Annotated in this window: 53 protein-coding genes and 1 riboswitch (2 of these 54 cut by a window edge); of the genes, 23 read left to right on the top strand and 30 right to left on the bottom strand. The window is 73.8% G+C overall.

Features of this window, described 5'->3' with window-relative positions:
- The 5 genes from ACFYQQ_RS26845 to ACFYQQ_RS26825 form a co-directional block, all read right to left on the bottom strand.
- Nucleotides 1–208, bottom strand: the start of a protein-coding gene (locus tag ACFYQQ_RS26845) for a response regulator transcription factor (RefSeq protein WP_356173478.1). It extends 455 nt beyond the left edge of the window; the window shows 208 of its 663 coding nt (coding positions 1–208); it begins with the start codon at nucleotides 206–208; its stop codon lies off the left edge, out of view.
- Entirely contained in the window at nucleotides 205–1,476 is a 1,272-nt protein-coding gene (locus ACFYQQ_RS26840) for a sensor histidine kinase (protein ID WP_388905363.1), read from the bottom strand. The genes ACFYQQ_RS26845 and ACFYQQ_RS26840 overlap by 4 nt, the downstream gene beginning before the upstream one ends.
- Nucleotides 1,473–2,495 (bottom strand): hypothetical protein, encoded by a 1,023-nt coding sequence (locus ACFYQQ_RS26835; protein WP_388905361.1) that lies wholly within the window; start codon nucleotides 2,493–2,495, stop codon nucleotides 1,473–1,475. Before ACFYQQ_RS26835 ends, ACFYQQ_RS26840 begins: the two co-directional genes overlap by 4 nt.
- Nucleotides 2,496–2,702: 207 nt before the next feature.
- A complete protein-coding gene (locus ACFYQQ_RS26830; RefSeq protein WP_355790683.1) occupies nucleotides 2,703–3,173 on the bottom strand; it encodes a GNAT family N-acetyltransferase in 471 nt (156 codons plus the stop codon).
- Nucleotide 3,174: 1 nt separating this feature from the next.
- Nucleotides 3,175–3,948: an IclR family transcriptional regulator gene (locus ACFYQQ_RS26825; RefSeq protein WP_355790681.1), complete on the bottom strand. Its 774-nt coding sequence runs from the start codon at nucleotides 3,946–3,948 to the stop codon at nucleotides 3,175–3,177.
- 132 nt (nucleotides 3,949–4,080) lie between these two features.
- Here ACFYQQ_RS26825 and ACFYQQ_RS26820 point away from each other — a divergent pair, with 132 nt between their 5' ends.
- Nucleotides 4,081–5,610, top strand: coding sequence for an aldehyde dehydrogenase (NADP(+)) (locus ACFYQQ_RS26820; RefSeq protein ID WP_355790678.1), 1,530 nt, complete (start codon nucleotides 4,081–4,083; stop codon nucleotides 5,608–5,610).
- A gap of 26 nt (nucleotides 5,611–5,636) precedes the next feature.
- Nucleotides 5,637–6,245, top strand: a complete 609-nt coding sequence (locus tag ACFYQQ_RS26815) for a DUF1349 domain-containing protein (RefSeq protein ID WP_355790675.1) — start codon at nucleotides 5,637–5,639, stop codon at nucleotides 6,243–6,245.
- A 57-nt stretch (nucleotides 6,246–6,302) separates the two neighbouring features.
- On the opposite strand, the gene ACFYQQ_RS26810 is transcribed toward ACFYQQ_RS26815, so the two are convergent.
- The gene (locus tag ACFYQQ_RS26810) at nucleotides 6,303–7,688 is read right to left on the bottom strand and encodes an MFS transporter (protein ID WP_388905358.1); all 1,386 of its coding nucleotides are present in this window, start codon (nucleotides 7,686–7,688) and stop codon (nucleotides 6,303–6,305) included.
- A gap of 70 nt (nucleotides 7,689–7,758) precedes the next feature.
- On the opposite strand from ACFYQQ_RS26810, the gene ACFYQQ_RS26805 reads away from it, so the two are divergent.
- The 5 genes from ACFYQQ_RS26805 to ACFYQQ_RS26785 all read left to right on the top strand — a co-directional run bounded on the left by ACFYQQ_RS26805 (nucleotide 7,759) and on the right by ACFYQQ_RS26785 (nucleotide 12,424).
- The gene (locus ACFYQQ_RS26805) at nucleotides 7,759–8,754 is read left to right on the top strand and encodes a helix-turn-helix domain-containing protein (RefSeq protein WP_355793906.1); all 996 of its coding nucleotides are present in this window, start codon (nucleotides 7,759–7,761) and stop codon (nucleotides 8,752–8,754) included.
- On the top strand, nucleotides 8,751–9,257 hold the full coding sequence (locus tag ACFYQQ_RS26800; protein WP_356239156.1) for a GNAT family N-acetyltransferase: 507 nt from the start codon (nucleotides 8,751–8,753) through the stop codon (nucleotides 9,255–9,257). Before ACFYQQ_RS26805 ends, ACFYQQ_RS26800 begins: the two co-directional genes overlap by 4 nt.
- A 75-nt stretch (nucleotides 9,258–9,332) precedes the next feature.
- Nucleotides 9,333–10,052 carry a DsbA family oxidoreductase gene (locus ACFYQQ_RS26795; RefSeq protein ID WP_356173495.1) on the top strand — a complete coding sequence of 240 codons (720 nt, stop codon included), beginning with the start codon at nucleotides 9,333–9,335 and terminating at the stop codon, nucleotides 10,050–10,052.
- A 124-nt stretch (nucleotides 10,053–10,176) separates the two neighbouring features.
- Nucleotides 10,177–11,226, top strand: coding sequence for an aminotransferase class V-fold PLP-dependent enzyme (locus tag ACFYQQ_RS26790; protein WP_355794824.1), 1,050 nt, complete (start codon nucleotides 10,177–10,179; stop codon nucleotides 11,224–11,226).
- Between the two features lie 151 nt (nucleotides 11,227–11,377).
- Nucleotides 11,378–12,424 carry a maleylpyruvate isomerase family mycothiol-dependent enzyme gene (locus ACFYQQ_RS26785; RefSeq protein ID WP_356173498.1) on the top strand — a complete coding sequence of 349 codons (1,047 nt, stop codon included), beginning with the start codon at nucleotides 11,378–11,380 and terminating at the stop codon, nucleotides 12,422–12,424.
- Nucleotides 12,425–12,500: 76 nt separating this feature from the next.
- Here ACFYQQ_RS26785 and thpD read toward each other — a convergent pair whose 3' ends face one another.
- From thpD to ACFYQQ_RS26760, 5 genes are all read right to left on the bottom strand, one after another.
- Nucleotides 12,501–13,400: an ectoine hydroxylase gene (thpD, locus tag ACFYQQ_RS26780; RefSeq protein WP_355791483.1), complete on the bottom strand. Its 900-nt coding sequence runs from the start codon at nucleotides 13,398–13,400 to the stop codon at nucleotides 12,501–12,503.
- Between the two features lie 5 nt (nucleotides 13,401–13,405).
- Nucleotides 13,406–13,804, bottom strand: a complete 399-nt coding sequence (locus tag ACFYQQ_RS26775; protein WP_355791480.1) for an ectoine synthase — start codon at nucleotides 13,802–13,804, stop codon at nucleotides 13,406–13,408.
- 34 nt (nucleotides 13,805–13,838) lie between these two features.
- Nucleotides 13,839–15,113, bottom strand: a complete 1,275-nt coding sequence (gene ectB / locus ACFYQQ_RS26770; RefSeq protein WP_355791477.1) for a diaminobutyrate--2-oxoglutarate transaminase — start codon at nucleotides 15,111–15,113, stop codon at nucleotides 13,839–13,841.
- 58 nt (nucleotides 15,114–15,171) lie between these two features.
- Nucleotides 15,172–15,711 (bottom strand): diaminobutyrate acetyltransferase, encoded by a 540-nt coding sequence (gene ectA, locus ACFYQQ_RS26765; RefSeq protein WP_355791475.1) that lies wholly within the window; start codon nucleotides 15,709–15,711, stop codon nucleotides 15,172–15,174.
- Nucleotides 15,712–16,299: 588 nt separating this feature from the next.
- Complete coding sequence (locus tag ACFYQQ_RS26760; RefSeq protein WP_388905464.1) at nucleotides 16,300–17,400, bottom strand: pyridoxal-phosphate-dependent aminotransferase family protein; 1,101 nt, start codon at nucleotides 17,398–17,400, stop codon at nucleotides 16,300–16,302.
- Between the two features lie 242 nt (nucleotides 17,401–17,642).
- Between ACFYQQ_RS26760 and ACFYQQ_RS26755 the strand changes: the two genes are divergently transcribed.
- From ACFYQQ_RS26755 to ACFYQQ_RS26735, 5 genes are all read left to right on the top strand, one after another.
- Nucleotides 17,643–18,494 (top strand): transporter substrate-binding domain-containing protein, encoded by an 852-nt coding sequence (locus tag ACFYQQ_RS26755; protein WP_355789981.1) that lies wholly within the window; start codon nucleotides 17,643–17,645, stop codon nucleotides 18,492–18,494.
- On the top strand, nucleotides 18,491–19,324 hold the full coding sequence (locus ACFYQQ_RS26750) for an amino acid ABC transporter permease (protein WP_355789984.1): 834 nt from the start codon (nucleotides 18,491–18,493) through the stop codon (nucleotides 19,322–19,324). Before ACFYQQ_RS26755 ends, ACFYQQ_RS26750 begins: the two co-directional genes overlap by 4 nt.
- A complete protein-coding gene (locus ACFYQQ_RS26745) occupies nucleotides 19,321–20,130 on the top strand; it encodes an amino acid ABC transporter ATP-binding protein (protein WP_356173509.1) in 810 nt (269 codons plus the stop codon). Before ACFYQQ_RS26750 ends, ACFYQQ_RS26745 begins: the two co-directional genes overlap by 4 nt.
- Nucleotides 20,131–20,164: 34 nt before the next feature.
- Nucleotides 20,165–21,256, top strand: coding sequence for an amidohydrolase family protein (locus tag ACFYQQ_RS26740; protein ID WP_356173512.1), 1,092 nt, complete (start codon nucleotides 20,165–20,167; stop codon nucleotides 21,254–21,256).
- Between the two features lie 268 nt (nucleotides 21,257–21,524).
- On the top strand, nucleotides 21,525–22,430 hold the full coding sequence (locus ACFYQQ_RS26735) for an SCO1860 family LAETG-anchored protein (protein ID WP_356239167.1): 906 nt from the start codon (nucleotides 21,525–21,527) through the stop codon (nucleotides 22,428–22,430).
- A gap of 30 nt (nucleotides 22,431–22,460) precedes the next feature.
- Here the strand turns inward: ACFYQQ_RS26735 and cobC are convergent, their stop codons facing one another.
- From cobC to cobM, 6 genes are read right to left on the bottom strand one after another with little or no spacing between them, the layout of a single operon-like run.
- Nucleotides 22,461–23,561: an Rv2231c family pyridoxal phosphate-dependent protein CobC gene (gene cobC / locus ACFYQQ_RS26730; protein WP_388905351.1), complete on the bottom strand. Its 1,101-nt coding sequence runs from the start codon at nucleotides 23,559–23,561 to the stop codon at nucleotides 22,461–22,463.
- Complete coding sequence (locus ACFYQQ_RS26725; protein WP_356173522.1) at nucleotides 23,551–24,483, bottom strand: sirohydrochlorin chelatase; 933 nt, start codon at nucleotides 24,481–24,483, stop codon at nucleotides 23,551–23,553. The genes cobC and ACFYQQ_RS26725 overlap by 11 nt, the downstream gene beginning before the upstream one ends.
- Nucleotides 24,480–25,136: a precorrin-8X methylmutase gene (locus ACFYQQ_RS26720; RefSeq protein WP_355790951.1), complete on the bottom strand. Its 657-nt coding sequence runs from the start codon at nucleotides 25,134–25,136 to the stop codon at nucleotides 24,480–24,482. Before ACFYQQ_RS26720 ends, ACFYQQ_RS26725 begins: the two co-directional genes overlap by 4 nt.
- Nucleotides 25,133–26,833 carry a precorrin-3B C(17)-methyltransferase gene (cobJ, locus tag ACFYQQ_RS26715; protein ID WP_355790954.1) on the bottom strand — a complete coding sequence of 567 codons (1,701 nt, stop codon included), beginning with the start codon at nucleotides 26,831–26,833 and terminating at the stop codon, nucleotides 25,133–25,135. Before cobJ ends, ACFYQQ_RS26720 begins: the two co-directional genes overlap by 4 nt.
- Complete coding sequence (gene cbiE, locus ACFYQQ_RS26710) at nucleotides 26,830–28,089, bottom strand: precorrin-6y C5,15-methyltransferase (decarboxylating) subunit CbiE (RefSeq protein ID WP_355790957.1); 1,260 nt, start codon at nucleotides 28,087–28,089, stop codon at nucleotides 26,830–26,832. The genes cobJ and cbiE overlap by 4 nt, the downstream gene beginning before the upstream one ends.
- On the bottom strand, nucleotides 28,086–28,904 hold the full coding sequence (gene cobM / locus ACFYQQ_RS26705; protein ID WP_356173527.1) for a precorrin-4 C(11)-methyltransferase: 819 nt from the start codon (nucleotides 28,902–28,904) through the stop codon (nucleotides 28,086–28,088). Before cobM ends, cbiE begins: the two co-directional genes overlap by 4 nt.
- 115 nt (nucleotides 28,905–29,019) lie before the next feature.
- Here cobM and ACFYQQ_RS26700 point away from each other — a divergent pair, with 115 nt between their 5' ends.
- Nucleotides 29,020–29,748, top strand: coding sequence for a ZIP family metal transporter (locus ACFYQQ_RS26700; protein ID WP_356173529.1), 729 nt, complete (start codon nucleotides 29,020–29,022; stop codon nucleotides 29,746–29,748).
- Between the two features lie 35 nt (nucleotides 29,749–29,783).
- On the opposite strand, the gene cobI is transcribed toward ACFYQQ_RS26700, so the two are convergent.
- The 10 genes from cobI to ACFYQQ_RS26650 form a co-directional block, all read right to left on the bottom strand.
- The gene (gene cobI, locus ACFYQQ_RS26695; protein WP_356173532.1) at nucleotides 29,784–30,515 is read right to left on the bottom strand and encodes a precorrin-2 C(20)-methyltransferase; all 732 of its coding nucleotides are present in this window, start codon (nucleotides 30,513–30,515) and stop codon (nucleotides 29,784–29,786) included.
- A complete protein-coding gene (locus tag ACFYQQ_RS26690) occupies nucleotides 30,512–31,969 on the bottom strand; it encodes a cobyrinate a,c-diamide synthase (RefSeq protein ID WP_388905347.1) in 1,458 nt (485 codons plus the stop codon). Before ACFYQQ_RS26690 ends, cobI begins: the two co-directional genes overlap by 4 nt.
- On the bottom strand, nucleotides 31,963–32,562 hold the full coding sequence (cobO, locus tag ACFYQQ_RS26685) for a cob(I)yrinic acid a,c-diamide adenosyltransferase (protein ID WP_355794744.1): 600 nt from the start codon (nucleotides 32,560–32,562) through the stop codon (nucleotides 31,963–31,965). The genes ACFYQQ_RS26690 and cobO overlap by 7 nt, the downstream gene beginning before the upstream one ends.
- Nucleotides 32,562–34,628, bottom strand: coding sequence for a putative cobaltochelatase (locus tag ACFYQQ_RS26680; RefSeq protein WP_356173540.1), 2,067 nt, complete (start codon nucleotides 34,626–34,628; stop codon nucleotides 32,562–32,564). Before ACFYQQ_RS26680 ends, cobO begins: the two co-directional genes overlap by 1 nt.
- Nucleotides 34,625–38,278, bottom strand: coding sequence for a cobaltochelatase subunit CobN (cobN, locus tag ACFYQQ_RS26675; RefSeq protein ID WP_355783008.1), 3,654 nt, complete (start codon nucleotides 38,276–38,278; stop codon nucleotides 34,625–34,627). The genes ACFYQQ_RS26680 and cobN overlap by 4 nt, the downstream gene beginning before the upstream one ends.
- On the bottom strand, nucleotides 38,275–39,783 hold the full coding sequence (locus ACFYQQ_RS26670) for a cobyric acid synthase (RefSeq protein ID WP_388905345.1): 1,509 nt from the start codon (nucleotides 39,781–39,783) through the stop codon (nucleotides 38,275–38,277). The genes cobN and ACFYQQ_RS26670 overlap by 4 nt, the downstream gene beginning before the upstream one ends.
- Entirely contained in the window at nucleotides 39,780–40,721 is a 942-nt protein-coding gene (locus tag ACFYQQ_RS26665; protein ID WP_388905343.1) for a cobalamin biosynthesis protein, read from the bottom strand. Before ACFYQQ_RS26665 ends, ACFYQQ_RS26670 begins: the two co-directional genes overlap by 4 nt.
- A gap of 104 nt (nucleotides 40,722–40,825) precedes the next feature.
- A riboswitch (cobalamin riboswitch) is annotated at nucleotides 40,826–40,962 on the bottom strand.
- A 145-nt stretch (nucleotides 40,963–41,107) separates the two neighbouring features.
- Nucleotides 41,108–41,329 (bottom strand): hypothetical protein, encoded by a 222-nt coding sequence (locus ACFYQQ_RS26660; protein ID WP_355793092.1) that lies wholly within the window; start codon nucleotides 41,327–41,329, stop codon nucleotides 41,108–41,110.
- Between the two features lie 12 nt (nucleotides 41,330–41,341).
- The gene (locus tag ACFYQQ_RS26655) at nucleotides 41,342–42,580 is read right to left on the bottom strand and encodes an inorganic phosphate transporter (protein WP_356173551.1); all 1,239 of its coding nucleotides are present in this window, start codon (nucleotides 42,578–42,580) and stop codon (nucleotides 41,342–41,344) included.
- Nucleotides 42,581–42,748: 168 nt separating this feature from the next.
- Nucleotides 42,749–43,489: a lysozyme gene (locus ACFYQQ_RS26650; RefSeq protein WP_356173554.1), complete on the bottom strand. Its 741-nt coding sequence runs from the start codon at nucleotides 43,487–43,489 to the stop codon at nucleotides 42,749–42,751.
- Between the two features lie 214 nt (nucleotides 43,490–43,703).
- Here ACFYQQ_RS26650 and ACFYQQ_RS26645 point away from each other — a divergent pair, with 214 nt between their 5' ends.
- The 3 genes from ACFYQQ_RS26645 (at nucleotide 43,704) to ACFYQQ_RS26635 (ending at nucleotide 48,074) form a co-directional block, all read left to right on the top strand.
- The gene (locus tag ACFYQQ_RS26645) at nucleotides 43,704–44,537 is read left to right on the top strand and encodes a class II aldolase/adducin family protein (protein WP_355794083.1); all 834 of its coding nucleotides are present in this window, start codon (nucleotides 43,704–43,706) and stop codon (nucleotides 44,535–44,537) included.
- A gap of 185 nt (nucleotides 44,538–44,722) precedes the next feature.
- Nucleotides 44,723–45,850 carry an alpha/beta fold hydrolase gene (locus ACFYQQ_RS26640; protein ID WP_355794084.1) on the top strand — a complete coding sequence of 376 codons (1,128 nt, stop codon included), beginning with the start codon at nucleotides 44,723–44,725 and terminating at the stop codon, nucleotides 45,848–45,850.
- An 817-nt stretch (nucleotides 45,851–46,667) separates the two neighbouring features.
- Entirely contained in the window at nucleotides 46,668–48,074 is a 1,407-nt protein-coding gene (locus ACFYQQ_RS26635) for a hypothetical protein (RefSeq protein ID WP_356174071.1), read from the top strand.
- Nucleotides 48,075–48,081: 7 nt separating this feature from the next.
- Here the strand turns inward: ACFYQQ_RS26635 and ACFYQQ_RS26630 are convergent, their stop codons facing one another.
- Nucleotides 48,082–48,495 (bottom strand): VOC family protein, encoded by a 414-nt coding sequence (locus ACFYQQ_RS26630; protein ID WP_355781399.1) that lies wholly within the window; start codon nucleotides 48,493–48,495, stop codon nucleotides 48,082–48,084.
- Between the two features lie 198 nt (nucleotides 48,496–48,693).
- Nucleotides 48,694–49,584 carry a neutral zinc metallopeptidase gene (locus ACFYQQ_RS26625; protein ID WP_355781402.1) on the bottom strand — a complete coding sequence of 297 codons (891 nt, stop codon included), beginning with the start codon at nucleotides 49,582–49,584 and terminating at the stop codon, nucleotides 48,694–48,696.
- Between the two features lie 199 nt (nucleotides 49,585–49,783).
- Between ACFYQQ_RS26625 and ACFYQQ_RS26620 the strand changes: the two genes are divergently transcribed.
- The 4 genes from ACFYQQ_RS26620 to ACFYQQ_RS26605 all read left to right on the top strand — a co-directional run bounded on the left by ACFYQQ_RS26620 (nucleotide 49,784) and on the right by ACFYQQ_RS26605 (nucleotide 53,812).
- Complete coding sequence (locus tag ACFYQQ_RS26620; RefSeq protein WP_388905339.1) at nucleotides 49,784–50,602, top strand: hypothetical protein; 819 nt, start codon at nucleotides 49,784–49,786, stop codon at nucleotides 50,600–50,602.
- A 92-nt stretch (nucleotides 50,603–50,694) separates the two neighbouring features.
- A complete protein-coding gene (locus ACFYQQ_RS26615) occupies nucleotides 50,695–52,293 on the top strand; it encodes an ABC-F family ATP-binding cassette domain-containing protein (protein WP_355781407.1) in 1,599 nt (532 codons plus the stop codon).
- A 373-nt stretch (nucleotides 52,294–52,666) separates the two neighbouring features.
- On the top strand, nucleotides 52,667–52,888 hold the full coding sequence (locus ACFYQQ_RS26610; protein ID WP_006123601.1) for a helix-turn-helix domain-containing protein: 222 nt from the start codon (nucleotides 52,667–52,669) through the stop codon (nucleotides 52,886–52,888).
- 132 nt (nucleotides 52,889–53,020) lie between these two features.
- Entirely contained in the window at nucleotides 53,021–53,812 is a 792-nt protein-coding gene (locus ACFYQQ_RS26605) for an enoyl-CoA hydratase/isomerase family protein (protein WP_356174080.1), read from the top strand.
- A gap of 486 nt (nucleotides 53,813–54,298) precedes the next feature.
- On the opposite strand, the gene ACFYQQ_RS26600 is transcribed toward ACFYQQ_RS26605, so the two are convergent.
- A complete protein-coding gene (locus ACFYQQ_RS26600) occupies nucleotides 54,299–55,039 on the bottom strand; it encodes a nucleopolyhedrovirus P10 family protein (RefSeq protein ID WP_356239192.1) in 741 nt (246 codons plus the stop codon).
- A gap of 87 nt (nucleotides 55,040–55,126) precedes the next feature.
- Between ACFYQQ_RS26600 and ACFYQQ_RS26595 the strand changes: the two genes are divergently transcribed.
- The 3 genes in view from ACFYQQ_RS26595 to ACFYQQ_RS26585 are tightly spaced (at most 32 nt apart) and all read left to right on the top strand, a layout consistent with a single transcriptional unit that may run on beyond the window.
- Nucleotides 55,127–55,624, top strand: a complete 498-nt coding sequence (locus ACFYQQ_RS26595; protein ID WP_355795689.1) for an Asp23/Gls24 family envelope stress response protein — start codon at nucleotides 55,127–55,129, stop codon at nucleotides 55,622–55,624.
- A 32-nt stretch (nucleotides 55,625–55,656) separates the two neighbouring features.
- Nucleotides 55,657–55,842: a hypothetical protein gene (locus ACFYQQ_RS26590; RefSeq protein ID WP_355795692.1), complete on the top strand. Its 186-nt coding sequence runs from the start codon at nucleotides 55,657–55,659 to the stop codon at nucleotides 55,840–55,842.
- Between the two features lie 3 nt (nucleotides 55,843–55,845).
- A protein-coding gene (locus ACFYQQ_RS26585; RefSeq protein ID WP_356239195.1) for a hypothetical protein crosses the window boundary here: on the top strand, nucleotides 55,846–55,886 show its beginning. Its footprint extends 343 nt past the window's final position; 41 of the gene's 384 nt are visible here — the first part of the coding sequence; the start codon lies at nucleotides 55,846–55,848; its stop codon lies off the right edge, out of view.

The raw sequence follows: 55,886 nt of genomic DNA, 5'->3' as shown, positions 1-55,886 counted from the left end.
TGGCGCGGATGCCGTCGGTCTCCGGCATGCGGACGTCCATCAGGACGACGTCCGGCCGCAGTTCGCGCACCACGGACACCGCCTCCGCGCCGGTCGCCGCCTCCCCGACGACCTCCAGGTCCGGTTCCGCGGAGAGGATCACGCGCAGCGCGGTGCGCACCATGCGCTCGTCGTCCGCGAGGACGATCCGGATCGTCGGGCCGGTCATGCGGCTCCCTCCACGGGCAGTCGTACGAGCAGGCGCCACACCCCGTCCACGGGGCCGGCCTCGGTCGTGCCGCCCAGCAGCCGCGCCCGGTCCGCGACGCCGCTCAGGCCGTGGCCTCCGCCGGGACGGGGAGCGGGGGCCCCGGTGACCGGGTTCTCGGCGGTGATCTCCAGCGTCTTCTCGCCGCGCGTGATCCGCAGGAGCACGGGGGCCCGCGGCCCGGCGTGCCGCAGCGCGTTGCTCAGCGCCTCCTGCACGATGCGGTACGTCTCCCGGGAGACCAGCGGCGGCAGCGTCCCGGGGTCCACCTCGACCTCCGCCGTGACGGTGAGTCCACCGGCACGGGTGCGGCGCAGCAGGCCGTCGAGGTCGGCGAGGGTGGGGGCCGGAGCGATGGCGCGGCCCTGGACGCCGGTGTCCTGTCCGGTGTCGCCCTCCCGCAACACCCCGAGTACGGCGTCCAGTTCACCGACCGTGCGGCGGGTGGTGTCCTCGATCGCGGCGAGGGCCTCGCGGACGAATCCGGGGTCGGTGTCCAGGACCCGCCGGGCCGCGCTCGCCTGGAGGGTGACGGCGCTGAGCGCGTGGCCGACGGAGTCGTGCAGCTCGCGGGCGAGCCGGTTGCGCACCGCGAGGTCCGCGGCCCGCCGTTCGGCCGCCGCGAGCCGGTCCTCGGGAGCCGGCCCGAGCAGTACGGGCGCCCGGCGGGCGAGCAGCCCTCCCGCCCCGGCCGCACAGGCCGCGAGCGCGATCAGCGACGCGGCCCCGGCGACCGGCGAAAGCGCCAACGCCCAGGAGTGGTCCAGGACTTCGGGGAGCCCGAGCCGGGAGTCCCGCAGAAAGGACACGGCGGGCAGCGCGATCAGCACGGCCGCGAACGGCGGTACGGCGAGGGACATCCCGGCGACGATCCCGCCGAGGCCGAGATGCAGCGTGAACCAGCCCGCGGTGCGGCGCCGGGCCGCCGGGGTCCGCGCGGGGCCGTCGGCGAGCCGGTCGCCCTCGACACCGCACAGCGCCCGCACCGCGGCCACCGACAGCGGCCGGGTGAGCGGGAACAGGGCGGTCACCGCGGCGAGCGGCAACCCGACCGCGAAGGAGGCGAGTTGAAGGGGGAGGGAGCCGAAGACGTACCGCGAGTCCGCCAGCGGTCCGACGACGACCTCGCCCACGAGGACGTACGGCATCGCGAGGGCGCCGCCGAGGATCAGGTGGATCCACCGCAGCCGCGCCCGCCGTCCGAACAGGAACCGGGCGAACGCGCTCACGCCGGCCGCTTCGCCCGGGTGGACCGCTCCGCCAGGAAACGCGCGGCGACGGTGATCACGAGCAGGCCGACAATCATCTGCCCAGCGTAGGTGAGGTTCATCAGCCCCGTGGGGCGTCCGGCGAGGTCGTCGGAGCCGCCCAGGCCCGCCAGCGAGAGCCAGCCGCCCCAGCAGGCGGTGGCCCCGGAACCGACCCAGGCGAGCGCCAGCGGCACCCGCGCCGGCAGCGCGGGTCCCCGCCGGAAGGCGAGCAGGACGGCGCCCGCGACGGCGGACAGCAGGAAGACGGCGTCCAGCGCCTCCAGCACGTGGAAGTCGGCGGTCCGGTGCGCGGCGCGACCGGCGCTCAGCCCCGCCGTGCCACCGCAGGCCCACAGCAGGTGCGCGCCGGCCGGGACGAGCGCGAGGACGGCGGCGGCGACGGCGGTGGCCCGCTGCGCCGGCCCCACGCCGCTCGCGGGCAGTTCCCGCAGGCGGCCCCGCCACAGCTGTCCCCAGCGGTCCCGCGCGTACAGGACGAACAGGGTGCCCAGCGTGAGCCCTTGCACGATGAACCCCGTGTAGACCACCGCGAAGACCCACTCGTCGAGGAACGGCTCGCGTCCGGTGTCCGCCGCCCGGTTCACGGACCCGCCGAGCGCCCCGACGAGGAGTTGAAGCGGATACCCGGTCATCACGGGTGCGAGCAGTCCGGTCGCCGTCCACATCGGCAGGGCGAGCAGCCACGCGGGCACGCGCAGCCCCCAGGGCCGGGTCAGCAGCAGTACGAGCACGATGACGGCGCCGTCCATCGCGACCGTCAGGCCGTTCGCCACGACCAGTTGGGCGCGGTGCTCCAGCAGCGGGCTGCCCGCGGGGATGCCGAGGTGACTGCCCGCGATCCAGGCCGACTTGAGGGACAGGTACGGCAGGCAGGAGACGACGGCGACGACCCGCAGGACCCGGCGCGCCCGCGCGGGACGCCCGCCCGGGGAGGGTGTGCCGGCGGGGACCGTCGCGGAGAGGGAGGGCTGCGTCATGCCCCCACCGTGGCGTGGCGGGACGCTGCTCCACGTCCTGCGCGGCGACGATCCGCCTCCGCCGCACGGGGGAGAGGCGTCCGGTCCCCGCCCGGGGTTCGGTCTCCCGGGGTTCGGTCCAGCGGGGTATCGGTCCCGCAGGGGTCAGTCCTGCGGGGTTCAATCCCGTGGGGTTCGGTCCCACGGCGTTCTTCAGCCCCGCGGCGTTCAGTCCCGCAGTGCGAGGACGACCTCGTCGATCTCCTCGGCGCGGGCCTCGGCGTAGCCGCGGGTGCGCTCCGTCTCCCGGAAGCCGCACTTCTCCAGAACCCGGACGGAGGCCGCGTTGTCCGCGGCGGCCCGGGCGCGCAGCGGGCGCTCGGGGACGGCGGCGAGCAGCGCACGCAGGGCCGCCGTCGCGATACCGCGGCCCCAGTACGCGCGGTCGATCCAGTACGTCACCTCCAGCTCGCCCGGCTCGCCGTACACCGCGGCGCTGCCGACCACGTCACCGTCCACCAGGACCGTGCGCACCACGGCGGAGGAGGACCGCACGCGGCGCCAGTGGGCGTCGAACAGCTCCCGGTCGGCCGGGTCCCGGGCCGTGAACGCGGCCATCCGGTTCGACTCGGGGTCGTTCGACAGCCGGAAGAAGACCGGCAGGTCGCTGTCGTGCACGGGGCGCAGGGCCACCTCCACGTCAGAGCCTCCTCGTCGCGAGGGTGAGCCGGTCGCGCGCGTCGAACAAGGCGTCCTTGACCATCTGCTCGTGGGCGGGCGTGAGGCGCGCCACCGGCACCGAGCAGCTGATGGCGTCGCGGGCGGGCGTCCGGTACGGGATCGCCACGCCGAAGCAGCGCAGCCCCAGCGTGTTCTCCTCGCGGTCCACCGCGAAGCCCTGCTCCCGCACCTGGTGCAGCTCCTCGATGAGCTTCTCCCGGTCGGTGATCGTGTGCTCGGTCAGCGCGGGCAGCGTCTCGGGGAGCATCTTGCGGACCTGCTCGTCGGTGTGGGTGGCGAGCAGCGCCTTGCCCAGGGAGGTGGAGTGCGCGGGCAGCCGCCGTCCCACCCGGGTGAAGGGGCGCAGGTAGTGCTGCGACTGGCGGGTGGCGAGGTAGACCACGTTCGTGCCGTCGAGGCGGGCGAGGTGGATGGTCTCCGTCGTGTCGTCCGACAGGCGGTCCAGGGTGGGCCGGGCGGCGGCCACGACCTCGTCGCCGTCGATGTAGGAGGTGCCGACGAGCAGCGCGCGGACGCCGATGCCGTACCGCGTGCCGGTCGCGTCCGTCTCCACCCAGCCGAGCTCGACCAGCGTGCGCAGCAGCATGTAGAGGCTGGACTTGGGGTAGCCGACGGCTTCCTGCACGGAGGCCAGGGAGTGCATTCCGGGCCGGCCGGCGAAGTACTCGAGCAATTCCACGGTCCGCACCGCGGACTTGACCTGCGCCCCGCCGCCTGTCTCGACTGCCGACATCGCCCTTGACCCCTTCGTTGGACGAGAAATAGTCTCCAACAGCATATTCACCATCAGAGACAGCGTTCAGCATATCGAACGCCCCTGGTGAGTGACACAGGAACTGCGGCATCACATCTGGAGGAACCCGCGGTGGCAGCAGCACCAGTCTGGAGTGTCGACCCCCGTACCGGGAAGCAGCGCGAGCAGGTTGCGGTGGAGGCCACAGCCCAGGAAGTGGACGAGGCCGTCCGCGCCGCGCACGCCGCCAGAGGGGCCCTCGCCGACCGCACCGTGCGCGCCGCCTTCCTGCGCACGGCGGCCGACCTGCTCGAAGAGGCCAAGGACCGGCTGGTCGAGGCGGCCGACGCGGAGACCGCGCTCGGCCCGGTCCGGCTCACCGGCGAACTCGCCCGCACCTGCTACCAGCTGCGGGCCTTCGCGGACATCGTCGACGAGGGCGCCTTCCTCGACGTCGTGATCAACCACCCCGACGACACCGCGACCCCGCCGATCCCGGACCTGCGCCGCTACAAGGTGCCGCTGGGCGTCGTCGCCGTCTACTCGGCCTCGAACTTCCCGTTCGCGTTCTCGGTCGCGGGCGGCGACACCGCCAGCGCGCTCGCCGCGGGCTGCCCGGTCGTCGTCAAGGCCCACCCCGACCACCCGGGGCTGTCCGAGCTGGTCGCCTCGACCCTGCGCAGGGCCGCCGCCCGGCACGACGTGCCCGCCGGCGTCGTCGGCCTGGTCCACGGCTTCGAGGCCGGCGTCGAGCTGGTGAAGCACCCGCTCGTCTCCGCGGCCGGATTCACCGGCTCGGTCCGCGGCGGACGCGCCCTGTTCGACGCGGCGGCCGCCCGCCCCGTGCCGATCCCCTTCCACGGCGAGCTCGGCTCGCTCAACCCCGTCGTCGTCACCGAGGCCGCCGCCACCGAGCGCGCCGAGGCCATCGGCGCCGGGCTCGCGGGCTCCATGACGCTGGGCGTCGGCCAGTTCTGCGTCAAGCCCGGCCTGGTGCTGGCCCCCGCGGGCGACGCAGGGGACCGGCTGCTGAAGTCCCTCACCGACGCAGTCAGCGACACCGAGGCGGGCGTCCTGCTCGACCACCGCATGCGGGACAACTTCCTGGCCGGGGTCGCCGAGCGCACCGGGCTCCCGGACGTGGAGTCCCCGGTCACCCCCGGCGCGGGCGGCGAGCACACGGTGAGCCCCGGCTTCCTGACCGTGCCGGCGCGGAACCTCGCCGCCGAGGGCGAGCACGACCTGCTGCTGGAGGAGTGCTTCGGTCCGCTCACCGTCGTCGCCCGCTACGAGGACGACGCGGAGGCCGGCGCGGTGCTCTCCCGCCTCCCCGGCAACCTCACCGCCACCGTGCACCTGTCCACCGAGGAGGCGGCAGGCGAGGGGCGCGGCGCCGAGATCCTCGCCGAACTGACCCCGCTCGCGGGCCGCGTCCTGGTCAACGCCTGGCCGACCGGCGTCGCCGTCGCCCCGGCCCAGCACCACGGCGGCCCCTACCCGGCGACCACCTCCACCTCGACCTCGGTGGGCGGTACGGCGATCGAGCGCTGGCTGCGCCCGGTGGCGTACCAGAACGCGCCGGAGACCCTGCTGCCGCCGGAGCTGCGCGACGACAACCCGCTGGGGCTGCCCCGCCGTTACGACGGGCGGCTGGAGCGCTGAGCACACCGGCCTGGGACACTCGGCGGATGGACGTCGAGATTCCCGAACTCCCTTTCCCGCTGCGCACCTACGGGCCGGACGGCCACTGGTCGTACGAGGACGGAGTGCTCACCGGATGGGCAGGCGCGCGGCAGGACCGCTTCGTGCCGCCCACCGGTGAGGCTCTGGACCCCGCCTCCGACGCACCCCGGCTGCTGGGCGCGCCCGAGGGCGACTTCCAGCTGATAGCCCGGGTCACCGTCGGCTTCGCCGGCTCCTTCGACGCCGGGGTGCTCTACGTCCACGTGGGGGAGCGGGCCTGGGCGAAGCTCTGCCTGGAGTACTCCCCGGACGTGCCCACCGTCTGCACGGTGGTCACCCGGGGGCACTCCGACGACGCCAACTCCTTCACCGTCGACGGCAGTTCCGTCTGGCTCCGGGTGAGCCGCACGGGCCGCGCCTTCGCCTTCCACGCCTCCCGCGACGGCGTCCGCTGGACCTTCGTCCGGCTGTTCACCCTCGGTGACGAGGAGGCGTCCGGGGCGGCCCTCGTCGGCTTCATGACGCAGTCGCCGATGGGTGAGGGCTGCGTGGTGACGTACGACGCCGTCGAGTTCCGCCCCGACTGGCCGAAGGACCTGCGGGACGGCAGCTGACGGTTCGGGCCCCTCCGCTGTTCGTCCGGGGCGGGTCGGGTCGGGTCGGGGGAAGCCCTAGCGGGCCGGGCGCAGGCGGGTGGACGCCGCCGCCGTCGCGGCCAGCGCGAGCGCGCTCAGCGCCAGGCTCGTCCGCAGCCCCGCCTCGAACCCCCCGGCGACCAGCGACCCGAACGCCGCGACGGCCAGCCCGCCGGCCACCTGCCGGGCGGAGTTGAGGACACCCGCCGCCAGCCCCGCCCGCTCCGGCGGCACCGCGTCCATCATGGCGGCCGTCAGCGGCGGCACGGTCAGCGCGCAGCCCAGAGCCACCGGGACGAGCAGGACGGCCACCAGGCCGGTCGGCGTGGAGGCGTCGACGCACAGGAGCGGCAGGAGCCCGGCGGCGGCCAGGCTCTGCCCGATCACCATCGGCCGGCGGGGCCCGTACCGCCCCGCCAGCTTGCCCGCCGCGAGGTTCGTCACCGCGATGAGCCCGGTCATGGGCAGGAACATCAGCCCCGCGTACAGCGCGGAACGGCCCTGCACCTGCTGGAAGAAGAGGGAGAACAGGAAGACCACCCCGTAGAACCCGACGCTGCACGCGGCCCCCGCGGCGACCGCCACCCGCACGTTCCGGCCGCGGAACAGTCCGAGCGGTACGACGGGACGCTCCCGCCGCGCCTCCACGCGGACGAAGGCGACGGCCGACGCCACGGCCACCCCCAGCGCGAGGAGCCCCCAACGCCCGCCCTCGATCACGGCGAACGTCAGCGCCGTGAGCGCGAGGACCGCGGTGAGCTGGCCCGGCAGGTCCAGCGGCGCCGGCCGGCGCTCCGAGCGCGGCGCCCTGAGCAGCAGCGCGAGAGCCACCGCGCCCAGCGGCACGTTGACGAAGAAGATGCCGCGCCAGTCCCAGGCGGTGGTCAGCGCGCCGCCGGCCACCGGTCCGAGCGCCACCGCGACCGATCCGCCGGCCGCCCACAGGGCCACCGCGCGCGAGCGCCGCACGGGGTCCGGGTACGCCTGCCGCACCAGGGCGAGCGAGGCGGGCAGCACCACCGCCGCGGCGGCGCCCTGCACCACCCGGGAACCGATCAGCACCGGCAGGGTCGGGGCCAGCCCGCAGGCCACGGAGGCCAGGGTGAACACCCCGGCCCCGAGGGCGTACGCGCGACTGGCCCCGGCCCGGTCCGAGAACGCGACCGTGGACAGCATCAGGGCCGCGAACGCCAGCGTGTAGGAGTCCACCACCCACTGGAGCCCGGACATCCCGCTGCCGAGGTCCGAACCGATCGCCGGCAGGGCCACGTTCACCACGGACGCGTCGAGGGTGATCAGTGCGAAGCCGAGCAGCGCCGCCGCGAGGGTCAGGGCGGGGGACGGGGGCGGCCCGGCCCTGCGCGCGGAGGAGGGGACGGACGGCCCGCTCACGGGCGTCTCGGTGGTCCGGTTCGTCGGCATGCCCCCATGCTGCGGATCACCGGCGGCGTAGAGTAGTGGCCCGAATGACATACGTCCGGAGGTTCTGGCCATGTCCCGCGTACCCGGCGTCCGCCGCGTCGCCGTCGTCGCGGCGTCACCCGTGTCGATGTTCAACCTCGCCATCCCCGAGATGCTGTTCGGAAAGGTGGAGGTCGACGGCGAACCGGGCTACGAGGTGGTCATCTGCGCCCCCGAACCGGGCCCCGTCCCCACCACCGGCGGCCTCGACCTTCATGTGAGCCGGGGACTCGACGCCGTACTGGACGCGGAGACGGTCCTGGTCGCGGGCACCGGACAGCGGTACGTGCCCGACCCCCGCACGGTGGCCGCCCTGCGCGAGGCCGCCGCGGCCGGGAAGCGGATCGCGTCGATCTGCAGCGGCGCCTTCGCGCTCGCGGAGGCCGGACTGCTGGACGGGCGCCGCGCCACCACGTACTGGGAGCAGGCCGGGGAGCTGCGCAGGCGCTACCCGTCGCTCGAACTCCAGGGCGACGTCCTGTACGTGCAGGACGGCCCGATCATGACCTCGTCCGGGTACGCCGCCGGGATCGACCTGTGCCTGCACATCATCCGCGGCGACTACGGCGCCGCGGTCGCCAACCGGGTGGCCCGGCTCGCGCTCGTCGCCCCCGTACGCCCCGGCGGCCAGACGCAGTTCACGCAGACACCGCTGCCGCCGGAGCGCGGCACCGCCTGCGCCGACACCCGCGGCTGGGCCATGCGCAACCTCGACAAGCCGCTCACCCTCACCGACCTGGCCCGGCACGCCGGGGTCAGCGTCCGCACCCTCACCCGCCGGTTCCACGCCGAGAGCGGGGTCAGCCCACTCCAGTGGCTGCTGCACCAGCGCGTCGAGCGGGCCAAGGAACTCCTGGAGACGACCACCCTGCCGATGGACCAGGTCGCCCGCGCCTGCGGCCTCGGCACCGCCGACTCCCTCCGCGGCCACCTGGTCCGCCGCACCGGCCTCACCCCGAGCGCCTACCGCACCCAGTTCGACCGCCGCGGAACCGCGGCCGGGCCGCCCACGTCCTCCGTTGCATGATCGGAGACCGCGCGGCCCGGGTGAACCGGGTGATCAGGACCGCACTGCCCGCCGAGGCCCCGGCGGTCGCCGCCCTGCACGCCCGGGCCCGGGCGACGTACTACCCCGACGGCCTGCCCGACGACGGCATCGACTGGCCGGCCAGGTGGCGGCAGGCCATCGACCGCCCGGACGGCCACGTGCTGTGCGTGGTCGAGCGCGGCCGGATCGCCGCGCTCGCCTCCTTCCGGACGACCGAGGACGCGCCCGCCGACACCGTGAAGCTCTTCCAGTTCCACGTCGACCCCGAGCACTGGCGGACCGGCATCGGCACGGCCCTGCACGCCGCCTGCGTCGAGCAGTGGCAGGCCGACCGGAAACGGACCGCGTCACTGGACGTGCACGTCGACAACCGGCGCGCCCAGGCCTTCTACGCGCGCCAGGGCTGGGTCCCGGACCCGGCGAACCCGCCGGCCGAGGACGACCACCACCTGTTCCTGCGCTTCACGGTCCCGGGGGAATGACCCGGGCGCACCGGACGTTCACGTACGCGGCGGAGGACCTCTCCGTACCCCGTACGACCTGGAAGAAGCCGAAGAATGCGCGTCGAGATCTGGAGCGACATCGCCTGCCCGTGGTGCTACGTGGGCAAGGCCCGCTTCGAGAAGGCGCTCGCCGCCTTCCCGCACCGGGCCCAGGTGGAGGTGGTGCACCGCTCCTTCGAGCTCGACCCGACGCGGGCCAAGGGCGACACCGGACTCGTCCTGCCGATGCTGGCCGCGAAGTACGGCATGAGCGAGGCGCAGGCGCAGGCCGCCGAGGACAACCTCGGCGCGAACGCCGCCGCCGAGGGCCTGGAGTACCGCACCGAGGGCCGCGACCACGGCAGCACCTTCGACATGCACCGCCTGCTGCACCTCGCCAAGGAGCGAGGCCGCCAGGACGAGCTGATCGGCCTGCTGTACCGCGCCAACTTCGCGGACGAGCGGTCGGTCTTTGACGACGACGAGCGCCTCGTGGAGCTGGCCGTCGCCGCCGGCCTCGACGCGGACGCCGCCCGCGCGGTCCTCGCCGACCCGGCTGCCTACGCCGACGAGGTCCGCGCCGACGAGCGCGAGGCCGCCGAGCTGGGCGCGACCGGAGTCCCCTTCTTCGTCCTCGACCGCACCTACGGCGTCTCCGGCGCCCAGCCCGCCGAGGTCTTCACCCAGGCGCTGACCCAGGCCTGGGGCGACCGGTCCCCGCTGACCCTGCTCCAGGAGCCGGGCGGCGCCGCGGAGGTGTGCGGCCCCGACGGCTGCGCCGTCCCGCAGAACTGAGCACGCGGACCCGGGCCCGGCCGGCGGGAAACCGCAGGTCGGGCCCCATCCATAAGCAACGCTTGGCGAAACTGCGTAAAAATCGGCAATGGACGGGGGCTTCCGGGGGCCGCAGAGTGGTCCCATGGAGACCTTCGAGACCCTCGTACGAGCCGAGTTCGCCCCGAAGAACACCTACCTCAACACCGCGAGCACCGGGCTGCTCCCGGTCCGCGCGGTGGACGCCATGCGGGCCGGCGTCGAGTCCGTGGCGGCGGGGCAGCCGCAGGACATGTTCGCGGACGTGGAGGCGGCCAGGTCCGCCTTCGCCCGGCTGGCCGGCGTCTCCGACCGCCGGGTCGCGGCCGGCGCCTCCGTCGCCGTCTACACCGGCCTGATCGCCGCCTCGCTCCCGGCGGGCGCCGAAGTCCTCACCGCCGAGGCCGACTTCACCTCCGTGGTGAACCCCTTCCACGTCCGCGGCGACCTCAAGGTGCGCACCGTGCCGCTGGAGCGGATCGCCGAGTCCGTGCGGCCCGGTACGGCACTGGTCGCCGTCAGTGCCGCGCAGTCCGCCGACGGCCGCGTCGCCGACCTGGCCGCGATCCGGGACGCCGCCCGCACGCACGGGGCACGGACGTACGTCGACGTGTCCCAGGCCGCCGGCTGGCTGCCGATCGAGGCGGACGCGTACGACTTCGTGTCCTCCGTCGCCTTCAAGTGGCTCGTCTGCCCCCGGGGCGTGGCCTTCCTGGTCGTCCCCGAGGACCTCGGCGGCCTCACCCCCGTCTTCGCGGGCTGGGTCGCGGGCGAGCGCCCCTGGGACAGCTGCTACGGACCCGTCGAGGAACTCGCCCACTCCGCAAGGCGGTTCGACGAGAGCCCCAGCCTGTTCTCGTACGCGGGGGCCCGTAGGTCGCTGGCGCTCATCGAGGAACTGGGCGTGGACACCGTACGGGCCCACGACCTCGCCCTGGCCGACCGGTTCCGCGCGGGGCTCGACCGGCTCGGGCACCGGCCCGTCCCCGCCCCCGGCTCACCCATCGTGTCCGTCCCCGAACTGGGGCACCGGCAGGCCGAGTTGAGCAGGGCCGGGGTCGAGGTGTCCGACCGCGCGGGCAATCTGAGGGCGGCCTTCCACCTCTACAACACCCCCGCGGACGTCGACCGCCTGCTGGACGTCCTGTCGGGCTGACCCGAACGGGGCCGCCCGCCCGCGGTGCCGCCCGGTCCCCGCGCGACGGGACCGACCGGCCGGGCGTGCGTACGCTGGAGGGAGCGGGGCGACGGGGCCGCGGGCCGGCCCCGGCCGCCGTGCCGACCACGGCCCGGAAGGACGGCGCCGGATGACCACCGAACACGAGCGGGTACGAGAGCTGCTGGCGGACTGGGCCGCGGGAGCGCTGCCGCCCTCGGACGAGAAGACGGTGCCGTCGCACCTGGCGGGATGCGAGTCCTGCGCCGCCGAGGCGGAACGGCTCCGGCGGACGGTGCGGCCGCTGGGCGGCCCGGACGGCGCGGGCGACGGCCCGCCGGGTCCTGGCGCCGTGCCGCACACAGCCGGTGGCGCCCGGCCCACGGCCTCGCGCACGCCTCCCGCGGCGGCGCCGGTCGCCGCGCACGCGGCGCCCTACGCGGCCGCGGTCGTCGCACTGCGTCCGCTGCTGCGTGAGGCGGACACCGCAGGTTCGTGGCGGACGCCCGTCGTGCACGGCTGGGACGTGCACGCCACCGTCGCCCACCTGATCGCCGCGGACGAGCCGCTGGCGCTGCGGCTGGGCCTGGCCGCCCGGGTGCCGCCGTCGAGGACCGTCACCGGGGAGGGCGCCGGGTGGCGCGAGGAGTGGGGCGCGCGGACCGCCGAGGTGATCGCGTACGAGCGGGCGCGCGCCCCGCGGGAGACCGTCGCCGCGTGGGCCGAGCAGGCCGCGGACCTGCTCGCCACCCGTGAGGCACGCGAGCCCGAACCGGCCGCGCAGTGCACGACGCTGATGGGCGTCAGGCTCCCCGTCGCGGACCACTTCCTCGTCCGCGCCTTCGAGACGTGGATCCACGGCGCCGACATCGGCCGGGCGCTGGGCCTCGCCGTGCCCCCGCCGCCCGAGCCGCACCTGTGGCAGCTCGTCCGCCTCGCCGTCCGTATCCTCGGCACGGCGCTGGGTCCACAGGCGGCACCGGTGCTCTTCACGGTGACCGGCCGCGGCGGGGACACCGAGTGGGTGCTGGGCTCGGAGGACGAGCCGGTGCGCGCCGAGCTCGTCCTGGACCCGGTCGACCTCTGCCTGCTCGTCGGCGGCCGGAGCACCCCCGAGGAGGTGCCGCGCGGCGCGACGGGCGACTCCACGGCGGTACGCGCCGTGCTGGACAGGGCGGCGTCACTGGCCTGGTTGTGATCATCCGGAGCCGCGTGCCACGCCGGGGGCCCGGCACCCCGTGGGGGTGCCGGGCCCCCGGCCTGACCGCGGTCGGTCACTGCACCGGGGTGAAGTCCCGGGCGCCGATGAACTCCGGCCGCCGCACGGGCGCCGCGAACGGCTCCACCGCGGCGTTCTCCACGCTGTTGAACACGATGAAGACGTTGCTGCGCGGGAACGGCGTGATGTTGTCACCCGAACCGTGCATGCAGTTGCAGTCGAACCACGTGGCCGACCCCGCCTTGCCGGTGAACAGCTTGATGCCGTGCCGCCCGGCGAACGCGGTGAGCGCCTCGTCCGAGGGTGTGCCCGCGTCCTGCATCTGCAGCGACTTCTTGTAGTTGTCCTTCGGCGTGGCCCCCGCGCACCCGAGGAACGTCTTGTGCGACCCCGGCATGATCATGAGACCGCCGTTGGTGTCGAGGTTCTCGGTCAGCGCGATCGAGACGGACACCGTCCGCATGTTCGGCAGACCGTCCTCGGCGTGCCAGGTCTCGAAGTCCGAGTGCCAGTAGAACCCGCTGGCCCCGAAGCCCGGCTTGACGTTGATCCGCGACTGGTGGACGTACACGTCCGAGCCGAGGATCTGCCGGGCCCGGCCCACCACGCGCTCGTCGCGCACCAGCCGCGCGAAGACCTCGCTGATCCGGTGCACCTCGAAGACCGAGCGGATCTCCTGCGACGCCGGCTCGACGATCGAGCGCTCGTCGGCGCGGATGGCCGGATCGGCGACGAGCCGCTCCAGTTCGGCGCGGTAGACCCCGACCTCGTCGGGGGTGATGAGCTCCTCGACGGCGAGGAACCCGTCGCGCTCGTACGCCTGGAGGTCGGACGCCTCGATCGGGCCCGGGTCGCCCGGCGCGCCCCAGACGACCGGGTCCTGGCGGGGCACGGACACCTCGGTGGCGCCGCGGCTCGGGTAGAGGTCGGTGGTCCTCTCGGGGGTGAGGGTCATGGTGCTCAGACCTCCTCGGTCAGCAGCGGGTAGACGCCGTTCTCGTCGTGGTCCTCCCGTCCGGTGACGGGCGGGTTGAAGACGCAGACGCACCGGAAGTCGGTCTTGGGGCGCATGGTGTGGCGCTCGTGGCCGTCGAGCAGGTACATCGTGCCCGGCGTGATCCAGTGCTTCTCGCCGGTCTCGTCGTTGGTCAGCTCGGCCTCGCCCTCCACGCAGAGGACGGCCTCGATGTGGTTCGCGTACCACATCGACGTCTCGGTACCCGCGTACAGGGTCGTCTCGTGGAGGGAGAACCCGACCTTCTCCTTGGCGAGCACGATGCGCTTGCTCTCCCAGGTGCCGGTCGCGGCCTTCACATGCCGGTCGGTTCCCTCGATGTCCTTGAACGATCGGACGATCACGGTGAGTTGCTGCCTTTCTGTCGTGCGTACGCGGTCAGGCGACCGTCTCGCGGACGGCGCGGGCGAGGGTGCGCAGACCCTCGTCCAGCTCGTCGGGCGTGATCGTCAGCGCCGGGAGCAGCTTGACGACCTCGCTCTCCGGGCCCGAGGTCTCGATGAGCAGACCGAGTTCGAAGGCGCGCTGCGCGACACGTCCGGCGCGCTCCTTCTCCTTGAACTCCAGGCCCCACACGAGGCCGCGGCCCCGGTACTCCTTGATGTCGGCGAGGTTCTCCTCGGTGATGGAGATCAGCGCCTGCTCTACCTGCTCGCCGCGGGCGCGGGTCTGCTTCTCCATCGCGGAGCCGTCGGTCCAGTACGCCTCCAGGGCCGCGGCGGCGGTGACGAACGCCGGGTTGTTGCCGCGGAAGGTGCCGTTGTGCTCGCCCGGCTCCCAGATGTCCAGCTCGGGCTTGAACAGGCACAGCGACATCGGCAGCCCGTAGCCGCTGATGGACTTGGACACGGTGACGATGTCGGGGGTGACGCCCGCCTCCTCGAAGGAGAAGAAGGCGCCGGTCCGGCCGCAGCCCATCTGGATGTCGTCGACGATGAGCAGCATGTCCTGGCGCTCGCACAGCTCGGCGAGCGCGCGCAGCCACTCGGCGCGGGCCACGTTGATGCCGCCCTCGCCCTGCACCGTCTCGACGATCACGGCGGCGGGCTTGTTGAGACCGGAGCCCTGGTCCTCCAGCAGCCGCTCGAACCACAGGAAGTCCGGGACCTGGCCGTCGAAGTAGTTGTCGAACGGCATCGGGGTGCCGTGCACGAGCGGGATGCCGGCGCCCGCCCGCTTGAAGGCGTTGCCGGTGACGGCGAGCGAGCCCAGCGACATGCCGTGGAAGGCGTTCGTGAACGACACGATCGCCTCGCGGCCCTTCACCTTCCGGGCCAGCTTCAGCGCGGCCTCCACCGCGTTGGTGCCCGTCGGGCCCGGGAACATGACCTTGTAGGGCAGGTCGCGCGGGCGCAGGATCAGGTTCTGGAAGGACTCCAGGAAGGCGCGCTTGGCGGTCGTCGACATGTCGAGACCGTGGGTGACGCCGTCGCGCTCCAGGTAGTCGATGAGGGCGCGTTTGAGCACCGGGTTGTTGTGGCCGTAGTTGAGCGACCCGGCGCCCGCGAAGAAGTCGAGGTACTCGTGGCCGTCCTCGTCGTACATGCGGCTGCCCTGGGCGCGGTCGAAGACGGTGGGCCAGCCGCGGCAGTAGCTGCGCACCTCCGACTCCACGGTCTCGAAGACGCTCAGGTCGGGCTGGGTGATGGTCACAGCGAATCTCCTCCTGGGAGATGAAGTCGTGGGGGGATGCCGGAGAGGGCGGGGCGGATCAGAAGGACAGCGGTCCGATGCGGTGCAGCACCTCGGGGTCGTGCGGCCCGTCGGGGAACTGTCCGGTGTCGAACAGCACCTCACGCTCCAGGTCCGCGCCGTGGCGTGCGGCGTACGAGGCGAACAGGCGCTCCGAGGCGGTGTTGCCCGGCGAGACGGTGGTCTCCACGAAGTCGAGGCCGCGCTCCCGCGCCACCCGCGCGGTCAGTCCGTCGAGCAGGGCGCCGGCGAGTCCGCGTCCGCGACAGGCGCTGTCCACGGCCACCTGCCACACGAGCAGCGTCCGCGGCTGCTCGGGGCGGATGTAGCCGGTGACGAAACCGACGGGCCCGCCCTCCGCGTCGCGCGCCACCGCCGAGGTGCCGGCGAAGTCACGGCACCACAGGAGGTAGCTGTACGAGGAGTTCAGGTCGAGGTTTCCGGAATCCTTGGCGATGCGCCAGAGCGCGGCCCCGTCGGCCACCCCCGGACGGTCGATCCGGAGTCCTTCGGGCATTTCCAGGAATTCCGCTTGCAGGTCTGCTGGTGCGGCGGTCATGCCGGTTGAATTTACCCAGCGAAAGTTGAAATTGCATCGTCGGCCGGGGTTACGTACCGGCCACCCGTGTGTTATCACGCGGGCGTGAGTTCTCCGCTCCGGGCGCTGAGTTATGTGGGGTATTGCCCGGATATTAGGGGAGGAATCGGGCCCTCTGTGGAGTGTGTCACAGCCATGTGACCTCCTCGGCACCCGCCCGAAATGCATCGCTCGGTGTTCGCAAAATCTTCGCGTTTAGCCACACGGGAAGCGGGCAGAAGAGGACGGGAAGCTACGCCGGACAATGCGAATGGAATGAGCGGGGAAAAGCGCGTTGAATTCTCGCGGAAGCGGACTCTATTGGCACGCGTGAAAAGTGAGCCGCTTCACGTGCGCGGCGCTTCCGTCCTTTATGGGACAGCTCACTCGCGCGGAACGTCCGGGCGCGGGATGCGCGGGCGGCAAGAAACGCCCCGCCCGCAGGAAGCGGACGGGGCGCAGGGGGCTGCCGCGCGGCCGGAGGGGCCGCAGAGTCCGGCCGGGCGGTCGGAGCGGTTCACGCGCGGACGGCCCGCACGGGCAGGGGACCGCGGTACTGCGGGAGCAGGCTCACGCCCAGGCGTCCGCCACGGCGCGTCCCGCGGCCTCCAGGTCCACCGTCGCGCCCACCTCGGCCAGGGCGGAGCCCAGCGTGGCCAGGCAGGCCCGCACGACACCGCGTGTGGCGTCCGGCCCGTAGTGGTTCACCCGGATCATCTCCTTGGCCAGCGCGCCGCCGCCCGCGGCCAGCGGAAGCGCGGGGTCGGCGGCCAGGGCGCGCGCGACCAGCCCGGACGCGTCGACGCCCGACGGGGCGCGCAGCGTCGTCGCCACCGGAGCGGCGTCGGACACCTCGTGCACGTACGGCTCGATGCCCCCGCCGAGCGCGAGCGCCCCCGCGCGGGTGGCCGCCGCCGCCGAGGCGTGGCGGGCCATCACCGCGGCCGGCCCCTCGGCCTCGATGCGCTCGACGCACGCCTCCAGGGCCAGCATCTCCAGCTGCGCGGGTGCGTGCAGCAGCGTCGTACGGCCGCCGTCGATCCACCGCTCCTTCCAGTCGAGCAGCGACAGGTACGACCGGCGGGGGGCCGCGGGGTTCGCGGCCATCCGCGCCCACGCCCGCTCGCTCACGGACACCGCCGACACGCCCGCGGGCCCGCCCATCGCCTTCTGCGCCCCGATGACGCACAGGTCGACACCCCACGCGTCCGGCAGCACCGGCTCGGCGCCGATCGAGGCGACGGCGTCCAGGTAGAACAGCGCGCCGTGCTCGCGCACCACCTCGCCGATCTCCCCGACCGGGTTCGTGTTGCCGGTGGCCGCCTCGGCGTGCACCAGCGAGACGAAGTCGATCTCCGGGTGCTCGGCGAACGCGGCACGGACCTGCGCGGCCGTGACCGCCGCGTGGAACGGCACGGCGAGGTCGACCACGGTCGCGCCGCAGTCCCGCAGCCAGTCGCCGAAGGTCTGCCCGTAGGGCCCCGTGATGATGTTGAGGGCCGTCGTCCCCGGCCCCGCGGCGGCGCGGATGGCGCCCTCCAGGGGGAGCAGCGCCTCGCCCTGCATGATCACGACGTCCTGATCGGTGGAGAGCAGCCGCGCCACTCGGTCCTCGATCGACGCGAAGCGCGCCGCGGTCAAGGGGGCCAGGTCCAGGAAGGGGTGGGTCACGGCGACGCTCTCTTCGCTCACGGGTTCCAGTACGCGGATTCCAGTACGTGGATACGCGGTACGAGCCTAACCGGCGGCCGGGCGGGGTCCCCGGCGAGGTGCCGCGGTCCCGGACGGCCCCGCGGAGTGCCGCGCAGGGGGCGAGATCTGAGGCCGGACGGCCCAGCGACCATCGGATTGATTTGAGCAACCCAAACCTTTCCTTATAATCGGAAGCCTCAGTTCCCTCACTGGAGGTCCTCGTGAACTCGGTCCTCGGACGCCGGACCCGCATTCTGGCCGCCACCACCGCGACGGCCGGGCTGCTGCTCGTGGCCGGCTGCTCCTCGGACGACGGCGGGGGCGAGAAGACCGCCTCCGGCGGGGTCACGCTGGTCAAGGGCGGCCAGCTCACCACCTGCACCCACCTGCCGTACCCGCCCTTCCAGTCGGAGATCGACGGCAAGGTGCAGGGCTTCGACGTGTCGCTGATCGACCTGGTCGCCAAGGACCTCGGCGTGAAGCAGGACATCGTCGACACGCCGTTCGAGAACTTCAAGACCGGCGCGTTCCTCAACTCCGAGCAGTGCGACCTCGCCGCGGCCGGTATGACGATCACCGAGGAGCGCAAGAAGAACGTCGACTTCTCGGACCCGTACTTCGACGCCACGCAGGCCGTCCTCGTCGACAAGAAGAGCGGCGTCAACTCCCTCGCGGACGTGAAGGCCAAGGGCAAGAAGCTCGGCGCCCAGGCGCAGACCACGGGCGAGGACTACGCGAAGAAGCAGGGCTTCGACCCGGTCTCCTTCGAGTCCTCCGACGCGGTCATCAACGGCCTGCGCTCCGGCCAGGTCCAGGCCGTCATCATCGACTACCCGGTCGTCCAGGGCTGGCTCAAGGACAAGGCCAACGCCGACGCCTTCAAGGTGGTCGACAACCTCAACACCGGTGAGCAGTACGGCTTCACGGTGAAGAAGGGCAACACCAAGCTGCTCGCCGCGATCAACAAGGCGATCAAGGAAGCCAAGGCCGACGGCACCTACAAGAAGCTGTACGAGAAGTGGATCGGCCCGTACGACGAGTCCGCGGCGACCGCCTCCCCGTCCGCCTCATGAGTGAGGCCGACACAACCGTCCAGCCCCGCAGGTCCGGACTGACCCGGCGGCAGAAGCGCGCCATATCGCGCGGTGTGCAGTACGTCGTGTTCGTCGCCGCCGTGATCGCATTCGCGCTCACGGCGGACTGGGGACGGCTGAAGAACCAGTTCGCCCAGTGGGACCTGGTCCGGCAGATGTTCCCGGACGTCATCACGCTGGCGCTGAAGAACACCGTGCTGTACACGATGTCCGGCTTCGTCTTCGGGCTCGTCCTCGGCATGGTCATCGCCTTGATGCGGCTGTCCCCGGTGGGCCCCTACCGCTGGCTCGCGGGCATCTACATCGAGGTGTTCCGCGGCCTGCCCGCCCTGCTGATCTTCGTCTTCGTGGGCGTCGCCGTACCGCTCGCCTTCCCGGGCACGGAGATCCCGGGCGGCACCTACGGCAAGGTGGCGCTCGCGCTCGGCCTGGTCTCCGCCGCGTACATGGCGGAGACGATCCGCGCCGGCATCCAGGCGGTGCCCAAGGGGCAGATGGAGGCGGCCCGTTCGCTCGGCTTCTCGCACGCGCGGGCGATGGTCTCGATCATCATCCCGCAGGCGTTCCGCATCGTGATCCCGCCGCTCACCAACGAACTGGTCCTGCTGTTCAAGGACTCCTCGCTGGTGCTGTTCCTCGGCGTCACGCTGGAGGAGCGCGAACTCACCAAGTTCGGCCGGGACCTGGCGAGCCAGACCGCCAACTCCACGCCGATCCTGGTCGCGGGCCTGTGCTACCTGCTCGTGACCGTGCCGCTCGGCTTCGTCGTGCGGCGCCTGGAGGCCAAGGCCGGGGAGGCCACCAAGTGAGCACGTCCAAGACTCCCGAGATCCAGGTCAAGGGGCTGCACAAGTCCTTCGGTGACAACGAGGTGCTGCGCGGCATCGACCTGGAGATCGGCTCCGGCGAGGTCGTCTGCGTGATCGGCCCGTCCGGCTCCGGCAAGTCGACCCTGCTGCGCTGCGTGAACCTCCTGGAGGAGCCCACGAAGGGGCAGGTCTTCGTCGGCGGCACGGAGGTCACGCACCCCGACGTCGACATCGACGCCGTCCGCCGCCGCATCGGCATGGTCTTCCAGCAGTTCAACCTCTTCCCGCACCTGACGGTGACCGAGAACCTGGCGCTGCCGCAGCGCCGGGTCCTCGGCCGCGACAAGGCGCAGGCGGCACGCGTGGCCGAGGAGAACCTGCGCCGGGTCGGGCTGTCCGAGAAGGCCGACGCCTATCCGGCCTCGCTCTCCGGGGGCCAGCAGCAGCGTGTGGCGATCGCCCGGGCGCTGGCCATGGGCCCCGAGGTGATGCTCTTCGACGAGCCGACCTCGGCCCTCGACCCGGAACTCGTCGGCGACGTCCTCGCCGTCATGCGGATGCTCGCGAACGAGGGCATGACCATGATGGTCGTCACCCACGAGATGAGCTTCGCGCGCGAGGTCGCCGACCGGGTCGTCTTCATGGACGGCGGCGTGGTCGTCGAGGAGGGCGCCCCCGCTCAGGTCATCGGCGACCCGGCCCACGAGCGCACCCGGCACTTCCTGTCCCGGCTGCTCGACCCCGCCATGGCGGACGTCGAGGAGGGCACCGCCGAGACCGACGCGACGGTCGAAAAGGGCCTCTAGCCAGGCCACCCGGGCCAGGAACTAGGGTGCGGGCATGAGCGATCGCACGGTGCTGCACGTGAAGGGGCGGGTGCTCGTCGGGCCCGACGACGTCCGGGACGAACTCTGGGCGGTCGGCGGGAGGATCTCGTACGAGCGTCCCGCCGGCGCCCGCGACGTCCGGACCGTGGAGGGGTGGGCGCTGCCCGGTCTCGTCGACGCGCACTGCCACGTCGGACTCGGCCCGCACGGGCCGGTCCCCGAGGACGTGGCGGAGAAGCAGGCGCTCACCGACCGCGAGGCGGGCACCCTGCTGATCCGCGACGCCGGCTCGCCCTCCGACACCCGCTGGATCGACGACCGCGAGGACCTCCCGAAGATCATCCGCGCGGGCCGGCACATCGCCCGCACCCGCCGCTACATCCGCGGCTTCGCCCACGAGATCGAACCCGGCGACCTCGTCGCGTACGTGGCCCGCGAGGCCCGGCGCGGCGACGGCTGGGTCAAGCTGGTGGGGGACTGGATCGACCGCGGGACCGGCGACCTGAGCGCCTGCTGGCCGCGGGAGGCGGTGGAGGCGGCCATCGCCGAGGCCCACCGGCTCGGCGCCCGCGTCACCGCCCACTGCTTCGCCGAGGACTCCCTGCGCGACCTCGTCGAGGCCGGCATCGACTGCATCGAGCACGCCACGGGCCTGACCGAGGACACCATCCCGCTGTTCGCCGAGCGCGGCGTCGCGATCGTCCCGACGCTGGTGAACATCGCGACGTTCCCGCAGCTCGCGGCGGGCGGCGAGGCCAAGTACCCCGACTGGTCCGCGCACATGCGGCGCCTGCACGAGCGGCGCTACGACACCGTGCGCGCCGCCTACGACGCGGGCATCCCGATCTTCGTCGGCACCGACGCGGGCGGCTCCCTCGCCCACGGCCTGGTCGCGAGCGAGGTGGCCGAGCTCGTCACGGCCGGCCTCCCGCCGCTGGAGGCGCTGTCCGCGACCGCGTGGGGAGCCCGGCGCTGGCTGGGACGGCCGGGACTCGACGAGGGGGCACCCGCGGACCTCGTGGTCTACGACGAGGACCCCCGGGCGGACGTCCGGGTGCTCGCCGCGCCGCGCCGGGTCGTCCTCGACGGGCGGATCGCCGGCTGACCTCCCACGCGACGCCGGTTGACGCAGCGTGACGTGCGCGCCGGCCGGCTCGTTGGGCACCTCCGCCACCGCGCCGGGGCGTCAACCGGCGTGAGCGCACGGGGGAGTTCAGAGGGGGATGCGGGCGAACAGCAGTGCCGGAGGATTCGAAGAAACGCACGGGAATCCCACGTTGGAGTGAAGTGACGTCAGGTGGCTGACTGTTCACTCTCCGTGGGTGATTCTTGCCGGGTCCCAAGTCTGTTCTCCACTGGGGGTCCCAACCACCGTGAACGGCAACCACTTCCGCATGCCCGCACGCCGCCTCGCCGCCACCGCGGCGGCCACCGCCCTGGCCGCCGGTCCCGCGGCCCTGGCCGGCGCCGGCTCCGCCCAGGCGACCACCGACCACGGTCGCGCGAGCGCCGTCGTCCTGCGCACCGCGCTCGACGTCTCCCTGCTCGACAAGTCCGTGAACCTCCCGCTCGCGGTCTCCCTCGACGAGGTCCGGGCACCGCGGAGCGCGCACAAGACCGCGCTCACCGCCCAGTTGGACGGCGTCTCCGGCGGGCGGCCGTTCAGCGTGCTGCGCGCGGACGTCGCCACCGCCGAGGCGACGGTCTCCGCACGCAAGGCCGAGGGCCGCACCAGCCTCGCGCACGCGAAGCTCCATGTCCCCGGGCTGCCGCTGCTCTCCCTCATCGAGGTCGAGCAGGTCACCTCCAGGGCGACCTGCGAGGCGGGAAGGAAGCCGGTCGCCACCTCGAACCTGCTCGGCGCGGTGACCGTCCTCGGCAAGAAGGTCACCCTCTCCACGGGCGGCCCCACCGAGGTCGAGGTGCCCGGGGTCGGAGAGGTCCGCCTCGACCTCTCCCGGACGCGGACCACGACCCGTACGGCCGCCGCCTCCGCGCTCGAACTCAAGGTGTCCGTCGACCCGTTGAAGCTGAACGTCGCCGAGGTCGAGGGCACGCTCACGCTGGCCGGCGCCACCTGCGAGTCACCCGCTGCACCGGCGGAGGCCGCCCCGGGCGCCGACCCCGTGTCCGAGGTGAAGCCCCAGGGCGCCCCGGCCGAGGCCGGCCTCGCCGAGACCGGGGGCAGCCCGGTGACGCCGTACATCGCCGGCGGCGCGTTGGCGCTGCTGGCGGCCGGCGGGGGAGGGGTCTACCTGTCCCGGCGGGGCCGCGGCTGACCCCGGGGTGCGGGGCACGGGCCCCGCGCCTCAGTCCCCGGCGAGCGTCACCGCCCGGTCCAGCGCCTGAAGGAAACGATTCACCGTCGCCCGGTCCCGCACCGCGAGCCGCAGCCATTCCTCTCCCAGTCCCGGGAAGGTGTCGCCACGGCGCACGGCGAACCCCAGATCCCGCAGATGCCGGCGCACGGCGCCCGCCCGGGGCAGCCGCACGAGCACGAAGGAGCCCTCCGCCGGCTCCACCACCCGCAGCCCGTCGGACCCGAACTCCCGCAGTCCCGCGACGAGATGGGCCCGGTCCGCGGCGATGCGGTGCGCGGCGTGACCGGCCTCAGCGAGTGCGTGCGGCGACACGCAAGCCTCCGCCGCGGCGAGGGCGGGCGTGGAGACCGGCCACAACGGCTGGGCCCGCTCCAGTTCCGCGATCGTCTCCGGGGCGGCCAGCACGTACCCGATGCGCAGCCCCGCCAGACCCCACGTCTTGGTGAGGCTGCGCAGCACCACGAGCCCGGGCACGTCCGTCCGCCCGGCGAGGGCCTCGCGCTCGCCGGGCACGGCGTCCATGAACGCCTCGTCGACCACCAGCGTCCGCCCGGGGCGGGCCAGTTCGGCGATCCGGTCCGCCGGATGCAGGACCGACGTCGGGTTGGTCGGATTGCCGATCACGACGAGGTCCGCGCTGTCCGGCACGGCCCCCGCGTCGAGCCGGAAACCGTCCCGCTCGCGCAGCAGGACCCGCTCGACGGTGTGCCCGGCGTCCCGCAGCGCCGCCTCCGGCTCCGTGAACTGCGGGTGCACCACCACGGGGTGACGCACCTTCAGGGCACGGGCGAGCAGTACGAACGCCTCCGCCGCACCGGCCGTCAGCAGCACGTGCTCCACCGGCAGCCCGTGCCGCGCGGCCACCGCCGCCCGCGCCGCCCGCCCGTCCGGATAGGCGGCGAGCCCCGCGAGCGACGCGGCTATCCGCTCCCGCAGCCACTCCGGCGGCGTGTCGGCCCGGACGTTCACCGCGAGGTCGGTGAGCGCCGAGCCGTCGTCACGGACCTCTGCGTCACCGTGGTGACGCAGGTCGTGCGCCGTCCCCGCGGAACCGGCCGCACCGGCCCCGGACACGCCCTCAGTGGGCATGGGAGTGCGAGTGCGCGTGGTCTCCGTGATGTCCGTGGTGGTGACCGTCGTCGTCCGGGTGGAAGTGCGGCTGCTGCGCCATGCCGACCTTGTCCTCGAAGCCCGGCAGCGCGATGCGGTACACGCACGAGTCGCAGTTCATCCGCAGATCGCCCTGCACCGCCTCCCGGTAGCGCTCCATGACCAGGTCCAGCAGCTCCGGCTCGGGGCCGATGACGTCGGCGGAGCGGACCTCCACCTCGGGGTGCGCGGCGGCCCAGCCCTCCGTCTGCTGCCGCACCCGGTCCGGCAGGATCCCCGTGAACAGGAAGTAGGGCAGCACGACGATCCGCCGGGCGCCGAGCTTCGCGCAGCGGTCCAGCCCGGACGGCACGTCGGGCGCCGCCAGCGACACGAACGCGGTCTCCACCCCGGCGTAGCCGCGGCCCTCCCACAGCAGCCTGGCCGCCTTGTGCACCTCGGCGTTGGCGTCCGGATCGGTCGAACCGCGTCCGACGAGCAGCACGGTCACGTCGGCCCGGTCACCGGGCGTCCGCTCCGGACCGGCGCCCAGCGCCTCCTCGACGCGCCGCTCCAGCACGGCCAGCAGCGAGGGGTGCGGGCCCAGCGGACGCCCGTACGTGTACGAGATCCCGGGGTGCCGCTCCTTCTCGCGGTTCAGCGCCGCCGGGATGTCGCCCTTGGCGTGCCCGGCGGACACCAGCATCAGCGGGACGGCGGCGAAACGGCGTACGCCCCGCTCGACGAGCTCGCCCACCGCCTCGGTGAGCGGGGGCGGCGACAGCTCGATGAAGCCGCCGGCGACGGGCAGTTCGGGGTGGCGGCGGCCCAGCTCCCGCACGAAGGCGCGGAAGGCCTCGGCACCGGCCTCGTCCCGGGTGCCGTGTCCGGCGATGAGCAGGGCGGGGGGAGGGGTGGTCACGACTTCTCCTTAGCGGCCTGGAAGGCCTCGGCGGTCCGAGCGGCCTCGGCGGCCGGTGGCACGGGGTGGTACAGCAGGGCGTTCAGCGCGGCCGCGGCGACCGCGGAACCGCCCTTCTCGGACACGTTGCTGACAGCGGGCAGCCCGCTCTCGCGCAACGCGGCCTTGGACTCGGCCGCCCCGACGAAACCGACGGGCAGACCGATGACGAGCGCGGGATCGGCGTTCAGGGTGAGCAGTTCCTCCAGGGCGGTCGGCGCACAGCCGACGACCCAGATCGCGCCGGGACCGACGTCCTCCAGCGCGAGGCGTATCGCGTGCGCCGAACGGGTCAGCCCGGGACCGGACTTGGCGTCCTTGAGCCGGCACACGGTGTCGCGCCGGGTGATCCCCGCCGCGACCATCTCGACGTCCACCACGACGGGCGCCCCCGCGTGCAGCGCCGCGTGCGCCCTCTCCAGCACCCGCTCGTCCATGACGAGGTCGTCGGCGTAGTCGAGGTCGGCGGCGGAGTGGATGACCCGCTCCACGACCGCCCGCGTCAGCGGCGGGAGGCCCGAGGTGTCCAGACGCGCCCGCAGCCGCCGGAAGGACTCCTGCTCGATGGGGTGCACGACCCGGCTCGCGGGCGACACCGTCCCGTACTCGCTCACTTGGGCTCCTCCTGCCAGCGGTAGCCGCGCGGCGTCACCATGCGCCCGGCGATCTCACGGGTCGCCGTGTTGCCCACGGTCACCACGGTCATCATGTCCACCACGGCCGGGTCGAGTCCCGCGAGCGTGGTGAGCAGACTGCTCTGGTCCGGACGCGACGCGTTCCGCACGACACCCACCGGCGTCGAGGGCTCGCGGTGCTCCGCGAGGATCGCGAGGGCCTTGGGCAGCTGCCAGTCGCGGCCCCGGCTGCGCGGGTTGTAGAACGTCACGACGATGTCGGCCTCCGCGGCGGCGCGCACCCGCCGCTCGATGACCTCCCACGGCGTGTGCAGGTCGGACAGGCTGATCGACACGTGGTCGTGTCCGAGCGGCGCGCCCAGGATCGCCCCGGCCGCGAGCGCGGCGGTCACCCCGGGCACCCCGACGACGTCGATGTCGTCGGACGCCTCGGCCAGCGCCGGCGAGGCCATGGCGTACACCCCCGCGTCCCCGCTGCCGATCAGCGCGACGGCCTGTCCGCGGCGGGCCTCCGCCACCGCGGTGCGCGCGCGTTCCTCCTCGGCGCCGAGCCCGGACTCCAGGATCCGGGTGCCGGGACGGAGCAGGTCGCGGATCTGGTCGACGTACTGGTCGAGGCCGACGAGCACGGCCGCGCGCCGCAGTTCGTCCTTCGCCCGCGGGGTGAGCAGGTCACGCGCCCCCGGACCGAGGCCGACCACCGCGAGCCGGCCCCGGGGCACCCGGCGGACGACGGCGCAGGTCGCCATCGCGGGCAGCCCGTCCGCCCGTACCGACTTCCGCTTGGGCACGAGGAGTTCACCCCCGCCGGCCAGCGCGGCGGCCTCCGCCACGGACGGCGTGCCGACGGCGGCCAGCGGCGCGTCGGAGGGGTTCGGCACCTCGACCGCGGCCAACTCCTCGGCCGCGTACGTCACCACGGGCACCCCGAGCCGTTCGGCCGCCCCCACGATGCCGGGCTCGCCGGCCTTCGCGTCGACGGTGGCGAACGCGGCGACGGACTTCACGGACAGCCCGGCGTCCCGCAGCGCGTCCTCGACCAGCGCGAGGACCTCGTCCACCGGAGCGCCCTTGGAGGCGCCGACGCCGACGACGAGGGACGGCGGCCGCAGCACCGCCTCGCGCTCGGTGGGCCCGACGGCCCGGTCGGTGACGCGGACGGTGTACGCGCCGTGCGTGCCCACCGGCAACGGCGGCAGCGGCCAGGCCAGTTCGGCCTCAAGCGCCACGGGCTCCCCGTCGAGCAGCGCCCGCGACACCGCCGCGACGTCCCCCTCGGCAGGGAAGCCCAGGGTGTCGAGACCGGGCAGCCCGACGGCGTCCGTCGCGGTGGTGATCACCGGCTCGGCACCGAGCAACCCGCCCACCTCGCGGGCCAGTTCGTTGGCGCCGCCGCCGTGCCCGCCCACCAGGGACACGGCGAACCGGCCCGCCTCGTCGACGCACACGATCCCCGGGTCGGACGCTTTGTCGCCCAGTAGCGGAGCGACGATCCGCACCACCGCGCCCGTGGCCAGGAAGCACACCAGCCGGTCGCACTCGGCGAAGGCCAGCCGCACGGCGTCCCCGACGGAGCCGCCGGACCCGTCGTACACCCGGGTACGGCCGGGCCAGGCCGCGGCCAGCCGGTCACGGGCAGCCGCGCCCGCCGCCGTCGCGGAAATCAGGCCGATCACTGAGGGACTCCTTCGGTACTGGCCGGAGGCCGGACGCCCCACAGCAGGAAAACGGGATTGGTCGCGGCGAGCCGGGTGACCTCACCCGGCAGCGGCGCGAGCCGGGACGACTGGAGCAGGACGCCCTCGCAGTCGAACCCGGCGGCGGTCAGCGCCTCCCGGACGGCGGGCACCCGGTCGAGCGCGGCCATGGCTACCACGACCGCCCGCCGCGCCCGCCGCGCGCACGCCGTGACGATGACGGGCAGCTCCCGGCCCCCGCCGCCGATGAAGACGGCGTCCGGGTCGTCCAGGTCGGACAGCACGGTCGGCGCGGCACCGTGCACGACCTGCACGTCCACACCGTGCGCCGCCGCGTTGGCGCGGATGCGCTCCACCCCGTCCCGCGTCTTCTCTATGGCGGTGACGGCGGCGCCGAAGCGCGCGCACTCGACGGCGACGGACCCGGAACCGGAACCCACGTCCCAGACGAGGTCGCCCCGCCGCGGGCCGAGCCGGGCCAGCGCAAGGGCCCGCACCTCGAACTTGGTGATCATCGAGTCGCGGTGCGCGAAGTCGGTCTCGGCCAGCGCCCACCGGGCCGGCCCTTCCGGCGGCCCCGCCACCGTGCGGACGGGGGCCACGGCACGCGACTCGTCCAGGCACAGCACGACGCTCACCGCGGGGCCCCAGTCGCGCGTCGCGGCCTCGGCGGGCGTGACCCGCTCCACCCGCTCGCCTCCGGGGTCGCCAAGGCTGCTCGCGACGACGAGGACGCGCTCGCCGGAGCGGTAGGCCAGCGCGGCCCCCAGCTCGGCGGGACCGGCGCCGGGCCCAGTCAGCACCGCCACCTTCGGATGCGCGCGGCAGACGTTCACCGCGGTCCGCAGGTCCCGCCCGTGGGCGCTCACCACGACCGCGTCGTCCCAGGTCAGGCCGAGCCGCGCGAACGCGGTCGCGACGGAGGAGACACCGGGCGAGACCGCCAGGCGCTCCGGCCCGAACCGCTCGGCCAGGGCCCGCACGATCCCGAAGAACCCCGGGTCCCCGGAGGCGAGCACGACGACCGGCTGCGCGTCCCCGTGCTTGTCCAGGTGCCGCTCGATCGCGTCCAGCGCCGGCGCCAGCGGGCCGAGCACGATCCGTTCCGCCGTGCCGGGCACCCGCACGGCGGCCAGGTGCCGACGGCCGCCCACGACGAGCCCCGCCCCGGCGAGCGCCGCCTCGGCTTGAGTGGGCGGGGGCGCCCCCGTACCCGTACCGACGACGGTGATCACGTCGTCGCACCTCGCGCGCGCAGCGCCCGGCGGGCCTCCGGGTCGGCCTTGCGGAAGCCGTGGAAGTGCCCGGGGTGGTACAGGTGTGAGCGGGTGCCGCTCGCGTCGAGCGCCGGTCCCACCAGGAAGAGGGTGTGCTTCCAGAGCTTGTGCTCCTTGACGGTCTCCTCCAGCGTGCCGATCGTGCACTTCACGATCAGCTCCTCCGGCCAGGTCGCCTGGTAGGCGACGACCACGGGAGTGGACGTCGGGTAGCCGCCCTCCAGCAGTTCCCGGACGAGCTGCCCGCTGCGGGCGGCCGACAGGAACAGCGCCATCGTCGTGCCGTGCCGCGCGAACTCCCGGACCTCCTCGCCGGGCGGCATCGGCGTCTTGCCGCCGCCGAGCCGGGTGAGGATCACGGACTGCGCGACCTCGGGGATCGTCAGCTCCCGCTGGGCCAGGGCGGCGACCGCGGAGAAGGAGGAGACGCCCGGGACGATCTCCGTCTCGACGCCCAGTTCGGCGCACCGGTCGACCTGCTCCTGCGTGCCGCCCCACAGCGCGGGGTCCCCGGAGTGGATCCGGGCCACCTTCAGGCCCTCCCGGGCGGCCCGCTCGTACACGGCGACGACGTCCTCCAGGGACATCGTCGCCGAGTCCAGGATCTCGGCGCCCTCGCGCGCGTGGTCGAGGACCTCCGCCTGCACCAGGCTGGCCGCCCAGATCACGATGTCCGCGTCCGCGATGGCGCGCGCGGCACGGAACGTCAACAGGTCGGCGGCGCCGGGGCCGGCACCGACGAAGGTCACCTTGCCGGTGGGGGCATCGGCCATGGGAATCGGTCCTCTCCTACGGATACGGGTACTGCGGGTCGCGCGGGGCGGGACGTCAGGCGGCGCTGCGCCGCCGGACGTGCGTGAACGGGGGTCGATCGGATAGCAAGGGCCTATGGCGGTCTTCGTCGCGCTCGGCGCGTTCCTGATGACGCTGGCCGGCGGCTGGACGGCACAGCGGGTGACCGACCGTCGTCATCTGGTGCTGGGCCTGGCCGGCGGCCTGATGCTGGGCGTGGTCGGCCTCGACCTGCTGCCCGAGGCACTGGAGGCGGCGGGCGGCGAGATCTTCGGCGTACCGGCCGCGCTGCTGCTGTTCGTGGCCGGGTTCCTGCTGGCCCATCTGGGCGAACGGCTGCTCGCCACCCGCCGGGCCGCGCACGGCGGCGAGGAACGCGACCCGCGCGCGCCCGAGGTGGGCCTGACGGCGGCCGCCGCCATGGTCGGGCACAGCGCCATGGACGGCGTGGCGATCGGCGCCGCCTTCCAGGTGGGCGGCGGCATGGGGCTGGCGGTCGCACTGGCCGTCGTCGCCCACGACTTCGCGGACGGCTTCAACACGTACACGATCACGAGCCTGTACGGGAACGCCCGCCGCAAAGCGCTCCTCATGCTCTTCGCGGACGCGGTGGCACCCGTGGCCGGAGCCGCCTCGACCCTCTTCGTGACCATCCCGGAACAGGCGCTCGGCTGCTACCTCGGCCTCTTCGGCGGCGTACTGCTCTACCTGGCCGCCGCCGAGATCCTGCCCGAGGCGCACCACGAGCACCCGGCCCGCTCGACCCTGCTGTTCACGGTCGCGGGCGCGGCCTTCATCTGGCTGGTGGTGGGCATCGCGCAGTGAGGGCGCGCGGCGGGCAGGCGGACGCCGGTCGCGGTTCACAACTTCCCGCCCCGCCCGCCGTCGCGCGGCGCGGGCGCGATCAGCGTGGAGAGGTAGGGCAGCGCCCCGCCGTCGAGGTCGGCGGCCGGCCGGATGGACTCCTCGGGCAGCCCGAGAGCCGACCCCCACACGGCGTCGTCCAGGCGCCCGGTCTCGCGCAGCGCCGCCGCGACCTCGTGCGCCTGCCGTCCGAACTTGTACGCCACGACCGTGCCCGGCCCGTGCAGCGCGTCCTTGAGGACGGCGGCCCCCGCGGTCACCGGGACCAGGGTCAGCGGCTCCGTCCCCTCGGTGAGGACGGCACCCGAGCGGGCGGCGAGATCCTGCATGGCGGTGATGCCCGGCACGGTCTCGACCACCGTGCCCGGCAGGGCCCGCTCGATGGTCTGGGCGAGGTAGGTGAACGTCGAGTACACGTTGGGGTCGCCGATGGTGGCGAAGGCGACGGTGCCGTGCCGTTCGAGCAGCCCCGCGACCCGCTCGCCGGCCGCGTCCCAGGCGGCCTCGCGGCGCTCCCGGTCCGTCCGCTCGTTGAGCGCGAACACGACCCGTACGACCTTCTCCTCGGGCACGTAGTGCAGGACGGTCGCCTCGGCGCGCCCCCGCTCGCCGGTGTCCAGCACGGGCACCACGACGACCTCCGCCGCCCGCAGCGCGTTGACGCCCTTGACGGTCACCAGTTCCGGGTCGCCGGGTCCGACCCCGACCCCGATCAGCTTGCTGCTCATGACGTCAGGCACCTCTCCACGAACCGGCGGGCGACACCGGGCGCGGACGCCCAGTGCGTGTGCAGATAACTCGCGTGCACACCTTGTTGTACGAAACCTTCGGTCCGGCGTCCCGGGGCGTGCACGCCCCAGGCGGGAGCAGCCCCGGCGCCGGGCTCGACGACGGTGCGGTGGAACTCGTGCCCGCGCATCCGCGTCCCGGCCGCGGCGAGCGCGCTGTCGGACACGGCGACGGCGTCCCGGTAGCCGAGGGTGAGCCGCTCGCTCATCCGGGCCGTGGCGTCCAGCACCCCGCACATGGGCTGCCCGTCCAGCTCACGGCACAGGTACAGCAGTCCGGCGCACTCGGCGGCCACGGGTGCCCCGGCGAGCGCCAGCTCCGAGACGGCCTTGCGCAGCGGCTCGTTGGCCGACAGCTCCGGGGCGTACACCTCGGGGAACCCGCCCCCGATCACCAACCCGCCCGTGCCTTCCGGCAGTTGCTCGTCCCGCAGCGGGTCGAACGTGACGACCTCGGCACCGGCGGCGGCCAGCAGCTCGGCGTGCTCGGCGTAGGAGAACGTGAAGGCGGGCCCTCCGGCGACGGCGACCGTCCTGCCCCTCGCCGGCCGGGTACCGTCGGGTCCGCCCGGCGATCGGGGGCGGGCCCCCTGGTCGGCCTGAGGAGCGGTGGCGCGGTCCCCGGCTCCGGGAACGCCGAGTGACGGCGCGGGCGCCACGGCTTCGGCCGCGTCCCACTCCCCGGCCGTCAGCGCGGGCGCACTGCGCGCCAGCGCGAACAGCGCGTCCAGGTCGCAGCCCTCGCGGACCTGCGCGGCCATCGCGGCGACGGCCTCCACCGCTCCGTCCCGCCGCTCGGCGACGGGCACGAGCCCCAGGTGCCGGGACGGCGTGTCCACCTGCGGCGCCCGGCGCAGCACCCCCAGCACGGGCACCCCGGACGCGTCCAGGGCCTCCCGCAGGAGCGCCTCGTGGCGGTCCGAGCCCACCTTGTTGAGGATCACCCCGGCCACCCGCACCTCGGGGTCCCAGGACGCGAACCCGTGCACCAGCGCGGCCACCGACCGCGACTGCGACGACGCGTCGACGACCAGGACGACCGGCGCCCGCAGCAGCTTCGCGACGTGCGCGGTCGACGCCAGCTCGCCCTGCCCGGCCGCACCGTCGTACAGCCCCATCACGCCCTCGACGACGGCGAGGTCGCAGCCGCGGGCGCCGTGCGCGAAGAGCGGCGCGACCAGCTCGGGGCCGCACAGGTACGCGTCGAGGTTGCGTCCCACGCGCCCGGTGGCGAGCGCGTGGTACCCGGGGTCGATGTAGTCCGGCCCCACCTTGTGCGGGGACACGGCGAGCCCCCGCCCGGCGAAGGCCGCCATCAGCCCCGTGGCCACGGTGGTCTTGCCGCTGCCCGAGGAGGGCGCGGCGACGACCAGCCGGGGGACGCCCGTCACCACTCGATGCCCCTCTGGCCCTTCTGGCCCGCGTCCATCGGGTGCTTGACCTTGGACATGTCGGTCACGAGGTCGGCGAACTCCACCAGCTTCTCCGGGGCGTTGCGCCCGGTGATCACCACGTGCTGCGTGCCCGGCCGGTCCCGCAGCACGGACACGACCTCGTCGGTGTCGATCCAGCCCCAGTGCATCGGGTAGGCGAACTCGTCGAGGACGTACAGCCGGTAGGTCTCGGCGGCCAGGTCGCGCTTGACCTGCTCCCAGCCCTCGCGGGCCTTCTCCTCGTTGTCCATCTGCGCGTCCCGCTGGACCCAGGACCAGCCCTCGCCCATCTTGTGCCAGTCGACGGTGCCGCCCTCGCCGCTGGCGCCCAGCACGCGCAGCGCGTTCTCCTCGCCGACCTTCCACTTCGCCGACTTGACGAACTGGAACACCCCGATCGGCCAGCCCTGGTTCCAGGCGCGCAGCGCGAGCCCGAAGGCGGCGGTGGACTTGCCCTTGCCGATCCCGGTGTGCACCACGACCAGCGGACGGTTACGTCGCTGACGTGTCGTCAGTCCGTCGTCCGGTACGACGCTCGGCTGTCCCTGCGGCATTACGCGGCCCTCCTGTTGGTTCCCTGCACGTCCCGGACGAGCCCGGCGATCGAGTCGGCCCGCAGTTCGTCCAACGTGACCGCGGTGCCCTCCAGTTCACGCGCGAGCTGCCCCGCGAGCCCGAGCCGCACCGGCCCCGTCTCACAGTCCACGACCACGGAGGCGACGGAATCGGCCGCGAACAGCCGGGCCGCCCGCCCCGCGAGCGCCACCGGTTCCGGACCGCCGGTCGCCCGGCCGTCCGTCACCACGACGACCAGCGGGCGGCGCGCCGCGTCCCGCAGCCGCTCCACCCGCAGCACGTCGTGCGCCTTGAGCAGACCGGCCGCCAGCGGCGTCCGGCCGCCCGTGGGCAGCGACTCCAGCCGGGCCGCCGCCGCGTCCACCGAGGAGGTGGGCGGCAGCGCCACGTCGGCGGACGAGCCGCGGAAGGTCACCAGTCCCACCTTGTCCCGCCGCTGGTAGGCGTCGAGCAGCAGCGACAGCACCGCTCCCTTCACCGCGCTCATCCGCTGCCGGGCCGCCATCGACCCGGAGGCGTCCACCACGAACAGGACGAGGTTGCCCTCGCGCCCCTCGCGGGTGGCCTGGCGCAGATCGTCCCGCCGTACGACGAGACCGCGCCCCGAGCGGCCGCGCGCCTTCTGGTGCGGGGCCGCCGCCTGCACGGTGGCCGCCAGGTGCAGCTTGGTGAGGGTGCCCCGGGGCCGCCGCGAGCCGGTGGTGCGGCCGTGCTCGGTCCGTGCCCGGGACCGCCGCCCGGCGGCGCCCTCGCCCAGCCCCGGCACGCTCAGCACCTTGGTGCGGAACGGCTCCGCCGCCCGCGCGGGCTGCTGCTCGCCGGCGCCGGAGGACCCCGGCTGCCCGCTCTCGCCCGCCTCCGGGCGCGCGGCCTCGTCACCGCCGGGCTCCGGGCTGCAGGCCGCCTCCCGAGGCCCGTCCTGCGTCTCGGCCGGCCCGTCCTGAGGGCCGTCCCGCGGTCCGTCCTGCGGCGGACGCCCGCCGCCGTCGGGTCCGTCCGGGTCCGGGTCGTCGTCGCCGTCCGTGCCGTCCCCGCCGCCGAACTCCTCCAGCGTCTCGTCGAGCTTGTCCTCGTCGAGACCGGGGGCGTCGAACGGGTTGCGCCGGCGCCGGTGCGGCAGCGCCAGCAGCGCCGCCTGCCGCACGTCCTCCGCAAGCACCTCGGTCCGGCCGGCCCACGCGGCCAGCGCGGTCGCGGTACGCGCCATCACGATGTCGGCCCGCATGCCGTCGACCTCGAAGGCCGCGCAGGTCGCCGCGATCTGCCGCAGCGCCCCGTCGCCGAGCCGCACGGAGGGCAGCAGGTCACGGGCGGCCACGATCCGGGCCCGCACCGCCGACTCCTCGTCGGCCCAGCGCGCGGCGAAGCCCTCCGGATCGTCGTCGTAGGCGAGCCGCCTGCGCACGACCTCCACCCGCTGGTCCGGCTCACGCGAGGCCGCGACCTCGACCGTCAGCCCGAACCGGTCGAGCAACTGCGGCCGCAGCTCGCCCTCTTCGGGGTTCATCGTGCCGACGAGCAGGAACCGGGCGGCGTGCCGCACCGAGACGCCCTCGCGCTCCACGTACGAGGCACCCATCGCCGCCGCGTCCAGCAGCAGGTCGACCAGGTGGTCGTGCAGGAGGTTGACCTCGTCGACGTACAGGATGCCGCGGTGCGCGTCCGCCAGCAGGCCGGGTTCGAAGGCCTTCACGCCCTCGGACAGGGCGCGTTCGATGTCCAGCGCGCCCACGAGCCGGTCCTCGGAGGCGCCGACGGGCAGCTCGACCATGCGGGCCGGCCGGGACACCCCGGGGCCCACCTCGTGCGGCCCGTCCGGGCACGCCGGGTCGGGCGAGCCGGGCGCGCACGAGAAGCGGCAGCCCGCGACGACGTCCACCTCCGGCATCAGGGCCGAAAGGGCGCGTACGGCGGTCGACTTGGCGGTGCCCTTCTCGCCGCGCACCAGCACGCCGCCCACCGCGGGCGAGACGGCGTTCAGCAGCAGCGCGAGCCGCAGGTCGTCCTGACCGACGACGGCCGTGAACGGGAACGGGGTACTCACTGGTCGTCGCCCTCCAGATCGCCTTCGAGCTCCAGGTAGGTGGCGCGCAGCCGCTCCAGCGTCCGCGCGTCCGGTTCGGCCCACAGGCCGCGCTCGGCCGCCTCCAGCAGCCGTTCCGTGATCCCGCGCAGGGCCCACGGGTTGGACTTCTTCATGAAGTCCCGGTTCTCCGCGTCGAAGACGTATTCCGCGCTGAGCTTCTCGTACATCCAGTCGTCGACCACACCGGCCGTCGCGTCGTACCCGAAGAGGTAGTCGACGGTCGCCGCCATCTCGAACGCGCCCTTGTAGCCGTGCCGCCGCATCGCCGCCATCCAGCGCGGGTTGACCACCCGGGCCCGGAACACGCGGTGCGTCTCCTCGCCCAGGGTGCGGGTCTTCACCTGGTCCGGGGTGGCGGAGTCACCGACGTACGCCTCGGGGCTGGCGCCGGTCAGATGGCGCACCATGGCCACCATGCCGCCGTGGTACTGGAAGTAGTCGTCGGCGTCGACCAGGTCGTGCTCGCGGGTGTCGACGTTCTTCGCGGCCACGGCGATCCGCCTGAACGCGGTCTCCATGTCGCCGCGCGCCGCCCGCCCGTCCAGCCCGCGCCCGTACGCGTAACCGCCCCACACCGCGTACACCTCGGCGAGGTCCGCGTCCGAGCGCCAGTTCCGCGCGTCGATGAGCGGGAGCAGCCCGGCGCCGTACGCCCCCGGCTTGGAGCCGAAGATACGGGCCGTGGCGCGCCGCCGGTCACCGTGCTCGGCGGTGTCCTCGTCGACGTGCCGGCGCACGAAGTTGGCGTCCGCAGGCTCGTCCAGCTCGGCCACCGCCCGCACCGCGTCGTCGAGCAGCCCGACCACGTGCGGGAACGCGTCCCGGAAGAAACCGGAGATCCGCACGGTGACGTCGATGCGCGGCCGGGCCAGCTCCGCCAGGGGCACGATCTCGAAGCCGGTCACCCGTCGCGACGCGTCGTCCCAGACCGGCCGGCAGCCGAGCAGCGCGAGGATCTCCGCGATGTCGTCGCCCTGGGTGCGCATCGCGGACGTGCCCCACACGGTCAGTCCGACGGACGTCGGGTACTCACCGGTGTCCTGGAGGTAGCGGGCCACGAGGGAGTCGGCGAGCGCCTGGCCGACCTCCCAGGAGAGCCGGGACGGGATCGCCTTGGGGTCGACGGAGTAGAAGTTGCGGCCGGTCGGCAGGACGTTGACGAGTCCGCGGGTCGGCGAACCCGACGGGCCGGCCGGGACGTAACCGCCGCGCAGCGCCTTGAGGATGTGCCCGATCTCGTCCGTCGTGCGGGCGAGCCGCGGCACGACCTCACGGCAGGCGAACTCCACCACCGCGACCGCGTCCGGGAGTTCGGCGCCGAGGACCTCCCGCACGAGAGGGGCGGCCCCGGACGTCGCCCAGCCGCGCTCCTCCATGCCCAGCGCGATCCGGCGGCACAGCTGCTCCAGCAGGTCGACCGCGTCGGCGCCGGTCCGCGCCGGGCCCCCGACCAGGTCGGTGAGTTCCGCCGGCACCTTCACCGGTGCGCCCGGCTCGGCCAGCAACTCCTTCTCGGACAGGCCGAAATGCGCCGCCAGCGAGGCCCGCAGCCCCGGCAGGGCGTTGGCCTGGCCGCCCCACACCTGCGAGGCGCGCAGCACGGCCAGCACGAGGTTCACGCGCGGCTCGGCCTCGGGCCCGCCGCCCAGGATGTGCAGTCCGTCGCGGATCTGCACGTCCTTGATCTCGCACAGGTAGCCGTCGATGTGCATGACGAACTCGTCGAACGTCTCGTCGTCCGGCTGCTCGTCGACGTGCAGGTCGTGGTGCAGCTCGGCCGCCTTCACCAGCGTCCAGATCTGCGCGCGCACCGCGGGCGCCTTCGCCGGGTCCAGATCGGACACCAGGGCGTACTCGTCGAGGAGTTGCTCCAGCTTGGCGAGGTCGCCGTAGGTGTCCGCGCGGGCCATCGGCGGCACCAGGTGGTCGACCACGGTGGCGTGCCCGCGCCGCTTGGCCTGCGTGCCCTCACCGGGGTCGTTGACGATGAACGGGTAGACCAGGGGGAGTTCGCCGAGCACGGCGTCGGGCGCGCAGCCGCCGCTGAGCCCGAGTCCCTTGCCCGGCAGCCACTCCATGGTGCCGTGCTTGCCCATGTGCACCACGGCGTCCGCGCCGAAGGAGTTCTCCAGCCAACGGTAGGCCGCCATGTAGTGGTGCGACGGCGGCATGTCCGGGTCGTGGTAGATCGCGATCGGGTTCTCGCCGAAGCCGCGCGGCGGCTGGATCATCACGACGACGTTCCCGAACTGGAGGCAGGCCAGCACGATGTCGTCGCCGTCGACGTACAGCGAGCCGGGCGGCTCGCCCCACGCCTCCAGCATGCCCTCGCGCAGCGCGGGGTCGAGCGAGTCGAACCACGCCCGGTAGTCGGCGAGCGGCACCCGTGCGGGCGCGGACGCCAGCTGCTCCTCGGTGAGCCACTCGACGTCGTGGCCGCCGGCCTCGATGAGCCGGTGGATCAACTCGTCGCCGTTGTCCGGGTATTCGGTCAGCGCGTACCCGGCGTCCCGCAGCGCGTCGAGGACGCGGACGGCGGAGGCGGGGGTGTCGAGACCGACCGCGTTGCCGACCCGGGAGTGCTTGGTCGGATAGGCGGTGAAGACCAGGGCGAGCTTCTTCTCCGCGTTCGGCTTGTGCTTCAACAGTGCGTGCCGTACGGCGATCCCGGCCACCCGCGCGGCCCGCTCGGGGTCGGCGACGTACACCGGCACGTCGTCCGGGCCCTGCTCCTTGAAGGAGAACGGCACGGTGATCAGACGTCCGTCGAACTCCGGGATCGCGACCTGCATCGCCGCGTCCATCGGGGACAGGGCGGCGTCCGAGGCGTCCCACGCGGCGCGCGAGGAGGTGAGGCACAGCCCTTGCAGGACGGGGATGTCGAGGTCGGCGAGCGCCCCGATGTCCCAGGCCTCCTCGTCGCCACCGGCCGAGGCCTCGGAGGCGTGCGTGCCGCCCGCCGCGAGGACGGTCGCGACCAGCGCGTCCGCCTTCCCGAGGATCTCGTACAGCCCGGCGTCGGCACCGCGCAGCGAACCGCAGAACACCGGGAGGGCGTTGGCGCCGCGCGCCTCGATCGCGTCGCACAGCGTGTCGACGAAGGCGGTGTTGCCGGACAGTTCGTGGGCCCGGTAGAAGAGCACGCCGACGGTCGGGCGGCCCTCGGCCAGGTCCCGCTCGCCGTGCACCCCGAACTCGGCCGTCTTCCTCGGCTCCTCGAAGCCCTCACCCGTGAGCAGCACGGTGTCCGAGAGGAAGCGCGCCAGTTCGGTCAGGTTCTCCGGGCCGCCCTCGACGAGGTAGCGCAGCGCCTCCGCGACGACACCGGCCGGCACGGACGACTCCGCCATCAGCTCGGCGTCCGGTACGGACTCCCCGCCGAGCAGTACGGTCGGGATCCCGGACGCCCGCAGCGCGGCCAGCCCGTCCTCCCAGGCCCGCTTGCCGCCCAGCAGCCGTACGACGGCGACGTCCGCGCCCGTCACCAGCGCGGGCAGCTCCTCGGCGACGTCTACCCGGTTCGGGTTGCCGATCCGGTACGCGGCGCCGGAGGCCCGGGCCGCCAGCAGATCCGTGTCGGCGGTCGACAACAACAACACTGTGCTCATGCGGGTGCTCCCGGTGGGATGAAAGGCAGTCCTGTCGGAGCGCCCGACTCGATGAGCCGCCACAGCGCGTCCGTGTCCGCGTGTTCCTCGATCAGATCGCCGAGCAGGTCCAGCTGCTCCTCGCGCAGGGTGGCGAACGACGTGCCGGCGGCCGGCACGAACCGGCGGCCCGCGGCGGCCGCCACCTCCCGCAGGAACGCCCGCCGGAACCCGTCCGACTCCAGCGAGCCGTGCCAGTGCGTGCCCCAGACGGCGCCGACCCGGCAGCCGTCCAGGAAGGGTTCGCCGCCGGTGACCTCGGCGACCCCGTGGTGGATCTCGTAGCCCTCGACGTGCTCGCCGAGCGCCTCGCCGACGGGCCGCGTGAGCGTCTTCTCCCGCGCGAACCGCACCCGCACGGGCAGCAGTCCGAGCCCCTCGACGTGGCCCGCCCGCGACTCGACGTCGTCCTCGATGTGCTCGCCCAGGGCCTGGAAGCCGCCGCAGATCCCGAGGACGGGCCGCCCCTCGGCGGCCCTGCGCGCGATCGCGTCCGCGAGGCCGCGCTCCCGCAGCCACCGCAGGGCGTTCACCGTGCCACGGGTGCCCGGTACGACGACCAGGTCCGCGTCGGCCAGTTCCTCCGCCCGGTCCACGAACCGCACGACGACGCCCGGTTCGGCGGCGAGGGCGTCGACGTCCGTGAAGTTGGACATCAGCGGCACCACGCAGACGGCGACCCGCAGCACGTCCTCGCCGACCGGCGGCGCCACGACGGACTCCCGGACGCTCCCGCGCAGGGACACCCGAAGTCCGTCCTCCTCGTCGATGCCGAGGCCGTGCCGGAACGGCAGGACGCCGTACGAGGGCCGGCCGGTGAGCCCGTGCAGCATCTCCAGGCCCGGCTCCAGCAGCGAGACGTCCCCGCGGAACTTGTTGACCAGGAACCCGGCGACGAGCTCCTGGTCCTCGCGGCTGAGCAGCGCGACCGTGCCGAAGAAGGACGCGAAGACGCCGCCCCGGTCGATGTCCCCGACCACCAGGACGGGCAGGCGCGCGTTGCGGGCGATGCCCATGTTCACGATGTCGGTGCGCCGCAGATTGATCTCGGCAGGACTGCCGGCCCCCTCACAGATCACCGCGTCATACGTGCCCCGCAACTCGGCCAGGCACTCCAGCACGGTCCCGAGCAGCGCCTCCTGGCGGCCCCCGTGGTAGCCGCGCGCGCTCATCTCGCCGACCGGCTTCCCCATCAGCACGACCTGGCTGCTGCGGTCGCTGCCCGGCTTGAGCAGCACGGGGTTCATCAGCGCGGTCGGCTCGACGCGGGCGGCCTGCGCCTGCATGGCCTGCGCCCGCCCGATCTCCGCACCCTCGCGCGTGACGAAGGAGTTGAGGGACATGTTCTGCGCCTTGAAGGGCGCCACCTTCACGCCCTGCCGCACCAGCCACCGGCAGATCCCGGCGGTCACGACGCTCTTGCCCGCGTCGGAGGTGGTTCCGGCGACCAGCAGCCCGCCGCTCACGGCCTCGCTCCCTTCGACAGCAGTCGTCCCGCGACGCAGACGCCCAGCGCGAGCCGGCTCACCCGGCGCGACAGGCGTACGGCCCGTTCGATGTCGTGCACCCCGACGGCTCGGCCGCTCCCGTTCAGCACGGGCCGGTGCTCGACCCTGCCGCCGTAGGAGAGGGTCCCGCCGAGCCGCACGCCCAGCGCCCCCGCGAACGAGGCCTCCACGGGACCGGCGTTGGGGCTCGGGTGGCGGCCGGCGTCGGCGCGCCAGGCGCGGACCGCGCCGCGCGGGTCGTCGCCCGCGACGGCCGCGAGGACGGCGGTGAGCCGGGCACCCGGCCAGCCGGCGACGTCGTCGAGCCGCGCGGAGGCCCAGCCGTAGCGGCGGTGGCGGGCCGACTTGTGGCCGACCATGGCGTCCAGGGTGTTCACGGCCCGGAAGGCGACCAGTCCGGGCACCCCGGCGACGGCGCCCCAGACGACGGCTCCCACCACGGCGTCGGAGGTGTTCTCGGCGACGGACTCGACCACGGCCCGGGCGATCCCGTCGGCGTCCAGCGCCTGCGGGTCCCGCCCGCACAGGTGCGGCAGCCGCTCACGGGCGGCGTCGACGTCCCCGGCTTCCAGCGCGCGGCCCACGGCGCGGGCCTCACGGCCGAGGGAGGTACCGCCGACGACGGCCCAGGTGGCGGCGGCGGTCAGCGCGACGGAGGCGGCGGGGGAGGGGCGTACGGCACGGCTCGCCAGCGCGGCGAGCCCGGCGGCGCCGCCCACGCAGACGGCGGTGTGCAGCGCGCCCCACCCGCGGTGGTCCCGCCACAGCACCCGTTCCACGGCGCCCGCGGCCCGTCCGAAAGCGGCGACCGGGTGCCCGCGGCGGGGATCGCCGAGGAGCAGGTCGCCGAGGAGGCCGGCGGTGGCGCCGTACGCGAAGACGCGATCGGCACGCACGGCGTCAGCCCGCCGTGGGGTGAAGTAGAACCCTCGTACTCAACAAGACCCGCAACGGGCAGCCGCGCATGGCGATATGTCCTCACTCAGGGTGTCCGCGCCCTGGTTCGAAGAGACCGGCGGGGAGAGTTCCTGGCTCCCGGGGGACTTCCTTCCCCGGTGACAGTGGCGGGACCGCGCCGGATTCACACCGGCTTCCTCTCCAGTCGCCGTACTTGGCTCCGGCAGTCCACCACGGGCTCAGAACAGCCGTCAACTTGCTGTTGACCTGCGGAGGGAGAGTGTGCGAAGGCCCACACGCACGTGGGGTGCGGGACGGTGATCCGTCCCGCACCCCACGTGAAGTGATGCCGCGTTGTTCGGCTTTCGCCGGTTCTGTCCGGTCGTCAGGCGACGATCAGATAGATCCCGTACCCCACCGCCGCCGCGCAGGCGGCGAAGCAGGCGTACGCGGTGGTGACCGCGAGGGCGGCGGATCCGCCCTGCGCGCCGGCGGACTCCCGCTTGGTGAGGCCGACGATGCCGAGGGTGAAGAGGCCGACGAGGGCCACGGTGACCACGAGGCTGACTCCGAACACGGAGCCGAGGGCTGCCCAGTCGATGTGCATGCTGTTCGTTCCTTAGACCGTGGCCGGGCGGGTGGGCTCGGTGGAGGGACCGGAGTCCGGGGCCGGGATGGTGGCCGTCAGGCTGACCGGGCCGGCCGGCGGCGGGGTGACCGCGGCGATCGCGGTGGTGACGACACCCGCGGGCTCGGCGTCGGTCTCGTTGACGTTGTCCATGGTGACGGGCTGGCGGCGCGAGAGCGTCCAGATGACCCCGGCACCGGCCACGAGCAGCGTGCCCGTGGCGATGATGCCCCAGGTGCCCTGCTGGGTGAGGAACTCGGCGCCGGCGCCGACGAGCCCCGCGGCGGGCAGGGTCAGGCCCCAGGCGATGAACATGCGGGTCGCGGTCGACCAGCGGACGACGCCGCCCTTGCGGCCGAGGCCGGAGCCCATGACCGCGCCGGAGCAGGACTGGGTGGTGGAGAGCGAGAAGCCCAGGTGCGAGGAGGCCAGGATGACCGTGGCGGCGCTGGTCTGGGCGGCGAAGCCCTGCGGCGGCGCGAGGTCGGTGAGGCCCTTGCCCATGGTGCGGATGATGCGCCAGCCGCCGAGGTAGGTGCCGAGCGCGATGGCCATACCGGCCGAGACGATGACCCAGGTGGGAGGGTTGGAGCCCGGCGCGAGCACGCCGCCGGTGACCAGGGCGAGGGTGATGATGCCCATCGTCTTCTGCGCGTCGTTCGTGCCGTGGGCCAGCGAGACCAGGCCCGCGGAGGCGATCTGGCCGGCGCGGTAGCCCTTGGCGGTCGCCTTCTCGTCGGCGCGGCTGCCGATCTTGTACGTCAGTCGCGTGGCGAGCATCGCGGCGAGTCCGGCCACGACGGGCGCGGCGACCGCGGGGATGAGCACCTTGGTGACGACGGTCGAGCCGTTCACCGACGACCAGCCGGCCGACATGACCGCGGCGCCGATGAGGCCGCCGAAGAGTGCGTGGGAGGAGCTGGAGGGCAGACCCAGGAGCCAGGTCAGCAGATTCCACAGGATGGCGCCGACGAGCGCCGCGAATATGACCTCGGTGCGGATGCCCTCTTCGTTGATGATGCCGCCGGAGATCGTCTTGGCGACCTCCACGGAGAGGAAGGCGCCGACGAGATTCAGCGCGGCGGACATCGCCACCGCCGTCTTGGGCTTCAGAGCGCCGGTCGAGATGGTCGTCGCCATCGCGTTGGCAGTGTCGTGGAAACCGTTCGTGAAATCGAACACGAGAGCGGTAACGATCACGATCCCGAGGAGAAGCGTGATGTGTTCCATTTACCCAGGCTTCTGTTGGACGTCAGTGGCAAGTGGAACGTAGGCAACCTGGGTGAACGGAAGATGAACTGGGGCGGGCGGAGCGGTGACCCGATCGGCGTGCCGCCCTTCCGCTTGTGTGCGACTGGCGCGTGCGAGGGCCGCAGAGAGGCGGAATATGGGGCTCCGCTAGCCCCTCGCGAAGGTCCGCAGTCCGCGCAGGGACCCGTTGAAGAGATTCTGGTCACCCGGCAGCCGGCCGCCGTTGTCGTACTGCCAGAACGTCCAGTACGTCCACCCCGCGGGCAGCGGCCCCGCGTCCGCCGAGTCGTAACGCGCGATCCACAGCGCGTGGTCCGCGGCGAAGGCGGAGCTGGCGCCGGTGCAGTCGTTCCACCAGTGCGTCGTCGTGTAGATCACCGGCCGGCGGCCCGTAGCCCGCTCGACGCCGTCGCTGAACGCCCGGATCCACCTCACCATCGCGGCCCTGCCCAGGCCGTAGCACTTCCTCCCGTACGGGTTGTACTCGATGTCGAGCGCGGGCGGCAGCGTCCAGCCGTCCGGACGCCAGGCGCCTCCGTTGCGTACGAAGAACGCCGCCTGCGCGCCACCCGACGACCGGTCCGGCAGGGCGAAGTGGTACGCGCCGCGCAGGAGGCCCGCGGCGCGCGAGCCGTCGTACTGGCGGCCGAAATACGGGTTCCGGTAGCCGGTCGACTCGGTCGCCTTCACGTAGACGAACCGGGCCCCCTCGGCCTTCGCGGCCGGCCAGTCGACGTTCTTCTGGTGCGAGGAGACGTCGTGTCCCCGCGGCTTGCCCGCCGCCGACACCGGCGCCCCGGCCAGTGCGGCCCCGCCTGCCACGAGCGCCGCCACGGCGACCGCGATCGCGCGGACCCGGCGGCGGGACGGGTGGTGCTCACGGGCCATGCTCTCCCCCATGGAAATGGCGACGGAATGACGACACGCCACGACAAATCCCCCAGAGGCTACTGGAAAACCGGCGGCACTTTGACCATCCGTGTCCGTGGGGTGACAGTGGGTGATGTGGTTGGTCAACTGCTCGTCGGGCCGCGCGGGTTCGGCGCGGACACCCGTGCCGTCGGCAGCCGCGGGTGGGCGCCCGTCCTGGCAGGATCGCGGCATGGTCGAACAGCGGCGGGACCCACGGGACGACCGGTCGGGGCGGGACGGGACCCGGGGCGACGGGGGAGACCGGACGGCGCCGACCCCGGGAGGCCCCACCGGGGTGCACGCGACGGACCCGGTCGCGGGGGACCTTGGGGTGCGGCACGCCGAGGACGCGGGGGAGCGGCTCGCGGCGGCCTGGGACGAGCTCGTGGCGACGGCCCGCCGCACCGTGGCCGACGGGCTGGTCGTCGGCACGTCGGGCAACGTCTCGGTGCGCGTGGGGGACACCGTCCTGGTCACCCCCTCGGGCGTGCCGTACGACCGGCTGACACCCGCGGACCTCGTCGCCGTCGCCCTCGACGGCCGCCGGGTGCGCGGCGCGCTCCCGCCGACGAGCGAACTGCCGATGCATCTCGCCGTCTACCGCACCACCGACGCGCGCGCCGTCGTGCACACCCACGCCGTCCACGCCACGGCCGTCTCGACGCTCGTGCACGAGCTACCGCTGATCCACTACATGTCCGGCGCCCTCGGCGGCCCGGTCCGCGTCGCCCCGTACGCGACGTACGGCACCGAGGAACTGGCCGAGAACATGCTCCGGGCCCTCGCCGGCCGCTCGGCCTGCCTCCTGCGCAACCACGGCACCGTTGCCCACGGCGCCACCCTCGACCAGGCCTACGACCGCACGGCCCAGCTGGAGTGGATGTGCCGTGTCTGGCTCACCGCGTCCTCCGTCCCCGGCCTCGCCCCGTCCCTCCTGACCCCCGCCCAGCTGGCCGAGGCGACCCGGCGGCTGGCCGACTACGGCCGGCCGCGCGAGGAGGACCGGGACCCGCGGCAGGGCTGACGTCCCTCCCGACGGCACCGAGAGTTCCCCCGAGGCCACCTCACCGCGGCCTCACGGGGGGTCCCGGAGCGGGCGCCCGCACCCCGGGGCGATCACCCGCGAGATCCGGCCGGCGGCCCCGGCCGACGAAAACGCCGAGGACCCGCCCGCTGGCCGACAGCGGGCTCCCCCGGGAGACTGGAGCGGTGCGCACTGTCAAAGCGACGGCCGCCGCCGTCACCGTTGCCCTCGCCGCAGGCGCGGCCTCCGTAGCCGCCGGCCGGTACGCCAGCGATGCCGCGCTGAAGGCGCCACCGGGCCGCCCCCTGCCCACCGAACCCCGCCTCACCGTGCACTCCACGGCCGCGGGCCAGATCGCCCTCACCCGCGCCCTGGCCTCACTGCGCCCCGGTACGTACGGACTCGGCGGCGACGGCTCCCACGCGGTCGTCGGCCCGGTCCTGGACGGTGCCCCGCACCCCGCGGACACGGTCGTACGCCGCCTGGAACGCGTCACGCACGGCACCCTGGAACCCGGCGACAAGGTCTGGCTGACCCCGAACGTGTACGTGGGCGACCCGGCCGGCGCCCTCGGCCTGGAGCACGCCGACGTGGACGTGCCCGGCGAGCTCGGCGCCCTGCCCGCGTGGTTCGTGCCCGGCGCGCGCGACACCTGGGTGATCACCGTGCACGGCCTCGGCACCACCCGCGAACACCCGATGAACGTCATGCCGTTCCTCCAGCGCCAGCATCTGCCGGTGCTCGACCTCGCCTACCGGGGCGACCTCGGCGCACCCCGCTCGCAGGACGGGCTGAACCACCTCGGCGAGACCGAGTGGCGCGACCTGGACGCGGCCATCCGCTACGCGGTGCGCTACGGCGCCGAGAAGGTCGTCCTCCACGGCTGGTCCACCGGCGCCACCATGGCCCTGCACGCCGCCGCGTACTCCGCGCTCCGCGACCGCATCTCCGGACTCGTCCTGGACTCGCCGGTGCTCAGCTGGGAGACGACGCTGCGCGCGCTGGCCTCGGCCCGCCGCACGCCCGCCGCGCTGCTGCCCCTCGCGGTGCGCGCCGCCCAGGGGCGCACCAGCCCGCACGGCGACCGCGTCCGGGAGGTCGTGGACCCGGCGCGGCTCACCATCCCGACCCTGCTGGTGCACGGCCCCGACGACGTGATCGCCCCCTGGGGTCCCTCGCGCCGGCTCGCGGCGCTGCGCCCCGACCTCGTCACCCTGCACACCGTCCGGCACGCACCGCACGGCGCCATGTGGAACGCCGACCCGGCCCACTACGAGGAGACCCTCCGCCGCTTCCTCACCCCCCTGATGTGACCCCCGAAGCCGGGCCGCCCCACGCCCACCGGGTCACCCCGGCCACCCCTGACGAGCCTCGGCACTCACGCGCGGGGCGCCCTGGGGTCCACTGACGGGGGCTGGGGTGCCCCGCGTATCGCCCGCCGGCCCCCCAGCCCCCGCCTGAGGCTGCCCTCGGCACGCCTCCGGCAGGCGCCACGGCACCCATCGGCCGAGCGCCCCCGCACTCGTAGGCCGGGCTTCGGACCGACGGCCGGGCCCTTCGACACGCGCCCGCCGGGCACCCGGCTGCCGCCTGAGGGGCCCTCGGCACTCGCCAGCCGAACGCCCGGCCCCCGCTTGAGGGCCGCTCAGCTCTCGTCCGCCGGACATCCGGCCCCCGCTTGAGGGGGCCCCGCGCTCGTCCGCCAAGCGCCCCAGCACCTGCCGACAGGGTGTCCCGATGTCGGCCGCCGGCGGCCCGGCCCCCCCCGCATGAGGGGGCCGTCGGCATTCGTCGGCAGGCGCCCCCGGGCCCTCGGCCGGACGCCCCGGACCGGCGCGCGGGCCCCGGGCACTCGCCCACCGCCGGAGGCTGCCCTCGGCACGCGTCCCGCAGGCGCCCCGGCCCCGCCGGTCAGGCGGCCCCGCTCTCGTCCGTCGGGCGCCCCGGACCGACCGGCGGGTTTCGGCCATCTCGTTGCGTCGGGGTGCCGTCCCCTTCCGTTTGCATGCCGGGTGAGGGCCCGTCCGGACCCCTCGCGCACCCCCGGGGGACCCCGCCCGGCGACCTCCCCGAACGGCCCTCAGGGCATTCCGTTTGGGTTTTCGGACTGTCAACCGGAAGACTGCACCTGTGACGTCCCGTAACCCGCGCGACTCCAGGCTCCGACTCGTCCGCCCGCGGCCCCTGGCCGCCGCCCCCCGAGCGGTGGCCCAGAGCCGCTCCCGCCGCCCCGCACCCCGACCGCCCGAGGGCACGCCGGCGCCCGCGGAACTGGCCCGTATGGCGCGCGCCGGCCTGGCCGGCGCCGCCCGCGTCGCCCGCTGGGCCGACACCGCGCTGCACCCGGGAGGCGACGGCGCGACCCCCGACGGCAAGGGCACCCTCTCCGAGGCCACCGCCGAACGGGCCGCGGCCGAACTGGGACTGACCCCCGCTCAGGTCCGCGCCGACTGGGACACCGCACGCCTGGCGGGCCTCGTCGAGGTGCACGGCAACAGCGCACGGCCCGGCTGGCGCCTGCGCGCCTGGAACCGCGACGACAGCGCCGTACTGCGCGGCTGGGTCGCCCTCTTCGACGCCTGGTCGCTCGCGTATCCCGAGCCGACGGACCGCGAGCCCGCCGCCGTCGCCGAGGTCGTCTCCGCGATGCCCCAGGTGCTCTCCTTCCTCCAGCTGTCCGCGGGCCCCGTCGACGTGGCGCAACTGCTGGACCTGCTCGAACAGCGCGTCACCGAACTGCGCACCGAGCGCTGCGAGATCCCGTACGGCCCCGGCCCCGGCCCCGGACCGGTGGCCGAAACCGAGGTCCCGGACACCCCGCTCGCCCCGCTCCTCGACTGGGCCCTGCACGCCCTCGCCTCCGTGGGAGCGCTCACCTGCGCCGACGGACAGGCCACGCTCACCCCGCTCGGCAGCTGGGCGGTCTGGGTCAAGCTGGAGCAGATCTGCGTCGCCGCGCAGAGCCCCGCGGGGAACATCGAGCAGTCGGCCGAGGACATGCTGCGCGGCTGCGCCCGACTGCGGCCCAACGCGGCCCGCGCCGAGTACCGGGCCTGGCTCGCCGCCCGCCCCGTCGGCAGCGCCGTCACCGAACTCCTCGACGCGGCCCGCGGGGAGGACGCCCTCCTGCGCGGCCTCGCCTTCGAGGCCCTGCGCGTGGTCGGCGCCCCCGCCGAACCGGACGTGCGCACCGTCGCCGACGAGACCCCGCTGCGCCCCTACGCGCTGCTGTGGCTCGCCGAGCACGAGGGCCACGACCCCGAGGACGCGCACGAGGTGCTGACCCGCGAGGAGGCCACCTGGCTGTGGGTGGACACGGCGGCGGCCGTCGCCGACCACGGTGAAGCCCCGCTGCTGGTACGGCACTTGGAGTCCGCGGTGCAGCCCACCGTCCCGGCGCTGCTCGACGAGGTCCGCGCGGTCGGGCACCCCCGCACCGTGCAGGTCCTGGTCGCGCTCGCCGCGGCCCACCCGGACCCGGCGCTCGCCAAGGCCGTGCGCCGGGCCGCCTTCCAGGTGCACACCGGGGGAAGCTGACTCGGGCTCAGGCCCCGGTCTCGGGGGTGTACGTCCCGAAGCTCCATATGTTGCCCTCGAGGTCCCGGGCCATGTAGTCCCGGGAGCCGTAGTCCTGGTCCGTCGGGGGCATCAGTATCTCCGCGCCGTGGTCCACGGCCTGCTGGTGGTGCGCGTCCACGTCGTCCACCACGACGTACACCCCCGCGGGCCCGGCGTCCTTCATGGCCGCGTCGAAGACGCCGCCGCGGCCCTTGGAGCCCAGCATCACCGCGCCGTTGCCCTGCGCCAGCTCGGCGTGCAGCACCGTGCCGTCCTCGCCCTCGTACACCGACAGTTCCGTGAAGCCGAAGGCGTCCGTGAGCTGTCTGATGGCCTTCTTCGCGTCCGCGTACAGCAGTGTCGGGTAGATGCTCGGGCGGCCGCCGTCCGTGCCTGCCATGCCGACCACGCCCTCTCGTCTCGGCGCCGAATGTGACCTGCTCCACAGTCTCGCACCGACCACTGACAACGCCCCGCCGAGCGCACAGGACCGCGCCCCCGCCTCATGGGCCGGCGGGGGCGCTGCGGGAGAGGTCGTCGAAGGACAGCGCCCGCCGCGGAAGGGGTCAGCGGAAGGCGCCCGCCGTGGGAGAAGCAGTCAGCGGAAGGTGTCGCACCGGGCCATGTCGCCGGTGCGGTAGCCCTGCCGGAACCACTGCTGCCGCTGCTCGGACGAGCCGTGCGTCCACGACTCCGGGGACACCCGGCCCTGGAACTTCTCCTGGATCCGGTCGTCACCGACGGCCGCCGCCGCGTCCAGGCCGTCGGTGATGTCGGCGTCGGTCAGGCTGGTGATCAGCGGCCTGCCGGTCGACTCGTCCTTCGCGGTGGTCGCGTGGTGCGCCCACACGCCGGCATAGCAGTCGGCCTGGAGCTCCACCCGCACCGAGTTGCTGTTCGCGCCGGTACGCCCGTCCTGCGACTTGTCCAGCGTCCCCGTCAGGTCCTGCACATGGTGTCCGTACTCGTGGGCGATCACGTACGCCTGCGCGAACGGCCCGCCGCTCGCGCCGAACCGCGTCCGCAGCTCCCCGAAGAAGTCCAGGTCCAGGAACACCTTGCGGTCGCCCGGGCAGTAGAAGGGCCCGACGGCCGAGGTCGCGTTCCCGCACGCGGTACCGACCCGCCGGCTGAACAGCACCGTCCGCGACGACGTGTACGTCTCGCCGCGGCGCTCGAACTCCTGCGCCCAGTAGTCCTGCACGCTGTTGACCACCGCGACGACCCGGCAGTCGTCCTTGGTGTTCGCGTCCCGCCCCGTGTGGCAGTCCTGGCTTACCTCGTCGAGGGACGAGGCGGTCGCCGAGGGCTCGTCGCCGTCCGACGAGAGGCCCAGCTGGTCCGGACCCACCCCGAAGAACAGGCCGAGCAGCAGCGCGATCACGCCGACGACGCCACCCCCGATGGTCGCTCCGCCGCCGGGGATCCGGCTGCCGCGCACGTCCTGCACCTCGGAGGTGTCCAGGCCGGCGTCGTCGTCGAACTGCATGCGCGCACCACCCTTTGTGTACGTCTGTGTACGTCGTTCCGTGGCCGCATTCTTTAGCGGCACCGCTGACCGCGGCGTCGGGCGGACGTCCGAACGGGCGACACGCCCCGCCCGCACGTCGTGTCCCGGCGCCCCCGCACCCGCTCCCGCCTACGCTCTGCGCCTGATCCGTGGGCCGGGGCAACCGCAGGGGGCAAGGGTGGTCGTACCGCCGATCAAGGCGACAGAGCCGGACCAGGCCACCCCCTACGGAGGACCGCTCACCGTGTCCAGCCGGGCGACCGCCACGGCGCATCCCCGGTACCCCCGAACCGATCGGCGAATCTCCCGCCGTCTCCTGCCCCCCGCCGTCGCCGTCCTCGCGGCGGTCCTGCTGCTGGCGGCGGCCCACCGGGCCCGGCCGGCCCCCTACGGGGACCGCCTCACCGTCCACGCGCGCGTGGAGCACGCGACGCAGATCCGGCTGCGGACCGGCCGGGCCGCCGTGCAGGCCCGCGACGCGGAGACGGGCCGCGCGCGCTGGACCCACACCCGCGACGGGCGCCGCCCCCTCGCCGTCCTCCACGCGCGCGTGCACGCGATCGCGCTCTGGGACGACGGACTGGTCACCGACACCCGGTCCGACGGCCGCGCGGTCCGCTGGCACCGCGCCCTCCCCGGGGCCGCCGGCTGGCTCGCCGCCCACGGGGGACGGGGCGTCCTGCGGACCCTCGACCCCGGGGCCCGCATGCTGGCCGTCCTCACCCCGGAGCGCATCGCCGCCTACCGCACCGCCGACGGCGACCTGCGCTGGACCCTGCCGGCCCCGGCCGGCTGCGCCTTCACCCCCGGACGGGCCGCGCACAGCCGAGGAACGCTGCTGGTCGCGCAGCCCTGCGCCGCCGACGCCCCCTGGACCGAGCAGATCGTCGCCGTCGACGACCTCGGCCGGATCACCCCCGGCCGGACGCCGCTGGGCAACGGCAGGCAGGGCGCCGAACACCCGTACACCGGAAAAGTGGTTGCACGGTCCCGTTAGACTTGGCCCATGGCCATTCTCCTCGCGCATTAGACGGCGGGATTCGTCATCAGCCGTCCAGTCCGCCAACGACCCTGCCCAGGAGTCTGTCCGTGATCTCCGCCTCCGGTATCGAGCTGCGCGCCGGCGCCCGTGTCCTCATCGAGTCCGCCACCTTCCGCATCGCCAAGGGCGACCGCATCGGCCTGGTCGGCCGCAATGGCGCGGGCAAGACCACGCTCACCAAGGTCCTCGCAGGTCAGGGCATCCCCGCCGCGGGCGCCGTCACCCGCTCGGGCGAGGTCGGCTACCTCCCGCAGGACCCGCGCACCGGCGACCTCGACGTGCTCGCCCGCGACCGCATCCTCTCCGCCCGCGGCCTGGACACCCTGATCCGCAAGATGCGGGAGAACGAGCAGCGCATCGCGAACGGCGCCGGCGCCACCCGCGAGAAGGCCCTGCGGCAGTACGAGCGCCAGGAGACGGAATTCCTCACCAAGGGCGGGTACTCCGCCGAGGCCGAGGCCGCCACCATCGCCGCCGCGCTCAACCTGCCCGACCGCGTGCTCGCCCAGCCCCTGCACACGCTCTCCGGAGGTCAGCGCCGCCGTATCGAGCTGGCCCGCATCCTGTTCTCGGACGCGGACACGCTGCTCCTCGACGAGCCGACGAACCACCTCGACGCCGACTCCATCGTCTGGCTGCGTGACTACCTGAAGACCTACCGCGGCGGCTTCATCGTCATCTCCCACGACGTCGACCTGGTCGAGACGGTCGTGAACAAGGTCTTCTACCTCGACGCCAACCGCGCCCAGATCGACGTCTACAACATGGGCTGGAAGCTCTACCAGCAGCAGCGCGAGGCCGACGAGAAGCGCCGCAAGCGCGAGCGGCAGAACGCCGAGAAGAAGGCGTCCGCGCTGCACTCGCAGGCCGACAAGATGCGCGCCAAGGCCACCAAGACCGTCGCCGCGCAGAACATGGCCCGCCGCGCCGACAAGCTGCTCGCGGGCCTGGAGGCCGAGCGGAAGTCCGACAAGGTCGCCAAGCTGCGCTTCCCGGAGCCCGCGCCCTGCGGCAAGACCCCGCTGATGGCCGAAGGCCTGTCGAAGTCGTACGGCTCGCTGGAGATCTTCACCGATGTCGACCTCGCCATCGACAAGGGCTCCCGCGTCGTGATCCTCGGGCTGAACGGCGCCGGCAAGACGACCCTCCTGCGGCTGCTCGGCGGCGCCGAGAAGCCCGACACCGGCCAGGTCATCGAGGGGCACGGCCTCAAGCTCGGCTACTACGCGCAGGAGCACGAGACCCTCGACCCGGAGCGCACGGTCCTGGAGAACATGCGCTCCGCCGCCCCCGACCTGGACCTGGTCGAGGTCCGCAAGACGCTCGGCTCGTTCCTGTTCTCCGGCGACGACGTCGACAAGCCGGCCGGGGTGCTGTCCGGCGGCGAGAAGACCCGGCTGGCGCTCGCCACCCTCGTGGTCTCCTCCGCGAACGTCCTGCTGCTCGACGAGCCGACGAACAACCTCGACCCCGCCAGCCGCGAGGAGATCCTCGGCGCGCTGCGCACCTACAAGGGCGCGGTCGTCCTCGTCACCCACGACGAGGGCGCGGTGGAGGCCCTCCAGCCGGAGCGGATCATCCTGCTGCCCGACGGCGTCGAGGACCTGTGGGGCTCCGACTACGCGGACCTGGTCGCCCTGGCGTGACCCCCGGCGGGGACGCCGCCCGCGTCAGCCCGCGTTGATCGAATGACTGATCCACTGCGTATGGATCATTCGGCCGATCCGTGATCCATCATCTGTGTGAGATCTCCTCATACCGAGGTGTGTCCTACATCGATTTCACGGCCGAGTCCCCGGTTCCCGGGGGCTCGGCCGTCTCGCGTCGCTGACCTGCTGCTTCGTGGACGAACCCGTTCGACCCCTTGCGGACGAGTGTGCGGAAGCCGGCGTTCCGCTCGTGGGGACGGGCTCCTGTCGTCAAAACCTTGTCTTACGGACCTTGCCGAATGGGTGGCCATGAAGCGCGGAAGGGGTGATCATGAGAAGTCCAGAGCGCACTTCCCATGAGGAGGCACGGGTGGCCGAGACTCTGAAGAAGGGCAGCCGGGTTACCGGCGCCGCGCGCGACAAGCTCGCGGCAGACCTGAAGAAGAAGTACGACTCCGGTGCGAGCATCCGGGCGCTGGCCGAAGAAACCGGTCGCTCGTATGGCTTCGTGCACCGGATGCTCAGTGAGTCGGGCGTCACGCTCCGTGGACGTGGCGGTGCGACGCGGGGCAAGAAGGCCGCTTCGGCCTGAGGCCGGGCGTCCCCATCGGCTTCGGTGGTGGCCACCCGGTCGGTCAGCCGATCGACCGGGTGGTTACTGTGCAGTCACTTAAGGGTGCCGTCGTACGGCATCCTCTGTGACCGCACTCATCGGAGGCTTCCCATGGCTTCGCTCGACCCGGTACTCGACAAGGACGGCGTACGGCTCACCGTCGACGAGGCAGTCGCCACGGTGACGCTGACCAATCCGGCCAAGCGCAACGCCCAGAGTCCTGCTCTGTGGCGGGCGTTGACGCAAGCCGGGCGGTCACTGCCGGGCACCGTCCGGGTCGTCGTGCTCCGCGCCGAGGGCAAGTCCTTCTCCGCGGGGCTGGACCGGCAGGCGTTCACGCCCGAGGGCTTCGACGGCGAGCCGTCGTTCATCGACCTCGCGCGTGGCTCCGACGCCGATCTCGACGCGACCATCGCCGAGTACCAGGAGGCGTTCACCTGGTGGCGGCGCAGCGACATCGTCTCCGTCGCCGCCGTCCAGGGGCACGCCATCGGGGCGGGTTTCCAGCTCGCGCTCGCCTGCGACCTGCGCGTCGTCGCCGACGACGCGGAGTTCGCCATGCGCGAGACCAGCCTCGGCCTCGTGCCCGACCTCACCGGTACGCACCCGCTGGTGCACCTCGTGGGGTACGCCCGCGCACTGGAGATCTGTGCGACGGGACGCTCCGTCTCCGCCGAGGAGGCCGAGCGCACGGGCCTCGCCAACCTCCGCGTGCCGGCCGAGCAGCTCGACGCTGCCGTCCGGGACCTGACCGCCGCGCTGCTGGCGGCGCCGCGTGACGCCGTCATCGAGACGAAGGCGTTGCTGCGGGGGGCGCAGGGACGGTCCTACGAGGACCAGCGCACGGCCGAGCGCGCCGCCCAGGCCCGCCGCCTCCGCGACCTGGCCGGCACCGGCGACTGACCCGCCCGAGCAACCGCGGCCCGTCCACTCGCCTGGCCTACGGGGCTCCTCCTGCCGAGCGCGCGTCCGTGCGTCGGGTCGAGGGCCTGTCCACGCCGGCCACGCCCGCCTGGGCGAGCCATCTCGCGAGCTGTAGGCGCGCCCCGAGCCGGGGCGGGCGGTGCCTCGGCTTGTCCCCGTCTCCTGCCAGGGTCTGGGTGGCGGGCGCCTGAGCTGTCCGCCCGTTGCGTGCCGGGGGCGGATCGGCGGTGCCTCGGGGTTGTCCGCGTCTCCCGCGCGGGTCTGGGCGGGGCTGCACGAGTTGTCCGCCCGGTTCCGTGCCGGGGGGCGGACGGCGGCGCTGCCCTACGCCCGTGACTGGGCGGTGGGGCGCTGTGCGAGCTGTCCGCCCCGGCCTGTGCCGGGGACGGGCCGGCGGCTCGCTGCTGTTCGTTCCTCCCGTGCTCGGAACGGGTGGACCGGCCGAGGGCACCGTCGGTGTCGGGCTCAGTCCGTCGCTGTGACCAGGACCGCCACCGACGGGTGGTCCGGCAGGGCGTCCGTCACCGCGGCGCGGACGCCGCGGGCGGTGTCGAGCGCGCGCGCGTCCGCCGTGACCGCGATCTCGACGCGGACGTGGCGGCGCGGCAGCGCGGCGCCGCCGTCCGCCGTGTCACCCGTCCGGTCCTCGATGTGCACCGGACGGCCCAGTACGTCCGTCAGACGGGCGACGCCCGGAACGGCCAGTGCGGCAGCGCCCGCGACGGACTCCTCGCCGTCCGCCGGCACGGCCGCGGGCCGCCGCTCGGCCTCGGCCGCCGCGGGCGCCTCCCCGTCCTCCAGGAGCCCCGTCACCCGCAGGTCCACCTCGGCGACCCGCAGCCCGAGCCTCTCCGTCGCCGCCGCGAGCAGCGCCGACCGCAGCCGGGCCGCCGTCGTCGGCAGGGGCTCCGCCCCCGGTGCCGTCGGGTCCGCCCAGGCCAGGAACTCCGCGTCCACGCGCAGGGGACCCGGCGGCAGGGCACTGGGCGGCGCCGGCACCGCGGCGTCGTACACCTGGTCGGGGTCGGCGAGCGCGAGCCTGAGCTTGCCGAGCCGGACACCGCCCACGGGGGCCGCCGCCCGCCGCAGCACCGTGTCGGCCGCGGCCTCCGTGATCCACGCCCCGTCGCGCGCGCTGCCCAGCGGCAGCAGCCTGCCGAGCCCCAGCTGATTCCGTACCGCCTGCGTCCATCGGTCCGCCGTCATTCCTCCAGACTGCCGCATCCCCGGCGCGAGACCACGCAACCCCGCTTACTGTGGGTGAAGAAGGACGAACGAAAGGGACATACGGCGATGACCGACATGACGGAGCGGAACAGGCCGGACAACCCCCAGGGCGAGTCCGTCGGAAGCACGCAGACGCGCAAGGAGAACGTGACCAGGCGTGGTGGCGGGGACCCGGGTGCCCGGGGCCGTACGACCATCGCCGACGGAGTGGTGGAGAAGATCGCCGGCCTCGCGGCCCGCGACGTACTCGGCGTGCACGCCATGGGCAGCGGCATGAGCAGGACCTTCGGGGCCATGCGCGACCGGGTGCCCGGCGGCGGCAGCGGCAAGTCCGTCACCCGTGGGGTCAAGGCCGAGGTCGGCGAGGTGCAGACCGCGCTCGACCTGGAGATCGTCGTCGAGTACGGCGTGTCGATCGCGGACGTGGCCCGTGACGTGAGGGAGAACGTGGTCGCGGCCGTCGAGCGCATGACCGGGCTCGAGGTCGTCGAGGTCAACATCGCCGTCAGCGACGTGAAGCTGCCGGACGAGGAGGACGAGGAGCCGGAGTCCCGGCTGCAGTGAATGCCGGATACCCGGACTGTTGAGGAGCGCACATGAGTGTGGCCGTGATCGGCATGATCGCCGGTATGGCGCTGGCCTTCGCCGGGTATTTCGGCGGTTTCGGGGCCTTCCTGCTGGTAGCGGCTCTCGGGGCCGTCGGCTTCGTGGTCGGGAAATTTCTGGAGGGCGACCTGGACCTGAACGATTTCATCCGCAGCCGCGACGACCGGCGGCGGTGACGCGTGCCGTCCCAGTCCAGCCGGCTCGGTGAGACCCGAAAGCC

This window comes from Streptomyces sp. NPDC005496 (genome assembly GCF_042872045.1).
Taxonomy (GTDB): Bacteria; Actinomycetota; Actinomycetes; order Streptomycetales; family Streptomycetaceae; genus Streptomyces.
The sequence above is the reverse complement of the archived record's forward strand: the minus strand, read 5'-3'. Positions and strand labels throughout refer to the sequence as shown.

What these genes read in the sequence shown, in the direction of transcription:
- ACFYQQ_RS26835 (WP_388905361.1), bottom strand. Translation starts at nt 2,495, where the DNA reads ATGACGCAGCCCTCCCTCTCCGCGACGGTCCCCGCCGGCACACCCTCC.
- ACFYQQ_RS26825 (WP_355790681.1), bottom strand. Translation starts at nt 3,948, where the DNA reads ATGTCGGCAGTCGAGACAGGCGGCGGGGCGCAGGTCAAGTCCGCGGTG.
- ACFYQQ_RS26815 (WP_355790675.1), top strand. Translation starts at nt 5,637, where the DNA reads ATGGACGTCGAGATTCCCGAACTCCCTTTCCCGCTGCGCACCTACGGG.
- ACFYQQ_RS26810 (WP_388905358.1), bottom strand. Translation starts at nt 7,688, where the DNA reads ATGCCGACGAACCGGACCACCGAGACGCCCGTGAGCGGGCCGTCCGTC.
- ACFYQQ_RS26805 (WP_355793906.1), top strand. Translation starts at nt 7,759, where the DNA reads ATGTCCCGCGTACCCGGCGTCCGCCGCGTCGCCGTCGTCGCGGCGTCA.
- ACFYQQ_RS26800 (WP_356239156.1), top strand. Translation starts at nt 8,751, where the DNA reads ATGATCGGAGACCGCGCGGCCCGGGTGAACCGGGTGATCAGGACCGCA.
- ACFYQQ_RS26795 (WP_356173495.1), top strand. Translation starts at nt 9,333, where the DNA reads ATGCGCGTCGAGATCTGGAGCGACATCGCCTGCCCGTGGTGCTACGTG.
- ACFYQQ_RS26790 (WP_355794824.1), top strand. Translation starts at nt 10,177, where the DNA reads ATGGAGACCTTCGAGACCCTCGTACGAGCCGAGTTCGCCCCGAAGAAC.
- ACFYQQ_RS26785 (WP_356173498.1), top strand. Translation starts at nt 11,378, where the DNA reads ATGACCACCGAACACGAGCGGGTACGAGAGCTGCTGGCGGACTGGGCC.
- thpD (WP_355791483.1), bottom strand. Translation starts at nt 13,400, where the DNA reads ATGACCCTCACCCCCGAGAGGACCACCGACCTCTACCCGAGCCGCGGC.
- ectA (WP_355791475.1), bottom strand. Translation starts at nt 15,711, where the DNA reads ATGACCGCCGCACCAGCAGACCTGCAAGCGGAATTCCTGGAAATGCCC.
- ACFYQQ_RS26750 (WP_355789984.1), top strand. Translation starts at nt 18,491, where the DNA reads ATGAGTGAGGCCGACACAACCGTCCAGCCCCGCAGGTCCGGACTGACC.
- ACFYQQ_RS26740 (WP_356173512.1), top strand. Translation starts at nt 20,165, where the DNA reads ATGAGCGATCGCACGGTGCTGCACGTGAAGGGGCGGGTGCTCGTCGGG.
- cobC (WP_388905351.1), bottom strand. Translation starts at nt 23,561, where the DNA reads ATGCCCACTGAGGGCGTGTCCGGGGCCGGTGCGGCCGGTTCCGCGGGG.
- cobM (WP_356173527.1), bottom strand. Translation starts at nt 28,904, where the DNA reads ATGGCCGATGCCCCCACCGGCAAGGTGACCTTCGTCGGTGCCGGCCCC.
- ACFYQQ_RS26700 (WP_356173529.1), top strand. Translation starts at nt 29,020, where the DNA reads ATGGCGGTCTTCGTCGCGCTCGGCGCGTTCCTGATGACGCTGGCCGGC.
- cobI (WP_356173532.1), bottom strand. Translation starts at nt 30,515, where the DNA reads ATGAGCAGCAAGCTGATCGGGGTCGGGGTCGGACCCGGCGACCCGGAA.
- cobO (WP_355794744.1), bottom strand. Translation starts at nt 32,562, where the DNA reads ATGCCGCAGGGACAGCCGAGCGTCGTACCGGACGACGGACTGACGACA.
- cobN (WP_355783008.1), bottom strand. Translation starts at nt 38,278, where the DNA reads ATGAGCACAGTGTTGTTGTTGTCGACCGCCGACACGGATCTGCTGGCG.
- ACFYQQ_RS26660 (WP_355793092.1), bottom strand. Translation starts at nt 41,329, where the DNA reads ATGCACATCGACTGGGCAGCCCTCGGCTCCGTGTTCGGAGTCAGCCTC.
- ACFYQQ_RS26655 (WP_356173551.1), bottom strand. Translation starts at nt 42,580, where the DNA reads ATGGAACACATCACGCTTCTCCTCGGGATCGTGATCGTTACCGCTCTC.
- ACFYQQ_RS26650 (WP_356173554.1), bottom strand. Translation starts at nt 43,489, where the DNA reads ATGGCCCGTGAGCACCACCCGTCCCGCCGCCGGGTCCGCGCGATCGCG.
- ACFYQQ_RS26645 (WP_355794083.1), top strand. Translation starts at nt 43,704, where the DNA reads ATGGTCGAACAGCGGCGGGACCCACGGGACGACCGGTCGGGGCGGGAC.
- ACFYQQ_RS26630 (WP_355781399.1), bottom strand. Translation starts at nt 48,495, where the DNA reads ATGGCAGGCACGGACGGCGGCCGCCCGAGCATCTACCCGACACTGCTG.
- ACFYQQ_RS26625 (WP_355781402.1), bottom strand. Translation starts at nt 49,584, where the DNA reads ATGCAGTTCGACGACGACGCCGGCCTGGACACCTCCGAGGTGCAGGAC.
- ACFYQQ_RS26605 (WP_356174080.1), top strand. Translation starts at nt 53,021, where the DNA reads ATGGCTTCGCTCGACCCGGTACTCGACAAGGACGGCGTACGGCTCACC.
- ACFYQQ_RS26600 (WP_356239192.1), bottom strand. Translation starts at nt 55,039, where the DNA reads ATGACGGCGGACCGATGGACGCAGGCGGTACGGAATCAGCTGGGGCTC.
- ACFYQQ_RS26595 (WP_355795689.1), top strand. Translation starts at nt 55,127, where the DNA reads ATGACCGACATGACGGAGCGGAACAGGCCGGACAACCCCCAGGGCGAG.
- ACFYQQ_RS26590 (WP_355795692.1), top strand. Translation starts at nt 55,657, where the DNA reads ATGAGTGTGGCCGTGATCGGCATGATCGCCGGTATGGCGCTGGCCTTC.